This window comes from Actinoplanes sp. NPDC021490 (genome assembly GCF_055562135.1).
Genome location: NZ_JBVHFW010000004.1, coordinates 502,757 through 557,834 on the forward strand (window position 1 = coordinate 502,757; position 55,078 = coordinate 557,834).

At 70.7% G+C, this 55,078-nt stretch carries 58 protein-coding genes, 1 pseudogene and 1 riboswitch (2 of these 60 cut by a window edge); of the genes and pseudogenes, 40 read left to right on the top strand and 19 right to left on the bottom strand.

What is annotated here, in order from left to right:
* The 9 genes from carB to metK all read left to right on the top strand — a co-directional run.
* Positions 1-292: the 3' end of a carbamoyl-phosphate synthase large subunit gene (gene carB, locus ACZ3I4_RS14100; RefSeq protein WP_465382294.1), read on the top strand. Its footprint begins 3,023 nt before the window's first position; only the last 292 of its 3,315 coding nucleotides appear in the window; its start codon lies off the left edge, out of view; the stop codon is at positions 290-292.
* On the top strand, positions 289-1,296 hold the full coding sequence (locus ACZ3I4_RS14105; RefSeq protein WP_465382295.1) for a quinone-dependent dihydroorotate dehydrogenase: 1,008 nt from the start codon (positions 289-291) through the stop codon (positions 1,294-1,296). Before carB ends, ACZ3I4_RS14105 begins: the two co-directional genes overlap by 4 nt.
* A complete protein-coding gene (locus tag ACZ3I4_RS14110) occupies positions 1,293-2,558 on the top strand; it encodes an adenosylmethionine--8-amino-7-oxononanoate transaminase (protein ID WP_465382296.1) in 1,266 nt (421 codons plus the stop codon). Before ACZ3I4_RS14105 ends, ACZ3I4_RS14110 begins: the two co-directional genes overlap by 4 nt.
* 37 nt (positions 2,559-2,595) lie before the next feature.
* Positions 2,596-3,426, top strand: coding sequence for an orotidine-5'-phosphate decarboxylase (gene pyrF, locus ACZ3I4_RS14115; protein ID WP_465382297.1), 831 nt, complete (start codon positions 2,596-2,598; stop codon positions 3,424-3,426).
* A gap of 184 nt (positions 3,427-3,610) precedes the next feature.
* Positions 3,611-3,928: an integration host factor, actinobacterial type gene (gene mihF / locus ACZ3I4_RS14120; RefSeq protein WP_020517554.1), complete on the top strand. Its 318-nt coding sequence runs from the start codon at positions 3,611-3,613 to the stop codon at positions 3,926-3,928.
* Positions 3,929-3,960: 32 nt separating this feature from the next.
* Complete coding sequence (gmk, locus tag ACZ3I4_RS14125; RefSeq protein WP_465382298.1) at positions 3,961-4,560, top strand: guanylate kinase; 600 nt, start codon at positions 3,961-3,963, stop codon at positions 4,558-4,560.
* Between the two features lie 13 nt (positions 4,561-4,573).
* The gene (rpoZ, locus tag ACZ3I4_RS14130) at positions 4,574-4,837 is read left to right on the top strand and encodes a DNA-directed RNA polymerase subunit omega (protein ID WP_015623990.1); all 264 of its coding nucleotides are present in this window, start codon (positions 4,574-4,576) and stop codon (positions 4,835-4,837) included.
* Between the two features lie 252 nt (positions 4,838-5,089).
* Positions 5,090-6,304, top strand: a complete 1,215-nt coding sequence (gene coaBC / locus ACZ3I4_RS14135) for a bifunctional phosphopantothenoylcysteine decarboxylase/phosphopantothenate--cysteine ligase CoaBC (protein WP_465382299.1) — start codon at positions 5,090-5,092, stop codon at positions 6,302-6,304.
* Between the two features lie 75 nt (positions 6,305-6,379).
* Entirely contained in the window at positions 6,380-7,570 is a 1,191-nt protein-coding gene (gene metK / locus ACZ3I4_RS14140; RefSeq protein WP_465382300.1) for a methionine adenosyltransferase, read from the top strand.
* Between the two features lie 224 nt (positions 7,571-7,794).
* Here the strand turns inward: metK and ACZ3I4_RS14145 are convergent, their stop codons facing one another.
* Both ACZ3I4_RS14145 and ACZ3I4_RS14150 read right to left on the bottom strand, forming a co-directional pair.
* Complete coding sequence (locus ACZ3I4_RS14145; protein WP_465382436.1) at positions 7,795-9,663, bottom strand: primosome assembly protein PriA; 1,869 nt, start codon at positions 9,661-9,663, stop codon at positions 7,795-7,797.
* 333 nt (positions 9,664-9,996) lie between these two features.
* Positions 9,997-10,293, bottom strand: a pseudogene (locus ACZ3I4_RS14150) (primosomal protein N' family DNA-binding protein); the annotation flags it as partial.
* 244 nt (positions 10,294-10,537) lie between these two features.
* Here ACZ3I4_RS14150 and ACZ3I4_RS14155 point away from each other — a divergent pair.
* From ACZ3I4_RS14155 to ACZ3I4_RS14170, 4 genes are read left to right on the top strand one after another with little or no spacing between them, the layout of a single operon-like run.
* Entirely contained in the window at positions 10,538-11,806 is a 1,269-nt protein-coding gene (locus ACZ3I4_RS14155; protein WP_465382437.1) for a cytochrome P450, read from the top strand.
* Between the two features lie 36 nt (positions 11,807-11,842).
* Positions 11,843-12,400 (top strand): peptide deformylase, encoded by a 558-nt coding sequence (gene def / locus ACZ3I4_RS14160; protein WP_465382301.1) that lies wholly within the window; start codon positions 11,843-11,845, stop codon positions 12,398-12,400.
* A gap of 4 nt (positions 12,401-12,404) precedes the next feature.
* Positions 12,405-13,331, top strand: a complete 927-nt coding sequence (gene fmt, locus ACZ3I4_RS14165; protein ID WP_465382438.1) for a methionyl-tRNA formyltransferase — start codon at positions 12,405-12,407, stop codon at positions 13,329-13,331.
* Positions 13,286-14,800, top strand: coding sequence for an RsmB/NOP family class I SAM-dependent RNA methyltransferase (locus ACZ3I4_RS14170; protein ID WP_465382439.1), 1,515 nt, complete (start codon positions 13,286-13,288; stop codon positions 14,798-14,800). The genes fmt and ACZ3I4_RS14170 overlap by 46 nt, the downstream gene beginning before the upstream one ends.
* Before the next feature lie 49 nt (positions 14,801-14,849).
* On the opposite strand, the gene ACZ3I4_RS14175 is transcribed toward ACZ3I4_RS14170, so the two are convergent.
* Positions 14,850-15,716 (bottom strand): septum formation family protein, encoded by an 867-nt coding sequence (locus ACZ3I4_RS14175; RefSeq protein WP_465382302.1) that lies wholly within the window; start codon positions 15,714-15,716, stop codon positions 14,850-14,852.
* Between the two features lie 145 nt (positions 15,717-15,861).
* Between ACZ3I4_RS14175 and rpe the strand changes: the two genes are divergently transcribed.
* The 6 genes from rpe to ribH all read left to right on the top strand — a co-directional run bounded on the left by rpe (position 15,862) and on the right by ribH (position 21,622).
* Entirely contained in the window at positions 15,862-16,530 is a 669-nt protein-coding gene (gene rpe, locus ACZ3I4_RS14180; RefSeq protein ID WP_465382303.1) for a ribulose-phosphate 3-epimerase, read from the top strand.
* A complete protein-coding gene (locus ACZ3I4_RS14185; RefSeq protein ID WP_465382304.1) occupies positions 16,527-17,534 on the top strand; it encodes a GGDEF domain-containing response regulator in 1,008 nt (335 codons plus the stop codon). Before rpe ends, ACZ3I4_RS14185 begins: the two co-directional genes overlap by 4 nt.
* Positions 17,535-17,903: 369 nt before the next feature.
* Positions 17,904-18,080, top strand: a riboswitch (FMN riboswitch).
* Between the two features lie 128 nt (positions 18,081-18,208).
* Positions 18,209-19,264 (top strand): bifunctional diaminohydroxyphosphoribosylaminopyrimidine deaminase/5-amino-6-(5-phosphoribosylamino)uracil reductase RibD, encoded by a 1,056-nt coding sequence (gene ribD / locus ACZ3I4_RS14190; protein ID WP_465382305.1) that lies wholly within the window; start codon positions 18,209-18,211, stop codon positions 19,262-19,264.
* A 37-nt stretch (positions 19,265-19,301) separates the two neighbouring features.
* Positions 19,302-19,901 carry a riboflavin synthase gene (locus ACZ3I4_RS14195; protein WP_465382306.1) on the top strand — a complete coding sequence of 200 codons (600 nt, stop codon included), beginning with the start codon at positions 19,302-19,304 and terminating at the stop codon, positions 19,899-19,901.
* Entirely contained in the window at positions 19,894-21,099 is a 1,206-nt protein-coding gene (locus ACZ3I4_RS14200; protein WP_465382307.1) for a bifunctional 3,4-dihydroxy-2-butanone-4-phosphate synthase/GTP cyclohydrolase II, read from the top strand. Before ACZ3I4_RS14195 ends, ACZ3I4_RS14200 begins: the two co-directional genes overlap by 8 nt.
* 46 nt (positions 21,100-21,145) lie before the next feature.
* Positions 21,146-21,622: a 6,7-dimethyl-8-ribityllumazine synthase gene (gene ribH / locus ACZ3I4_RS14205; protein WP_465382308.1), complete on the top strand. Its 477-nt coding sequence runs from the start codon at positions 21,146-21,148 to the stop codon at positions 21,620-21,622.
* A gap of 1 nt (position 21,623) precedes the next feature.
* Here ribH and ACZ3I4_RS14210 read toward each other — a convergent pair whose 3' ends face one another.
* The 5 genes from ACZ3I4_RS14210 to ACZ3I4_RS14230 form a co-directional block, all read right to left on the bottom strand.
* Entirely contained in the window at positions 21,624-22,043 is a 420-nt protein-coding gene (locus ACZ3I4_RS14210; protein ID WP_465382309.1) for a hypothetical protein, read from the bottom strand.
* Positions 22,044-22,056: 13 nt separating this feature from the next.
* The gene (locus ACZ3I4_RS14215; RefSeq protein ID WP_465382310.1) at positions 22,057-22,443 is read right to left on the bottom strand and encodes a hypothetical protein; all 387 of its coding nucleotides are present in this window, start codon (positions 22,441-22,443) and stop codon (positions 22,057-22,059) included.
* Between the two features lie 140 nt (positions 22,444-22,583).
* Positions 22,584-23,324: an amino acid ABC transporter ATP-binding protein gene (locus ACZ3I4_RS14220; protein WP_465382311.1), complete on the bottom strand. Its 741-nt coding sequence runs from the start codon at positions 23,322-23,324 to the stop codon at positions 22,584-22,586.
* A complete protein-coding gene (locus ACZ3I4_RS14225; protein ID WP_465382312.1) occupies positions 23,324-24,190 on the bottom strand; it encodes an amino acid ABC transporter permease in 867 nt (288 codons plus the stop codon). Before ACZ3I4_RS14225 ends, ACZ3I4_RS14220 begins: the two co-directional genes overlap by 1 nt.
* Positions 24,187-25,059, bottom strand: coding sequence for an ABC transporter substrate-binding protein (locus ACZ3I4_RS14230; RefSeq protein WP_465382313.1), 873 nt, complete (start codon positions 25,057-25,059; stop codon positions 24,187-24,189). Before ACZ3I4_RS14230 ends, ACZ3I4_RS14225 begins: the two co-directional genes overlap by 4 nt.
* Positions 25,060-25,136: 77 nt before the next feature.
* On the opposite strand from ACZ3I4_RS14230, the gene ACZ3I4_RS14235 reads away from it, so the two are divergent.
* From ACZ3I4_RS14235 to pheT, 10 genes are all read left to right on the top strand, one after another.
* On the top strand, positions 25,137-25,400 hold the full coding sequence (locus ACZ3I4_RS14235) for a phosphoribosyl-ATP diphosphatase (RefSeq protein ID WP_465382314.1): 264 nt from the start codon (positions 25,137-25,139) through the stop codon (positions 25,398-25,400).
* Between the two features lie 47 nt (positions 25,401-25,447).
* Positions 25,448-26,290, top strand: a complete 843-nt coding sequence (hisG, locus tag ACZ3I4_RS14240) for an ATP phosphoribosyltransferase (RefSeq protein WP_465382315.1) — start codon at positions 25,448-25,450, stop codon at positions 26,288-26,290.
* A gap of 25 nt (positions 26,291-26,315) precedes the next feature.
* Positions 26,316-26,756: a PH domain-containing protein gene (locus tag ACZ3I4_RS14245; protein ID WP_465382316.1), complete on the top strand. Its 441-nt coding sequence runs from the start codon at positions 26,316-26,318 to the stop codon at positions 26,754-26,756.
* 302 nt (positions 26,757-27,058) lie between these two features.
* On the top strand, positions 27,059-27,679 hold the full coding sequence (gene infC / locus ACZ3I4_RS14250; RefSeq protein WP_465382440.1) for a translation initiation factor IF-3: 621 nt from the start codon (positions 27,059-27,061) through the stop codon (positions 27,677-27,679).
* Between the two features lie 70 nt (positions 27,680-27,749).
* Positions 27,750-27,944, top strand: a complete 195-nt coding sequence (gene rpmI / locus ACZ3I4_RS14255) for a 50S ribosomal protein L35 (RefSeq protein ID WP_465382317.1) — start codon at positions 27,750-27,752, stop codon at positions 27,942-27,944.
* Positions 27,945-27,983: 39 nt separating this feature from the next.
* Positions 27,984-28,376: a 50S ribosomal protein L20 gene (gene rplT / locus ACZ3I4_RS14260; protein WP_465382318.1), complete on the top strand. Its 393-nt coding sequence runs from the start codon at positions 27,984-27,986 to the stop codon at positions 28,374-28,376.
* 260 nt (positions 28,377-28,636) lie between these two features.
* Positions 28,637-29,413: a TrmH family RNA methyltransferase gene (locus ACZ3I4_RS14265; RefSeq protein WP_465382319.1), complete on the top strand. Its 777-nt coding sequence runs from the start codon at positions 28,637-28,639 to the stop codon at positions 29,411-29,413.
* Complete coding sequence (locus ACZ3I4_RS14270) at positions 29,413-30,417, top strand: alcohol dehydrogenase catalytic domain-containing protein (protein WP_465382320.1); 1,005 nt, start codon at positions 29,413-29,415, stop codon at positions 30,415-30,417. Before ACZ3I4_RS14265 ends, ACZ3I4_RS14270 begins: the two co-directional genes overlap by 1 nt.
* Before the next feature lie 206 nt (positions 30,418-30,623).
* Positions 30,624-31,685, top strand: a complete 1,062-nt coding sequence (gene pheS, locus ACZ3I4_RS14275; RefSeq protein WP_465382321.1) for a phenylalanine--tRNA ligase subunit alpha — start codon at positions 30,624-30,626, stop codon at positions 31,683-31,685.
* A gap of 4 nt (positions 31,686-31,689) precedes the next feature.
* Positions 31,690-34,170 (top strand): phenylalanine--tRNA ligase subunit beta, encoded by a 2,481-nt coding sequence (pheT, locus tag ACZ3I4_RS14280; protein ID WP_465382322.1) that lies wholly within the window; start codon positions 31,690-31,692, stop codon positions 34,168-34,170.
* An 8-nt stretch (positions 34,171-34,178) separates the two neighbouring features.
* Here pheT and ACZ3I4_RS14285 read toward each other — a convergent pair whose 3' ends face one another.
* Entirely contained in the window at positions 34,179-34,934 is a 756-nt protein-coding gene (locus tag ACZ3I4_RS14285) for a hypothetical protein (RefSeq protein WP_465382323.1), read from the bottom strand.
* A 95-nt stretch (positions 34,935-35,029) separates the two neighbouring features.
* On the opposite strand from ACZ3I4_RS14285, the gene ACZ3I4_RS14290 reads away from it, so the two are divergent.
* Complete coding sequence (locus tag ACZ3I4_RS14290; RefSeq protein ID WP_465382324.1) at positions 35,030-35,500, top strand: DUF6082 family protein; 471 nt, start codon at positions 35,030-35,032, stop codon at positions 35,498-35,500.
* A gap of 25 nt (positions 35,501-35,525) precedes the next feature.
* Here ACZ3I4_RS14290 and ACZ3I4_RS14295 read toward each other — a convergent pair whose 3' ends face one another.
* The 4 genes from ACZ3I4_RS14295 to ACZ3I4_RS14310 form a co-directional block, all read right to left on the bottom strand.
* Positions 35,526-35,717, bottom strand: a complete 192-nt coding sequence (locus ACZ3I4_RS14295; protein ID WP_465382325.1) for a DUF397 domain-containing protein — start codon at positions 35,715-35,717, stop codon at positions 35,526-35,528.
* A gap of 23 nt (positions 35,718-35,740) precedes the next feature.
* Entirely contained in the window at positions 35,741-35,902 is a 162-nt protein-coding gene (locus ACZ3I4_RS14300) for a hypothetical protein (protein WP_465382326.1), read from the bottom strand.
* Between the two features lie 61 nt (positions 35,903-35,963).
* Positions 35,964-36,617: a hypothetical protein gene (locus ACZ3I4_RS14305; protein ID WP_465382327.1), complete on the bottom strand. Its 654-nt coding sequence runs from the start codon at positions 36,615-36,617 to the stop codon at positions 35,964-35,966.
* Between the two features lie 287 nt (positions 36,618-36,904).
* A complete protein-coding gene (locus tag ACZ3I4_RS14310; protein WP_465382328.1) occupies positions 36,905-37,651 on the bottom strand; it encodes an SDR family oxidoreductase in 747 nt (248 codons plus the stop codon).
* A 75-nt stretch (positions 37,652-37,726) separates the two neighbouring features.
* Between ACZ3I4_RS14310 and ACZ3I4_RS14315 the strand changes: the two genes are divergently transcribed.
* From ACZ3I4_RS14315 to ACZ3I4_RS14325, 3 genes are all read left to right on the top strand, one after another.
* On the top strand, positions 37,727-39,088 hold the full coding sequence (locus ACZ3I4_RS14315; RefSeq protein ID WP_465382329.1) for a M28 family metallopeptidase: 1,362 nt from the start codon (positions 37,727-37,729) through the stop codon (positions 39,086-39,088).
* 58 nt (positions 39,089-39,146) lie between these two features.
* Positions 39,147-40,208, top strand: coding sequence for a DUF3616 domain-containing protein (locus ACZ3I4_RS14320; RefSeq protein ID WP_465382330.1), 1,062 nt, complete (start codon positions 39,147-39,149; stop codon positions 40,206-40,208).
* Positions 40,209-40,298: 90 nt separating this feature from the next.
* A complete protein-coding gene (locus ACZ3I4_RS14325) occupies positions 40,299-40,913 on the top strand; it encodes a hypothetical protein (RefSeq protein WP_465382331.1) in 615 nt (204 codons plus the stop codon).
* A 6-nt stretch (positions 40,914-40,919) separates the two neighbouring features.
* Here the strand turns inward: ACZ3I4_RS14325 and ACZ3I4_RS14330 are convergent, their stop codons facing one another.
* Positions 40,920-42,800, bottom strand: coding sequence for an ABC transporter permease (locus ACZ3I4_RS14330; protein WP_465382332.1), 1,881 nt, complete (start codon positions 42,798-42,800; stop codon positions 40,920-40,922).
* A 1-nt stretch (position 42,801) separates the two neighbouring features.
* On the bottom strand, positions 42,802-43,545 hold the full coding sequence (locus ACZ3I4_RS14335) for an ABC transporter ATP-binding protein (protein WP_465382333.1): 744 nt from the start codon (positions 43,543-43,545) through the stop codon (positions 42,802-42,804).
* A gap of 140 nt (positions 43,546-43,685) precedes the next feature.
* Here ACZ3I4_RS14335 and ACZ3I4_RS14340 point away from each other — a divergent pair, with 140 nt between their 5' ends.
* Positions 43,686-44,132 carry a hypothetical protein gene (locus tag ACZ3I4_RS14340; protein ID WP_465382334.1) on the top strand — a complete coding sequence of 149 codons (447 nt, stop codon included), beginning with the start codon at positions 43,686-43,688 and terminating at the stop codon, positions 44,130-44,132.
* On the opposite strand, the gene ACZ3I4_RS14345 is transcribed toward ACZ3I4_RS14340, so the two are convergent.
* Positions 44,125-45,141: an LLM class flavin-dependent oxidoreductase gene (locus tag ACZ3I4_RS14345; RefSeq protein ID WP_465382335.1), complete on the bottom strand. Its 1,017-nt coding sequence runs from the start codon at positions 45,139-45,141 to the stop codon at positions 44,125-44,127. The genes ACZ3I4_RS14340 and ACZ3I4_RS14345 overlap by 8 nt on opposite strands.
* A gap of 537 nt (positions 45,142-45,678) precedes the next feature.
* Positions 45,679-46,344 carry a SanA/YdcF family protein gene (locus ACZ3I4_RS14350; protein ID WP_465382441.1) on the bottom strand — a complete coding sequence of 222 codons (666 nt, stop codon included), beginning with the start codon at positions 46,342-46,344 and terminating at the stop codon, positions 45,679-45,681.
* A 224-nt stretch (positions 46,345-46,568) separates the two neighbouring features.
* On the opposite strand from ACZ3I4_RS14350, the gene ACZ3I4_RS14355 reads away from it, so the two are divergent.
* Positions 46,569-47,576, top strand: coding sequence for a GNAT family N-acetyltransferase (locus tag ACZ3I4_RS14355; protein WP_465382336.1), 1,008 nt, complete (start codon positions 46,569-46,571; stop codon positions 47,574-47,576).
* On the opposite strand, the gene ACZ3I4_RS14360 is transcribed toward ACZ3I4_RS14355, so the two are convergent.
* Positions 47,563-49,806 carry an exo-beta-d-1,3/1,6-glucosidase gene (locus tag ACZ3I4_RS14360; RefSeq protein WP_465382337.1) on the bottom strand — a complete coding sequence of 748 codons (2,244 nt, stop codon included), beginning with the start codon at positions 49,804-49,806 and terminating at the stop codon, positions 47,563-47,565. The two genes, ACZ3I4_RS14355 and ACZ3I4_RS14360, sit on opposite strands and share 14 nt — an antisense overlap.
* Positions 49,807-49,920: 114 nt before the next feature.
* Positions 49,921-50,154, bottom strand: a complete 234-nt coding sequence (locus ACZ3I4_RS14365) for a hypothetical protein (protein ID WP_465382338.1) — start codon at positions 50,152-50,154, stop codon at positions 49,921-49,923.
* A 142-nt stretch (positions 50,155-50,296) separates the two neighbouring features.
* Between ACZ3I4_RS14365 and argC the strand changes: the two genes are divergently transcribed.
* The 5 genes in view from argC to argF are tightly spaced (each overlapping or abutting the next) and all read left to right on the top strand, a layout consistent with a single transcriptional unit that may run on beyond the window.
* Positions 50,297-51,298 carry an N-acetyl-gamma-glutamyl-phosphate reductase gene (gene argC, locus ACZ3I4_RS14370; protein ID WP_465382339.1) on the top strand — a complete coding sequence of 334 codons (1,002 nt, stop codon included), beginning with the start codon at positions 50,297-50,299 and terminating at the stop codon, positions 51,296-51,298.
* Entirely contained in the window at positions 51,295-52,467 is a 1,173-nt protein-coding gene (gene argJ, locus ACZ3I4_RS14375) for a bifunctional glutamate N-acetyltransferase/amino-acid acetyltransferase ArgJ (RefSeq protein WP_465382340.1), read from the top strand. Before argC ends, argJ begins: the two co-directional genes overlap by 4 nt.
* Positions 52,464-53,333: an acetylglutamate kinase gene (argB, locus tag ACZ3I4_RS14380; protein WP_465382341.1), complete on the top strand. Its 870-nt coding sequence runs from the start codon at positions 52,464-52,466 to the stop codon at positions 53,331-53,333. The genes argJ and argB overlap by 4 nt, the downstream gene beginning before the upstream one ends.
* The gene (locus ACZ3I4_RS14385; protein ID WP_465382342.1) at positions 53,330-54,481 is read left to right on the top strand and encodes an acetylornithine transaminase; all 1,152 of its coding nucleotides are present in this window, start codon (positions 53,330-53,332) and stop codon (positions 54,479-54,481) included. Before argB ends, ACZ3I4_RS14385 begins: the two co-directional genes overlap by 4 nt.
* A protein-coding gene (argF, locus tag ACZ3I4_RS14390; protein WP_465382343.1) for an ornithine carbamoyltransferase crosses the window boundary here: on the top strand, positions 54,478-55,078 show its 5' portion. The gene runs 329 nt beyond the window's last position; 601 of the gene's 930 nt are visible here — the first part of the coding sequence; it begins with the start codon at positions 54,478-54,480; its stop codon lies beyond the right edge, outside the window. The genes ACZ3I4_RS14385 and argF overlap by 4 nt, the downstream gene beginning before the upstream one ends.

Below are 55,078 nucleotides of genomic sequence, written 5' to 3' on the forward strand. Positions count from 1 at the left end.
CGTGGTCTGCGAGATCGTCCCCAAGCACTTCGAGAGCCCGGGCAAGAACGCGGTCGAGCTCATCCTGGCCGGCGAGATCGCGATGATCATCAACACGCCGCAGGGTTCGGGGGCCCGGGCCCGTTCGGACGGCTACGAGATCCGCAGCGCTGCGGTCACCGCCGACATCCCGAGCATCACCACGGTGCCGGGCGCGGCCGCCGCGGTCATGGGCATCGAGGCGCTGATGCGCGGCGACATGACCGTGCGCCCGCTGCAGGAGCTGCACGCCGCCCTGCGGGGCAAGAAGTGACCTTGTTCGAGTCCGCCGTTCGCCCGGTCCTGTTCCGGGTGGGCGGCGGCGACGCCGAGAAGGCGCACGAGTTCACCCTCAAGCGCCTGGCCGCGTTGCCCGCTCCGGTCCGGGCGGCCATGCGGTCCCGATACGCCACGGCCAGGCCGGTCGAGGCGTTCGGCGTGAAGTTCCCCAACCCGGTCGGGCTGGCCGCCGGCATGGACAAGAACGGCGTCGCGCTGCCGGCCTGGCCCGCCCTCGGGTTCGGCTTCGTCGAGGTCGGCACGGTCACCGCGCACGCGCAGCCGGGCAACGACAAGCCGCGCCTGTTCCGGCTGCGCGACAGCCAGGCGATCATCAACCGGATGGGCTTCAACAACGCCGGGGCGGCCGCGCTGGCCGCACGCCTGCGAGCCCTGGGCCCGATCGGGGTGCCGCTGGGCGTCTCGCTCGGCAAGTCCAAGGTCACCCCGCTCGACGCGGCGGTCGAGGACTACCTGACCTCGTATCGGTTGCTGCACCCGTACGCGGACTACATCGCGGTCAATGTCTCCTCGCCCAACACGCCGGGGCTGCGAACGCTGCAGGACAAGAACGCCATCGCCGATCTTCTCGGGGCGTTGCGCGGCGAGACCCCCGTCCTGGTGAAAATCGCCCCCGATCTCACCGAGCCGGCCATCGCCGAACTGCTCGAGGTGTGCCTCAGCCACGGCGCGGCCGGGGTCATCGCGACCAACACGACCCTGGCCCGCGAGGGTCTGGCCGCCGCCGACCAGCCGCGGGCCACCGAGGCGGGCGGGCTCTCCGGGGCGCCGCTGACCGAGAAGGCCCGCAAGGTCGTCCACTTCGTCCACACCGAGACCGACGGGCGGCTGCCGATCATCGGGGTCGGCGGGGTGATGAGCGCCGACGACGCGTCACGCCTGTTCGACGCCGGGGCCACGCTGGTCCAGCTCTACAGCGGGTTCATCTATCGCGGGCCGGCGCTGGTGCGGGCGGTGGCACGGGCCGCCTCGATATGACGGACGACCTGCTCGCTCTCGATCGGGCGCACGTCTGGCACCCGTACGGGCCGATGCCGGGACGCAGCGAGCCGTACCTGGTCGAGAGCGCGCAGGGCGTACGGCTGCGGCTGTCCGGCGGCCGTGAGGTGGTCGACGGGATGTCGTCGTGGTGGGCGGCCATCCACGGCTATCGCCACCCGGTGCTCGACGCCGCGCTGGTCGAGCAGTCGCAGCGGATGAGCCACGTGATGTTCGGCGGGCTCACCCACGAGCCCGCCATCCGGCTCGCCACCACGCTCGTCGACCTCGCGCCGGACGGGCTCGAGCACGTCTTCCTGTGCGACTCGGGCTCGGTCGGGGTCGAGGTGGCGATCAAGATGGCATTGCAGGCGCAGCTCGCTCTCGGGCGGCCCGGCCGGCGCAAGCTCGCGACCTGGCGCGGCGGTTACCACGGTGACACGTTCCATCCGATGAGCGTCTGCGACCCGGTCGGCGGCATGCATTCGCTGTGGACCGGGGTGCTGCCACCACAGATTTTCGCGCCACCGCCGCCGGCTCTCTATGACTCCGGTTACGCGGCGGCCCTGATCGACATGGTCGAGCGGCACGCCGGCGAGATCGCCGCTGTGATCGTCGAGCCGGTCGTGCAGGGCGCCGGGGGCATGCGGTTCCACGACCCGGCATATCTGCGCGTCCTGCGCGACGTGACGGCCGCGCACGGCATCTTCCTGATCTTCGATGAGATCGCGACCGGCTTCGGGCGTACGGGCCGGATGTTCGCGGCTTCCTGGGCGGACGTGTCGCCCGACATCATGTGCGTCGGCAAGGCGCTCACGGGTGGCTATCTGACGCTGGCCGCGACGCTGTGCACGCCCGAGGTGGCGGCGGCGATCTCGGCCGGGGAGGCCGGCGGGCTCGCGCACGGGCCGACCTTCATGGGCAACCCGCTGGCCTGCGCGGTGGCCAACGCCTCGCTGAACCTCCTGCGGTCCGGTGACACGGCCTCCCGCGTACGGGTGATCGAAAGCGGTCTTCGCGCGGGGCTGGAGCCGCTGCGCGAGGCGCCCGGGGTCGCCGACGTGCGGGTCCTGGGCGCGATCGGGGTCGTCCAGCTGGACCATCCGGTCGACATGGCCCGGGCGACCGCCGCGGCCGTCGGGGCGGGTGTGTGGCTGCGCCCGTTCCGCGACCTGATCTACACGATGCCGCCGTACGTGACGGCTCCGGAGGACGTCGCCCTGATCGCCTCCGGGATCGCCGCCGCGGTGGCGGCAACCTGACTGACCACTTGACTGCGACACGAAAGAGGGAGCCGCTATGGAGACCTTCGGCAAGCGCCTCACGGAGGCCACGGAAAAGCGGGGCCGGCTCTGTGTCGGCATCGATCCGCACGCCGCCCTGCTGACCAGGTGGGGGCTCTCGGACGACATCGCCGGCCTGGAACGTTTCGCCCGTACGGTGGTCGAGGCCCTGGCCGATCGGGTGGCCGTGCTCAAGCCGCAGTCCGCGTTTTTCGAGAGATTTGGGTCACGTGGCATCGGAATTCTTGAGTCAACTATCCGACAGTGCCGCGAGGCCGGTGCGCTGGTTCTTCTCGACGTGAAGCGGGGTGACATCGGCTCGACGATGGCCGCGTACGCGAACGCCTACCTGGATCCAGCGAGTTCGCTGTGTGCCGACGCGATTACTGTGAGTCCCTACCTCGGAGTGGGCTCGTTGCAGCCGGCGTTCGACGTCGCGGCGGCCAACGGCGGCGGAGTGTTTGTCCTGGCCCTGACGTCCAATCCGGAGGGACCGACCGTCCAGCATGCTGTCGCTGCCGGCCAGAAGACCGTGGCGCAGACCGTGATTGACGAGATTTCCCAGCTCAACGCGGGTGCGGAGCCTCTCGGAAGCCACGGGCTGGTAATCGGAGCGACGATCGGCGATACCGGCCACGATCTGTCCCGAGTGAACGGTCCGCTGCTCGCTCCGGGGCTCGGCGCGCAGGGCGCGACCCCTTCCGACCTGCGATCCGTCTTCGGCGAAAGCCTGCGCAACGTGCTGCCGTCGTACTCACGGGAAGTCCTCGCGGCGGGACCCGGCGTGGTCGAACTGCGGGCCGCCGCGGAGCGCGCCGTGGCGGAGTGTGAGACCGCTCTCGGGTGAAACGCGCCTGCTTATCAGGCCGCCGGACAGCCGGGTCAGGGGTACCCCCACGTTGCCGAAAGCGCCGTTGACCGCTAGTTTTCCCGGCGCCAGGAACCACATGCCCCTTTGGTTCCCTGGCACACCACGTTTCACAGAAGCGCCGGTATTTGATTACGGCGCGATAGGGACCTGAGGAGAACTGGTGCCGCTCCCGTCACTGAGCCCCGAACAGCGCGCTGCCGCGCTGGAGAAGGCCGCGGAAGTTCGCAAGGCTCGGGCTGAGCTGAAGGAACAGCTCAAGTCCGGCAAGACCACCCTCGCCGCTGTGCTTGACCGCGCGGAGGAGGACGAGGTCGTCGGCAAGCTGAAGGTCTCGGCCGTGCTTCAGGCGCTGCCGGGCATCGGCAAGATCCGCGCAACCCAGATCATGGAGAAGCTCAAGATCGCTGACAGCCGCCGGCTGCGCGGTCTCGGCGATCAGCAGCGCAAGGCCCTCCTGGGGGAGTTCGCTGCGAACTGACTCATGGGCTCGTGTTGAATGAGCCTGTGAGCATGGATGACGACGCGCGCCCGGCAGCCCGCCTCACCGTCCTGTCCGGCCCCTCCGGGGTCGGCAAGGACAGCGTGATCGAGCTGATCCGGGCGCGCTCGCCTTGGATCAAGCTCTCCGTGTCGGTGACGACGCGGAAGATGCGCGACTACGAGACCGACGGCGAGCACTACCACTTCGTGACTCGCCCGGAGTTCCAGCGGCTGATCGACGGCGGTCAGCTTCTCGAGTGGGCCGAGTTCGCCGGCAATCTTTACGGCACACCCCGGGCCCAGGTCGAGGGGTGGATCTCGCAGGGCCGGCCGGTGCTGCTGAAGATCGACCTGCAGGGCGCGCGGCAGGTGCGGGCCACGATGCCCGACGCCCAGCTCGTGTTCCTGGCCCCGCCCAGCGTCGAAGAACTCAAGCGCCGCTTGATCGGGCGGGGCACCGACGACGAGGAAACCATCCGGCGCCGGCTGGCTCACGCGGACGAGGAACTGGCGGCCGAGAAGGAGTTCGACCGTACGGTCGTCAACGACTTCGTCGAGCGGGCCGCCGATGAGCTGGTAGGATTGCTCGGTTCATCGTTTCTGACGCCGGCGCAAGCCCCAGAACACTAAGGATTTTTGAACAGTGGGAACCATCGCGAACCCCGAAGGCATCACCAACCCGCCCATCGACGAGCTGCTCGACAAGACCTCGTCGAAGTACTCGCTGGTGATCTTCGCGGCTAAGCGCGCCCGCCAGGTCAACGCCTACTACAGCCAGCTCGGTGAGGGCCTCCTCGAGTACGTCGGCCCGCTGGTCGAGACCACGCCGCAGGAGAAGCCGCTTTCGATCGCCATGCGCGAGATCAACGCCGGCCTTCTGACCGCCGAGGCGACCGACAACCCGTGACCCGGGCTGCCTGACCGGCGTTCGCCCGCCGGTCCAACGCCGCGCCCGCGCGGTCCCATCGATCCCGTGCCCCGCAATCGGGCGCGGGATCTTTGCTGTCCGCCTCCGGCCTGTGGACAGCCTGGTCCGCCGTTGTTCACCTCCGGCCTGTGGACAACCCGGCCGCCGTTGTCCACAGCTCCCGGGTCCGGTCCGCGTGGATCTCCCCGGCGGGCTAGCGTTGGTCCCGACAGCGCTCGGAAGGGGTCCGCGGTGACAGAAGTGGTGCTCGGGGTGGGCGGGGGCATTGCCGCCTACAAGGCCTGTGAATTGCTTCGGTTGTTCACCGAGTCGGGTGACCGGGTGCGTGTCGTGCCGACCGCCTCGGCGCTCAAGTTCGTGGGCGCTCCGACCTGGGCCGCGCTGTCGGGGCAGCCGGTGGCGACCGACGTGTGGGACGACGCGCACGAGGTGCCGCACGTGCGCATCGGGCGGGCGGCCGAGCTGGTCGTGGTGGCCCCGGCGACCGCCGATCTGCTGGCCAAGGCCGCGCACGGCATCGCCGACGATCTGCTGACCAACACGCTGCTGACGGCGACCTGCCCGATCGTCTACGCGCCGGCCATGCACACGGAGATGTGGGACAACCCGGCCACCCAGGCCAACGTCGCCACCCTGCGGGCCCGCGGCGCGGTGGTGATCGAGCCGGCCGTGGGCCGGCTGACCGGGAAGGACACCGGCAAGGGGCGTCTGCCCGACCCCTCGGAGATTTGGGAGCTGGCACGACGCGTACGGAAGCGTGGTCTTGATCTTGATCTGGCCGGGCGTCATGTCGTGGTCACGGCGGGCGGGACGCGGGAGCCGCTGGATCCGGTGCGTTTTCTCGGCAACCGGTCGTCCGGCAAGCAGGGCTATGCGCTGGCCAAGATCGCTGCGGCTCGGGGCGCGCGGACGACTCTGATCGCGGCCAACGTGACTTTGCCCGAGCCGGCAGGTGTGGATCTCGTGCGGGTGGGAACCACCGAGGAGTTACGCGTGGCGGTGATCAAGGCGGCGGCGGACGCGGATGTGGTCGTGATGGCGGCCGCTCCCGCCGACTTCCGCCCGGCCACCGTGGCCGAAGAAAAGATCAAGAAAACCGATGACGGCCCGGCGCCGATCGCGCTGGTCACCAACCCGGACATCGCCGCCGAACTGGGCGCGAGCAAACGACCCGGGCAGGTCCTGGTGGCCTTCGCGGCCGAGACGCACGACGCGATCGAGCACGCCCGGGCGAAATTGATCAAGAAACGCGCCGACCTGATCGTCGTTAACGAGGTGGGAGTGGACCGTGTGTTCGGTGCCGATCACAACGAGGTCACTCTGCTCGGGGCCGACGGAAGCACGGCCGGTTACGCCGAACTCCCTAAAGACGATGTGGCCGATATGATTTACGACCATGTCGTCACGCTCCTGGAACGCCAGGTCGCGGACGATGGGACGGCGTAGCACCCAGACGACTCCGGTCAGGCGCGGTGACTACACTTCCGCGTTACGTTGTATTCGACAAATCTGAGGAGCACCGTGGCACGCCGCCTGTTCACCTCCGAGTCGGTCACGGAAGGCCACCCGGACAAGATCGCTGACCAGATCAGCGACGGCATTCTCGACGCCCTGCTGGCGCAGGACCCTCGCAGCCGGGTCGCGGTGGAAACCCTGATCACGACCGGCCAGGTGCACGTGGCGGGCGAGGTCACCACCCAGGCCTACGCCGACATTCCGAGCATCGTGCGCGACACGATTCTGAAGATCGGATACGACTCGTCGAAGAAGGGGTTCGACGGCGCGTCCTGCGGCGTCAGCGTCTCGATCGGCTCGCAGTCGCCCGACATCGCGCAGGGTGTCGACAGCGCGCTCGAGCTGCGTGAGGGTGACAGCGAGCACGTGCTCGACGCCCAGGGCGCCGGCGACCAGGGCATGATGTTCGGCTTCGCCTGCTCGGAGACGCCCGAGCTGATGCCGCTGCCGATCGCTCTCGCCCACCGCCTGGCCCGCCGGCTGTCGTCCGCCCGCAAGGACGGCACGATTCCCTACCTGCGGCCCGACGGCAAGACCCAGGTCACGATCGAGTACGACGGTCTCAAGCCGGTACGCCTCGACACGGTCGTCGTCTCGTCGCAGCACGCGGCCGACATCTCGCTCGAGTCGCTGCTCACGCCCGACATCCGCGAGCACGTGATCGCGCCCGAGATCGAGGGCCTGGGCATCGACACCGAGGGTTACCGCCTGCTGGTCAACCCGACCGGCCGCTTCGAGATCGGCGGCCCGATGGGCGACGCCGGCCTCACCGGCCGCAAGATCATCGTCGACACCTACGGCGGTTACGCGCGGCACGGCGGCGGCGCGTTCTCCGGCAAGGACCCGTCCAAGGTGGACCGGTCGGCGGCGTACGCGATGCGCTGGGTGGCCAAGAACGTCGTGGCGGCCGGCCTGGCCGAGCGCTGCGAGACCCAGGTGGCCTACGCCATCGGCAAGGCCCACCCGGTGTCGCTGTTCGTCGAGACGTTCGGCACCGAGAACGTGCCGGTCGAGCGGATCGAAAAGGCCATCAACGAGGTCTTCGACCTGCGCCCGGCCGCGATCATCCGCGACCTCGACCTGATGCGCCCGATCTACCAGCAGACGGCGGCCTACGGCCACTTCGGCCGCGAGATCCCCGAGCTCCTGTGGGAAAGCACGGAGCGCGCCCAGGACCTGAAGAACGCCGCCGCCTGACAGCCGCAGCCGTTCGGCGCCCCCGCGGATATCTCGCGGGGGCGCCGCTTGCTTTGCAGCGGTCGCGCGCCCCACGTACGCGCGGTTTCGCGTTTGCGCGTTCTGGCGTTCCCGCGGTGTTGCGTGCCCGTAGTGTCTCGGTCTCCGCGTTCCCGTGCCCGCGTGGTCTCTCGTGTCTGCGCGGGTTTTTTGCCCTGCGCTTCGCGCAGCTTGGTCCGGGAGCCTCAGAAGAGGGCGGACGGGTCGATCTCGATCCGGACGGTGAGCGGGGCCTTCTTGGCGCTCCGGACCGCGGCCGCCTCATGCAGCGCCCGGGACAGCGGAGCCAGCTGCGAGCGGGGAACCCGCAGCAGCATGCGTTCCTGATCGTCGTCGGCCGGGACCGGACCCAGCTCTTCCGTGTCGGGCGGAAGCCGGGCGATGGACAGGAACTCGGCGACCGCCTCGGCCTTGCCGGTGAGGCTGGCCATGCGCGAGGCGGGCGGGAACGAGAGCTCGCGGCGTTCGGTCAGCTCACGCAGGGCGAACCACGCCGGGTCCCACCGGATCAGCGCCTGCACCGGGGCCAGCGAACCGTCGGCCACCACGACCACCCGGCCGCCGGCTGGGGCGGGCTTGGCCAGGGCGGCGGCGTTCAGCCAGCGCCGCATGGTCTCCTCGGCCGCGCGCAGGTCGGAGCGGGTCAGCAGAGCCCAGGCGTCCAGCAGCAGGACGGCGCCGTATCCGCCTTTGGCGACCGGCTCGGCGCCGGGGGTGGCGACCACGACGGCCGGTTCGTCGGGCACTGTGTCGAGGATCTCGTCGCGGCCCGAGGTGCGCACGGGGGAGCCCGGGAAGGCGCGGCCCAGCTCCTCGGCCGTACGGCGGGCGCCGGTGATCGAGGCCCGCAGCCGACGACTGCCGCACGTCGGACACGCATAAGCGGCGGCCGCCCGGCCACACCAGTGACAGGTGGGAACCTCGCGAGCACCCTGCAGACCCAACGGTCCCGCGCATTGTGGACAGCGAGCCGGCGTCCGGCAGTCATTGCAGGCGATCGCCGGCAGATAGCCGCGCCGGGGCACCTGAACCAGCACGGGCGCGCCCGCCTTCAGCGCCTGCCGAGCGGTCTCCCACACCAGGCTGGGCAGCCGGGCAGTGGCGGCGGCCGGGTCGCGGGCCATCTGCGGGTCGTCCCCGGTGGGAGCGATCGCCGGCGCGTGAGCGCGGAGCACGTCCCGGGAGGCGCTGATCTCGCGTGCCCAGCCGGTCTCGAGAAGCAGTTGCCCCTCGCCCGTACGAGCGAACCCGGCCACCAGCGCCGCGCTGTCAGCCAACTGGGCCCGGGTCAGCAGCACCTCACGGGCGTGCGGATAGGGCGACCGCGGCTCGGCGTGCAGATCGTCGCCGTCGTCCCAGATCACGACCAGCCCCAGCTTCGCCACCGGAGCCCACATGGCCGCCCGGGTGCCGGCCACCACCGGAACCTGGTGACGGCTGGCGGCCAGGAAACGCCGATAACGCTCGGCGGGCCCTAACGCCGCGTTGAGAGCCACATGACGCCCCGGCCCGAGAGCCTGCCCAAGCGCCCGATCCACCCGATCGAGGTCCCGCGCATCGGCGACCACGATGACCACACCACGTCCACTGCGCACGGTCGCCTCAGCGGCCTCGGCGATGCGAGCGGCCCAGTCCTCCCCGGGCAGCGCCCCCCACACCGCGCGAGCGTTACGCCCCTCGGTCAGCGCCCGCAGAAATGCCGGCCCCGCGACGTACTTCCCCCACCCCCCGGCCTCGTCACCGGCCGCCGACCCGGCACCGCCTCCGGCGCCCGTGGTGGTCTGGGGTGGTTCGGTTGGCTGTGCGGCAGTCGGGTGGGCCGCCGCGCTCGGCGTGGCGGCCGCCGTGGCGTCGCCGGAGGCAGCCGCGTCGACCGCCGTGGCGTCGCTGGAGGGAGCCGCGTCGACCGCCGTGGCGTCGCCGGAGGCAGCCGCGCCGACCGCCGTGGCGTCGCCGGAGGGAGCCGCGTCAACCGCTGTAACGTCGCCGGAGGGAGCCGCGTCGAGCGCCGTGTCGGAACCGGGACCCGGCGTCGAGTCACTGAGCGCGGCCACCTCGGCCCTCGAGACCGGTCGCGCGGCCGACGGTGCGGTGTGACCCTTCTCGGTGCCTAGCGCGTCGACGCCGGCGCCCGGCCCGAAGGCAGTGTTCGCGGCGGGGCCGGTGCCCGGCGCTGCTTCGGTCGGCGGCGGCTGTCCGTCGGCGCCCTCACCCACGCGCTCATCCGGATCGCCGTCGGGTGGCGGGCTGGTGTCGTCTCTCTCACCCGGTGACTTGCCGGACTCGGCGGACTTCGCGGCCTGGGCCTCGACGCGGGCGTGGCGAGGCGGGACGGCCAGGCGCAGGATGTCGCACATGTTTCCCGCGTAGCGGTCGGCCACGGCCCGGGCCACCTGGGCGACCTCGGGGTCGAGGACCTGCTCGGGCGAGACCACCTTGTCGAGATAGGCCAGCTTGCCGCCGTGGGGCGAGGTCTCCGCCCGCTCCAGCAGGAACCCGCTGATCAGCTGGCCGGCGAAGCGGATCCGCACCCGCACGCCGGGCTGGGCCGCCTCGTCGTCGGCCGCGGCCACCAGATAGTCGAAGGGGCGGTCGAGGTGGGCCAGAGGCACGTCGACACACACGCGGGCCACCGGAAGCCGCTCCGCCGGCACCCGTTCGCTGCGTCCACCCTTTGTCGCCATCGCCCAACATTCTGCCCGCCCCCTCCGACATTCCTGGTCGCTCCCAGATCCTGGCCGAATCGCGTCGCTGTGGCGTCAACCCACGGGTCGATTCCGAATTCGAACCCTGGGTTGACGCCGGCCTGCGCCCCAGCCCCTACCGTGGGCGCATCGAACGAGCAGATCCACGATGGAACCGGGGAGGCGGAACGTAGTGGTGACGATCACCAACGAGGGCCCGGCGGATGCCGCCAAGGCGGTCGCGATGCTGCTTGACCCGCGCGCCAATCACGATCCCGTCCCGGCTTACGAGGCGTTGCACCGCCACGGTCCGGTGGTGCGGGCGGGCAAGGGTTACTACTTCGTCTCCGGCTATGCCGCGGTCGACGCCGTGCTGCGGGATCCGGGCATGGAGGCCTACGACGCGGGGCGCCTCGACAGCCAGTGGTCCGACTGGCGTGACAACCGGGCCGTGGCGCTGTTCGCCGATTCGATGCTGCGCACGAACCCGCCGCAACACACCCGGATGCGCCGCCTCGCCGCCGGTGTGTTCACGGCCCGCCGGGTGAGCGCGCTGCGCGAGGTGATCGCGGCCCAGGTCGACGAGGCGATCGAGGCGCTGCCCGGGCAGTCCGAGGGCGGGGTCGTCGACCTGGTCACCCACCTGACCTATCCGTTGCCGATCGCGGTGATCACGGCCCTGCTCGGGGTGCCGGCGGCCGATCGGGGGCAGTTCCGGCGGCTGGCCGAGGCGCTTACCGCTGTGCTCGAGGTGCGCTGGACGGAGGAGGACAGGCGACTCGCGCACGAGGCCGCGCTCGAGCTCGAGGACTACTTCGACGACCTCGTAGGGCTGCGCCGCCGGGAGCCGCGGGACGACCTGGTGACCGCCCTCGCCGCGGCGCACGACGCCGGTGGTGAGCAGCTGACCGGCGCGGAGCTGATGGGCAACCTGACGTTGCTGCTGGTGGCCGGGTTCGAGACGACGACCAACCTGCTGGGCAACGGCATCGTGCTCCTGCTCGACCACCCGGCGTACGGGGAAAGGCTGCGCGCCGACCCGGGGTTCGCGGCGGCTTGTGTGGAGGAGGTGCTGCGGATCGATTCGCCGGTGCAGCTGACCGAGCGTTACACGACACGGCCCGTGGTGATCGGCGGGGCCGAGCTGCCGGCGGACGCGGAGCTCGTGCTGCTGCTCGGTGCGGCCAACCGTGATCCGGAGCGCTTCGACAACCCCGGCGTTTTCGATCCGGATCGGCCGGGCAACGCGCCGCTGTCGTTCGGCGCTGGCGCCCACTATTGCCTCGGCGCGCCGCTGGCTCGGTTGGAGGCGCAGATCGCGCTGCCCGCGTTGCTGCGGCGCTTCCCGGAGCTGGCATCGGCCGGGCCGCCCGCACGGCGGCCGAGGATGAATCTGCGGGGGTGGTCCTCGCTGCCGGTGACGCTGGGCACGCCGGCGAACGTGACGGTGAGCACGCCGGGGACGGGTGGCGTGACGCAAACCGTGCCTGCTCCGAGGCACTCCGTAGACTAGTCAGGTGCCGAGCCGAGATGTCAGGAGTCTGACCGCGTGACCGTCCAGTCCATCCGTCTGTTCGGCGATCCGGTGCTCCGGACGCCGGCCGATCCCGTCGTCGACTTCGACAAGGAATTGCGCACCCTGGTCAAGGATCTGACCGACAGCATGCTCGAGGAGGGCGGCGCCGGCCTGGCCGCTCCCCAGATCGGGGTCGGCCTGAGGGTCTTCGCGTTCGACGTGGACGACGTCGTGGGGCACATCATCAACCCGGTGCTGTCGTTCCCCGACGACGAGGAGCAGGACGGGCCGGAGGGCTGTCTCTCGATCCCGGGGATCTACATCGACACCAAGCGCCGGCAGAACGTCGTGGCCGCCGGATTCAGCGAGCACGGCGACCCGATCCAGATCGTCGGCACCGGGCTGATGGCGCGCTGTGTGCAGCACGAGACCGATCATCTCGACGGCGTGCTGTTCCTCGACCGGCTCGACACCGCCTCCCGGAAGGACGCGATGAAGCAGATCCGGGCCGCGGAGTGGTACGACGCGGGCAAGCCGCCGACGATCAAGGAGAGCCCGCACGGTCGTGGCCTCTTCGGTCTGGGGCGGTGACGGGATGCGCCTGATCTTCGCCGGCACCCCGGCCGTCGCCGTACCGAGCCTCGACGCGATCGCGGCCTCGGGTCACGAACTGCTCGCCGTCGTCACCCGTCCCGACGCTCCCGCCGGTCGGGGCCGTCGCCTGGTGCGCTCGCCCGCCGCCGCGTGGGCCGATGAGCGCGGCATCGAGGTGCTCACGCCCCAGAAGCCGCGCGAGCCCGAGTTCCAGGAGCGCCTGCGGTCGCTGGCGCCCGACTGCGTGCCCGTGGTGGCCTATGGCGCGCTGGTGCCGCCGAGCGCACTCGAGATCCCGAAGCACGGCTGGGTCAACCTGCACTTCTCGCTGCTGCCCGCGTGGCGTGGCGCGGCCCCCGTGCAGCACGCCGTCCTGCACGGCGACGAGGTCACCGGCGCGAGCGTCTTCGAGCTCGAGGCCGGCCTCGACACCGGTCCGGTCTACGGCACGCTGACCGAGGACATCCGGCCCACCGACACCTCCGGTGACCTGCTCGGGCGACTCGCCACCGAGGGAGCGGGCCTGCTCGTCGCGGTGCTCGACGCGATCGAGGCGGGCACGGCCCGGGCGCACCCGCAGCCGGCCGACGGCATCAGCCTGGCGCCGAAGCTGACGGTGGAAGACGCGCACATTCGCTGGGGCGATCCGGCGTTCGCGGTCGACCGGCGCATCCGGGCCTGCACGCCCGCGCCGGGCGCGTGGACGACTCTGCGTGACGACCGGCTCAAGCTCGGTCCGGTCAAGCCGGTGGCCAACGGGCCGGAACTCGAGCCGGGTAGCCTGCTCGTCGAGCGGTCGCAGGTGCTCGTCGGCACGGCGACCACGCCGGTTGCGCTGGGCGAGGTCCGGGCCGCGGGCAAGAAGCCGATGGCTGCGACCGACTGGGCTCGCGGCCTGCGGATCCAGCCGGGGGAGAAGCTCCAGTGACCGACCACAAGGCAGGACGGCCGCACGGTTCGGGGCGGCCGAGGCGGCCCGGAGGACCGGGGTTCGACCGGGACGCACGCTCGGGGCGGGCGCCGCGGGGTGGACGTCCACCGTCGGATCCGGCGCGTCAGGCGGCGTACGAGGCCATTGCCGCTGTGCACCGCGACGATGCGTACGCCAACCTGGTGTTGCCCGAGATCTTACGTGGCATGGCGCTCGCCGGGCGGGATGCCGCGTTCGCGACCGAGCTGACGTACGGGACGCTGCGCATGCTGGGCACGCTCGACCTGATCGTCGCCGACGCGGCCGGGCGCGAGGTGTCCCGGATCGATCCGCCGGCCCGTGACGCGCTGCGGCTGGGCGCCTATCAGCTGCTGCACACCCGCGTGCCCGCGCACGCCGCCGTCAACCAGACCGTCGACCTGGTGCGCTCGGTCGCGCCGGGGGCGGCCGGGTTCGCGAACGCGGTAATGCGCACGATCGCCGAGACGCCGCTGGAAAAGTGGCTCGAGCGGCTCGCGCCCGACTACGAGACCAACCCGGTCGGCAATCTCGCGGTGCATTACAACCACCCTGAGTGGATCATCCGGGCGTTCTCCGAGGCGCTCGGTAACGACCTTGCCGACACCACTCGGCTGCTGATCGAGGACAACCAGCCGCCCGTCGTGCACTTGTGCGCTCGTCCGGGCCGGGTTGACGCGGTCGACCTGGCCGACGAGGTGGGCGGCGTGCCGGGGGCGTTCTCGCCGTACGCGGTCTATCTGAACGGCGGGTCCCCGCGTGAGCTCGCCGCGATCCGGGACGGCCGCGCGCACGTGCAGGACGAGGGCTCCCAGCTGGTGGCGGCGGCGCTGCTGGCCGCGCCGATCGAGGGACAGGACACCCGCTGGCTCGACCTGTGCGCCGGGCCGGGTGGCAAGACGGGCCTCATGGGCTCGATCGCCGCGAGCCGCGGGGCCGAGGTGACCGCCGTCGAGGTGGCCGAGCATCGTGCCCGCCTGGTCGAGCAGGCCACCGAGGGCATGCCGGTGACCGTGCTGCCGATGGACGGGCGGTCCGTGGGCCGCGATCCCGACCTGCCGGAGGAGTCGTTCGACCGGGTGCTGGTCGACGCGCCGTGCACCGGGCTCGGCTCGCTGCGGCGGCGGCCCGAATCGCGCTGGCGCCGTCAGCCGGCCGACCTGCCACCGCTGACCAAGCTGCAGCGGGAACTGCTGGTCGCGGCTCTGCGGGCGGTGCGGCCGGGCGGCGTGGTGGCTTATGTGACGTGTTCACCGCACATGGTGGAGACGCAGGTGACGGTGACCGAGGGGTCGCGCCGCAGCGGGGTCGAGGTCGACTTCGTGGACGCGCGGCCGCTGCTGCCGCCGGGCATGCCGGGTCTCGGCTCCGGTCCGACGGTGCAACTCTGGCCACACCGCCACGGCACCGACGCCATGTTCCTGGCCGTCCTGCGCAGAACGAGCTGATGCGGGGAGCGGCGAGCCGGCGCGGCGAGACACGGGCCCACGCGGCGGGCTAGCGGTAGATGTAGTGGATTTTCAGCTTGCGGGTGCCGGCATTTCGGTAGGTGCCGGTCATCTGCTCGCCGTTGAGCCACAGGAAGCAGCGGACCGCGCGGTCGCCCAGCTTCCAGGACGTCTCGTCCGGCGGGAAACCGAGCCAGCCGACCCGATTGCGCACGGTCCCGTCGTCCGGGATGCCGGCGAACTTGGCGATCGCCGTGTGGCAGCCCTTCTCCATCTCGTCCGAGGTCACCTCGGCCACGGCCGGGCGCTTGCTCTCGAACAGGCCGGCGAACTCCGAGGTGTGCCGGGCCGAACAAGCCACCGGGTGCATCTCGGAGACGCGCTCGCCCGCGACCTTGGGGTTTGCGCAGGTCATCCGCATCTTGCCGGCCCCGTCCAGGGCACCCTGGAGGCTGCCCGACCGGCGCACCAGGTCGCCGGCCACGGGTGACGTCTCGACCAGGTCGCAGCGATACCACCGGGCGCCGCCCTGCCACGCCGGCCGGCTCGGCAGCACGGGCTGCAGCACCAGCCAGCCGGTGCGCCAGTCGCCGCCGAGGAACCTGGTGACCCTCTTGGAGCACTCGCGGAACGCCCGGCCCCGATAGGCCGAGCCGCTGCTGCCCGGCGAGGCATCCGCCAGCTCGGCGATCGCCGCCGTCTCGGTCAGGTGCGGCCCGCCGCAGGCGACCGGCGACCAGTTCTCGAGCGTGCCTTCCTCGACGACGTCGGGATGGCAGCCGACGACCGGCTTGAACTGCCGGGCCGCGGGCATCGCCGGCCAGCCGCTGGTGAGGTCGCCGTCGACGCCCTCGGGCAGGTCGGCACACCCGGCCAGGACAAAAACCAGCAGGAGGGCCCCGGCCCACCGTCGCATGCTGTTCTCCCACCCGAGCGGTCAAGGGTCGTCACTCTATCGGTTATCGAGACTCCGGCCGGGGTTGTCCACAGCCGGGACGAGGCCCGCCCGGTTATCCACAGGCGGGAAGAACGAGGCTCGCGAAGGCCATAGACTTCGTCCCGTGGAGCCATCACTGATCATCGCCCCCAGCATCCTGGCCGCCGATTTCGCCCGTCTCGCCGACGAGGTGCGCGCCATCGAGGGCGCGGCCGATTGGGTGCATGTCGATGTCATGGACAACCACTTCGTGCCCAATCTGACAATCGGGCTCCCGGTTGTGCAGAGTCTGCGCAAGGCGACGAGCATCCCGTTCGACGTGCACCTGATGATCACCGATCCCGAGCGGTGGGCGCCGGGTTACGCCGAGGCCGGGGCCTACAACGTCACCTTCCACGCCGAGGCCACCGACGACCCGATCGCGCTGGCGAAAACCCTGCGTGCGGCGGGCGCCAAGGCCGGGCTGGCGATCGACCGTGACACCCCGGTCGAGCCCTATCTCGACCTGCTGCCCCATGTGGACACCGTGCTGATCATGACGATTAAGGCGGGTTTCGGCGGGCAGAAATTCCTGCCCGAGACGCTGGGCAAGGTGCGCGACGTGCGCCGCCGCATCAGTGCCGGCGATCTCGAGGTGCGGCTCGAGGTGGACGGCGGCATCGCAGCGGACACAATTGAGCAGGCGGCCGAGGCGGGCGCCGACGCCTTCGTGGCCGGCACGGCGGTTTACGGGGCGCAGGATCCGGCCGAGGCCATTCGCAAGCTACGCGCCCTCGCGGGAGGAGTCGGATGAGCACAGGGGTCGCTGATCCCAAGCCGGAGGAGCTCGGTCCCGAGCCCGAGGACCGCCCCGATCTGATCCTGGTGGTCGACGACGATCAGGACATCGCCAGCTTCGTCGAGTTCAACCTCAAGGTCCACGGGTATGAGGTCATTCGCGCTCGCGACGGGCAGGACGCGCTCGATCTCATGCAGAACAACCGGCCCGACCTGGCCGTGGTCGACTGGATGATGCCGCGCATGGACGGCGTCGAGCTGACCCGCCGGCTGCGCGCCGAGCCGCTGACCTCGGCCCTTCCCGTGATCATGCTGACGGCCAAGAGCATGACGGTCGACAAGGTGGTCGGGCTGACCGCCGGCGTCGACGACTATCTGGTCAAGCCGTTCGACACGGCGGAACTGATCGCGCGGGTGGCCTCGACGCTGCGGCGCAACAAGGAGTTCCGCGAGGTGTCGCCGCTGACCGGGCTGCCCGGCAACGCGCGGGTGCGCCGCGAGATCGCCGACCGGATGAAGATCGGCGGCGAATACTCGGTGGGCTACATCGACGTCGACCGGTTCAAGAGCGTCAACGACGTGTACGGGTTCGACCGGGGCGACGAGTTCATCACGGCTCTCGCCCGCAGCCTGCATCGCGCGGTCACCACCGTCGGCCCGCCCTCGATCTTCCTGGGGCACATCGGCGGCGACGACTTCGTGTTCATCTGCACGCCGGATCAGGTGCTGCCGCTGACCAAGCTGACCGTCACCGACTTCGAGCAGGCGGCCGACCAGCTGTATGACGCCCGTGATGCCGAGCGGGGCTACATCGAGGTGCCCGACCGCCGGGGCAACAAGAACCGCGCCGCCCTCGTGACGCTGTCGATCGGCGTGGCCCAGGCGACGGTGGACGGGCGCCGCTTCACCGACCCGCGGGTGGTGATCGCGGTGGCCTCCGAGATGAAGAAGGTCGCCAAGTCGCAGCCCGGTTCCTACGTGGCGATCGACCGCCGCCGCGCCGAGGGCGAAGAGGCCTGACGACCCGCGAGCGCAAGGAGGGGACGCCGGGCCCAGGCCATCCGCGCATCGGCCGTGACTCAGGCGCCCGCGGATCGGCGCGGCCCGAGCGCCATCCGCAGATCGGCGACGCCCACGCCCCCGCGGATCGGCCCGGCCCAGCTCCGTCCGCGGATCGGTGTCACCCAGCTCCGTCCGCGGATCGGTGTCACCCAGCTCCGTCCGCGGATCGGAGCCGCCCAGCTCCGTCCGCGGATCGGCGTGGCCGCAGCCGGTCGGCCCGGGCGCGGTTTGTGCTGGTCAGTGTCGTGGGATCCGATGTTGTGTGAGATGCCTCGCCAGTGGGGTGGCAAAAACTGGTTGTCGTGTCAAACTCGGGGGTGACCCACCACGCGCTGGCGGGACTCGGTGAAATTCCGAACCGGCGGTGATCCGATCTGACGATCGGTAAGCCCGCGACCCGGACGTCGTCAACCAACGACGGACGGTGGACCTGGTGAAAATCCAGGGCCGACGGTTGATCAGACAGGCAGTCTGGTCAGACAGTCCGGATGGGAGACAGCGCGCGGAATCGGACCATGGGCTGACCAGCTCGTGACCGGGGTGCGCGAAGCGTACCCTTGTGCCCGATTCCCGGCGTTTTCTCCCCATGCACAGCGCGTGATTCGACCGCGTTGTGTGAGAGGGAGACGGCGATGGTGACCGAGGACGAGGCGATGCGCCGCGCGATCGCGCTGGCCGCCCGGGGCCTCGGCACGACCAGTCCCAATCCGGTGGTCGGCTGCATCCTGCTCGATCCCGATGGCGAGGTCGTCGGCGAGGGCTTCCACGCGTACGCGGGCGGGCCGCACGCCGAGATCGTCGCGCTGGCCCAGGCCGGGGACCGCGCTCAGGGCGGCACGGCGATCGTCACGCTGGAGCCTTGTAACCACACCGGTCGCACCGGCCCCTGCAGTGAGGCTCTGATCAACGCGGGCATCCGGCGGGTGGTGATCGCCGTCGACGATCCCACGCCGGTGGCCGCCGGGGGTTCCGTCACCCTGCGCGCCGCGGGGGTTCAGGTCGAGACCGGCGTGCGGCGCCTGGAGGCGTCCGAGGGCAACGTGGCCTGGCTGACCGCCGTTCGGCGCGGCCGCCCGTACGTGACCTGGAAGTTCGCCGCCACGCTGGACGGCCGCTCGGCCGCGCGGGACGGCAGCAGCCAGTGGATCACCTCGGCGCCGGCCCGGTCGGATGTGCACGTGCTGCGCAGCACGGTCGACGCGATCGTGGCCGGAGTCGGGACCGTGATCGCCGACGACCCACAGCTCACCGTGCGCGACCTCAAGGACGGCACCCTCGCCATCAAGCAGCCGCTGCGGGTGGTCGTCGACTCGGAGGGGCGTACGCCGGGGAAAGCGCGAGTGCGGGACGCCGCCGCACCCACCTGGATCGCCACCAAACGCGAACTCGGCTCCGGCCCGGACGGCCGGGTCGACCTGAACGCGCTGCTGGCCGCGTTGTTCGGCCGGGGCATCCGGTCGGTGCTGCTCGAGGGCGGCCCCACGCTGGCCGGCGCGTTCCTCGAAGGCGGCCTGGTCGACCAGGTCATCGGTTACGTGGCGCCGAAGCTGCTCGGCGCGGGCCGGGCGGCCCTGGTCGACGCGGGCGTCGCCACCATCGCCGACGCCATCGAGCTCGACCTCAAAGACATCGCGCAGATCGGTCCCGACCTGCGCTTCACCGCATCGCTCCGACAAAAGGAGAGCTGATGTTGATCGAGATCCGCCACGGGCAGAGGGAGATCTGATGTTCACGGGCATCGTCGAGGAACTGGGTGAGGTCGTACGGCTGACCGACACCACCAACGACTCCGCGGTCGTGCAGATCAAGGGCCCGCTGGTCACCTCGGACGCGCGGCACGGCGACTCGATCTCGGTCAACGGTGTCTGTCTCACCGTGATCGACAACGTCGAGGGTGTTTTCACCGCCGACGTCATGGGCGAGACGTTGCGCCGCTCGTCGCTGGGCGCGCTCGAGGTGGGCAGCCAGGTCAACCTGGAGCGGGCGGCCGCGCTGGGCAGCCGCCTCGGCGGTCACCTGGTGCAGGGCCACGTCGACGGGGTGGCGCGGATCGTCTCGCGTGAACCCGCCGCCGACTGGGAGGTCGTGCGGTTCTCGCTGCCCGCCGCCCTCGCGAAGTACGTGGTCGAGAAGGGCTCGATCACCGTCGACGGGGTGTCGCTGACCGTCATGGCCGTCGACGACGAGACGTTCAGCGTCGGGATGATCCCGACCACTTCCAAGCTGACCGTGCTCGGCAGCAAGCAGCCCGGCGACCCGGTGAACCTCGAGGTCGACGTGATCGCCAAGTACGTGGAGAAGATGCTGGGAGGCCGCAATGTTTGAGCAGGTCGAGCGGGCGATCGCGGACATCGCGGCCGGTCGCGCGGTGATCGTGGTCGACAACGAGGACCGCGAGAACGAGGGTGATCTGATCTTCGCGGCCGAGAAGGCCACCCCGGAGCTGGTCGCCTTCATGGTGCGCTACACCTCCGGTTACATCTGCGTGCCGATCACCGAGGAGGAGGCCGACCGGCTCGACCTCCCGCCGATGTTCCACACGAACCAGGACGCCCGGGGCACCGCGTACGCCGTGACCGTCGACGCCCGCGAGGGCGTGGCCACCGGCATCTCGGCCGCCGACCGGGCCCGCACCATCCGCCTGCTGGCCTCGGCCGAGACCAGGCCGTCGGATCTGTCCCGTCCCGGCCACGTCGTTCCGTTGCGCGCCAAGCCCGGCGGGGTGCTGCGCCGCCCCGGCCACACCGAGGCCGCGATCGACCTGTCCGTGATGGCCGGGCTGCGACCGGCCGGCGTGCTGTGCGAGATGGTCAACGACGACGGCACCATGCAGCGCCGCCCCGATCTCGAGAAGTTCGCGATCGAGCACGACCTCACGCTCATCAGCATCACCGAGCTGATCGCCTACCGGCGGCACTGCGAGACCCAGATCGAGCGGGTGGTCGAGACCCGGATGCCGACCGAGAAGGGCGTCTTCACCGCGGTCGGCTACCGGTCCCGGACCGACGACGGCGAGCACGTGGCGCTGGTCTACGGGGAGCTGGGCGACGGCGAGGACGTGCTCGTCCGGGTCCATTCCGAGTGCCTGACCGGCGACGTCTTCGGCTCCCAGCGCTGCGACTGCGGCCCGCAGCTCGACGCCGCCCTCGAGCGGGTGGCCGAGGCGGGCCGGGGCGTCGTGCTCTACATGCGCGGGCACGAGGGCCGGGGGATCGGCCTGCTTCACAAGCTGCAGGCCTACCAGCTGCAGGATCGCGGTTTCGACACCGTCGACGCCAACCTCGAGCTGGGGCTGCCGGCCGACGCGCGCGACTACGGCACGGGCGCGCAGATCCTGTACGACCTGGGCGTGCGCTCGATGCGGCTGCTCACCAACAACCCGGCCAAGCGGGCCGGGCTGGAGGGGTACGGGCTGACGATCACCGGACGCGAGGCGCTGCCCGTGCGGCTGCATCCCGAGAACGTGCGCTACCTGCGGACCAAGCGTGATCGTATGGGGCACCTGTTCGAAGCATTGGGCTGATTTTTCCCGCCACGGAGGGCGAGGATGAACCAAACGAGGGGGACACATGGCCGGCTTCGGTGATCCGCATTTGGAGACGGTCGACGCGGCCGGGCTTCGGCTCGGCATCGTCGGCTCGCGCTGGCATTCCGACCTGGTCGATCACATGATCGAGCGGGCGCGGTCGGCGGCGCAGGAGTGCGGTGTCGAGGACGTCGTGGTGGTGCGGGTGGCGGGTTCGGTCGAGCTGCCGGTCGTGGCCCAGGCGCTGGCCCGCAAGTGTGACGCGGTGGTCGCGCTGGGCGTGGTGATCAAGGGCGAGACCGACCATTTCAAGTACGTCTGCGACGCGGTGACCGCGGGCCTGACCCGGGTGGCGCTCGACGAGCAGACCCCGGTCGCGCACGGCGTGCTGACGGTGATGAGCCTGGGCCAGGCCCGGGACCGCGCCGGCCTGGAGGAATCGGTGGAGGACAAGGGCTGGCAGAGCACGGTCGCCGTGCTCGACGCAGCCCTTGCCCTCCGCGAGATCTCCAAGCCCTGACTCAGAAGTTCTGGACGTCGATCTCCTGGTTGACCGGCACGGCGAAGCAGTCCTGGTCGTTGCAGCCGGTCGCCAGGAGGACCAGCGTCGCCTTACCGACCTGGAACGGCGCGCCGGTGATGGACGCGGTGACCCGGCCCATCTCCAGAACGCCGGTGCCGGCGCAGGTCAGTTCCTCGGTGACGAGGCCGCTCGCCCGCAGCCCGTCCCGGCGGACCTGGTTGAGCGAGACGGTCACGGTCGCGTTGTAGCCGGCCGGGCAGGTGATCCCGTACGACACGTCGACCGCGGCGCCGCGGGCCACGCGGGCGGCCCACATGACGTCGATCGTGGCTTCGGCGGCGGCCTGGGCGGGCGCCGCGGTGAAAGTGGCGAAGGAGAGGGCGGACAGGGCGGAAGCGACGGCGAGGCGTCGGCGCATGGTCATCTCCTGCTCAGCTGATGCGGATCGACTCGTCGTACGGGATGGTCTCGCAGCTCGTGTCGTCGCAGACCGTGCGGACCGTACGCGCGGTGGCCTGGCCCCTGATGAAGATCGCACCGGCCAGGTCGCGGTCGACCCGCACCTCGGTGGCCGTCCACGCGCCCGCGCAGTCGACCCGCTTCTGCCGGGTGCCCTGCGCGATGCGGGTGCCGTTGGCCGCGGTGACCGTCACGACCAGCTGCACGGTCGCCCCGGCCGGGCAGTTGTAGCTGAGGTTGACCAGGACCCGCTCGCCCTGCTGGCGACGTTCGACGGAATCGATGCGGGTGGACGACGGGCCGGTGGCGGCGTTGGCGGCCGGCGCGATCAGCAGAGACCCGGTGACAAGGGCTGCCATGAGCCCAGAAAATGCCAGAATTCGGCGCATTGCGGTCCTCTCCAGGGCAGAGGGCCGCCTCCCCGTTATTCGGCGGTTCACCCCCGTGCCCGCGGTAGCACCATGTCATGCACCGGCTTCGATGCGCTAGACCTTTCCGGTCAGAGGCGGCCGGCTTCGATGATCCGGGCCAGGAACTGACGCGTACGGGCCTCGACCGGATCGCCGAGGACCTGCTCGGGCGGGCCCTGCTCGAGGACGCGTCCCTTGTCCAGGAAGGCGACCCGATCGGCGACCTGACGGGCGAACCCCATCTCGTGCGTGGCCAGCACCATCGTCATGCCCTCGCCCTTGAGGTCGCGGATCATCGTGAGCACCTCGCCCACCAGTTCCGGGTCGAGCGCCGACGTGACCTCGTCGAGCAGCAGCAGGCGGGGATTGTTGACCAGCGCCCGCACGATCGCGACGCGCTGCTGCTGCCCGCCGGACAGGCGATCGGGATAGCTGTCCGCCTTGTCGGCCAGACCGACCCGGGACAGCCACTCCATGGCCTGCTCGCGAGCCTCGGCGGAAGAGCGCTTGTGGACCCGTACGGGAGCAAGGGTGATGTTGTCGAGAACGGTCATGTGCGGGAACAGGTTGTAGCTCTGGAAGACCAGACCGATCTTCTGCCGTACGGCGTCCGGGTCGACCCGCGGATCGGTGATGTCCTCGCCGTCCAGCCGCACCACCCCGTCGTCGATCTCGGTGAGCAGGTTGACGCAGCGCAGCAGGGTCGACTTGCCCGAACCCGAGGCGCCGATCAGCGCGACCACCTCGTGCTCGTCCACGTCGAGCGTGAGGCCGTCGAGCACGACGTTGGAACCGAACGTCTTACGGACGTCCGTGCAGCTCAGCACCATCAGTTACCCGCGTTCTGGCGGCGTGCGGCACGCAGCGTCACCCAGTCGGTGATCCCGATCAGCGGCAGGGCCAGCAGCACGAAGAGCACACCGGCCACCACGTACGGGGTGAAGTTGGCCGTGCCGGCCTGGTTGATCTGCGCGGCCCGGATGGCGTCGATCGGCCCGGCCAGGGAGATCAGGCCGACGTCCTTCTGCAGGGCCACGGTGTCGTTGAGCAGCGGCGGCGTGACCCGCCGGATGGCCTGCGGCAGCACCACGTGGCGCATCGTGCGGCGGTAGCTCAGCCCGAGCGACCGGGCCGCCGCCACCTGGCTGGGGTGCACGGACTCGATGCCGGCCCGGAACACCTCGGCCAGGTACGCCCCGTAGGTGACCACGATGGCCGCCGCGCCCAGCACGGTGACGCTCGGCGTGCCCTGCAGCCGCAGACCGGGGATGCCGAACGCGAACAGGTAGATCACGATGATCAGCGGCAGGCCGCGGAACGAGTATGTGTACGTCGTCGCCAGCGCCCGCACCGGGAAGCTGACCGGTCCGCGCAGGGTGCGCAGGATCGCGATGAGCAGCCCGAGCGCGAGGGCGCAGGCGGTGCAGATCACCATCAGCCGGACGTTGAGCCACAGCCCGGAGAGGATGGACGGGTAGTTGTCCCGTCCGGTCAGCGCCTTCACGGCGATGTCCCAGTCGAGGAACGACGTCTTGACCCGATCCCAGCCCGGCGAGCCGGTGACACCGAGATAGAGCAGCACGCCGACGACGGCGGTGGAGAGAGCGGCCAGCAGCGTGGAACGGATCGCCCGCTTGCGGCGGTACGCGATCCGTCCCAGCTGGGTGTCGCTCGGCCGGTAGGGGTCGAGGCTCACTGGAGTTCGGGGGCCCCGCCCGAGCCGGCCAGCCAGGTCTTCTCGAGCACCGCCAGGGTGCCGTCCTGCCGCAGCTGGTCGACCGCGGTGCTGACGCAGCCGGTCAGCGCCGAGCCCTTGTCGAGCACCAGGCCGAACTGCTCGGGCACGCCCACCTGCGGCAGCTGGCCGACGATGATGCCGTCCTTGAGCTCGGCCGCGGTCATGTAGAACGCGGTCGGCAGGTCCACCACGATGCCGTCGACGGTGCCGTTGACCAGGGCGGCCTTGGCGTCGTCGTTGTTGTTGAACACCGACGGCTGGGTGCTCGGCTTGATCAGTTCGGTGACCGCCTGATAGCTCGTCGTGCCGACCTGGGCGCCGAGCTTGGCCGTCTTGAGATCGGCCAGCGTCTTGGCATTGGCGATCTTCGAGCCCTTGGTGGTGATGACCGTCTGCCGTACGAGGTAGTAGGGCGACGAGAAGTCGACCGCGTTACGCCGTTCGGGGGTGATCGAGAACTGGTTGATGTCGAAGTCGAACGCCTTCGGACCGGGGGCGATGGCGTTGTTGAACGTCACAGAGGTCCAGATCACGTTGTCCGGCGAATATCCCAGACGCTGGGCGACCTGATACGCGACGGCCGATTCGAACCCCTTGCCGTTCTTGGGGTCGTTGTCGGAGTACCACGGCTCGTAGGCCGGGTTGTCGGTGCCGATCGTCAACTTGCCGGCGGTCTTCGTCGTGAGGCTGCCAGCAGGGCAAACGTCCGCGGAGGCGCTGGCCGACGCGGTGGGGGCGGTGTTGTCCTCGACGGGCGAGCAGCCCACGAGGGCGGCGAGCGCGAGGACGGCGCCGCCGGTGGAGAGAAGGGTGAATCGGCTGACCATGTCCGGGAGCCTAGAACACGTCTCACCTGCTGGGGCCGTTCGTCGCCATCCCGTGACGAGTTGGCAAAATGGCCGCCGTGAAGACGTTCGAAGAGCTGTTCGCCGAGCTTCAGGCGAAAGCGGCGGAGGGAACCCCCGGTTCCGGCACCGTCGCCGCACTGGAGCGCGGAGTCCACTTCATCGGGAAGAAGGTCGTCGAAGAGGCGGCCGAATCCTGGATGGCCGCCGAGCACGAGGGCCCCGAGCGGGCCGCCGAGGAGATCTCCCAGCTGCTCTACCAGGCCCAGGTCCTGATGATCGCGACCGGGCTCGACCTCGAGGACGTGTATCGACATCTGTGACGTGCCACCCCGCTCTCACCGCTAGTAAGAGAAGGAGCACGTCCGACATGCTGCGCATCGCCATTCCCAACAAGGGGACCCTGTCCCAGCCCGCGTCGCAGATGCTGCGCGACGCCGGTTACCGCCAGCGCACCGATCCCAAGGATCTGATCTGCCGGGACGAGGCCAACAACGTCGAGTTCTTCTATCTGCGCCCGCGCGACATCGCCACGTACGTGGGCTCGGGCGACCTCGATCTCGGCATCACCGGCCGTGATCTGCTCGTCGACTCCGGCGTCCCGGCGAGCGAGATGCTCGACCTCAACTTCGGCGGCGCCACGTTCCGCTGGGCCGTCCCGTCCGGCTCGCTCACCTCGGCCGACGAGATCGGCGGCAAGCGCATCGCCACCGCCTATCCCGGGGTCGTCGAGCGCTACCTGGCCGAGCACGACCTCAAGGCCGACGTCGTGCGGCTCGACGGCGCGGTGGAAAACGCGGTCCGCCTCGGCGTGGCCGACCTGATCGCCGACGTGGTCGAGACCGGCGCCACCCTGCGTCAGGCCGGCCTGGTGACGATCGGCGAGCCGCTGCTGCGCTCGTCGGCCATCCTGATCGGGCGCACCGACCGCGAGCACGCGGGCGCTTCGCAGCTCCTCCGGCGCCTGCAGGGTGTGCTCGTGGCCCGGGGTTACGTCATGCTCGCCTACGACGTCCGCGCCGACCTGCTCGAACAGGCCACCGCGCTGACGCCGGGCATCGAGTCGCCCACCGTCTCGCCGCTGCACCGCGAGGGCTGGGTGGCTGTGCAGGCGATGGTGCCGCGGGCCGGCATGCACCGCACCATGGACGAGCTCTACGAGCTGGGCGCCCGGGCCATCCTGGTCACCGACATCTCGAACTGCAGGCTGTGACGTGAAGGTGAGTACTCTCGACGCCGTGAGCGTGACTTATCGGCCCAAGAAGATCCGCCTGGTGGCCATCCCCGTCGCTGTGGCCGTGGTCGTGCTGTTCACCGTCCTCAGCTTCGGGCTCAAGGGCTCGGCCGGCTTCGACAACTCGGGCTCGTTCCAGCGGGGCGACCAGACCGCGATGATCGGCCTGGGCATCCTGATCGGCCTGGGCGTCCTGGCCTTCCTGCGGCCGCGCGTGATCGCCGACGACGAGAAGATCCAGATCCGCAACGTCGTCGGCGGGTACGAGCTGCCGTGGTCGGTGGTGCGGGCGGTGCGCTTCGACCGGAACTCGCCGTGGGCCCAGCTCGAGCTGCACGACGAGGAACAGGTGTCGATCCACGCGTTGCAGGCGGCCGACAAGGACTACGCCGTCGAGGGTGTGCGCACCCTGCGAAAGCTGCACTCGGCCGCGGTTGAGGCGTGACAACAACTACCTGATAAGCTAGACGCCGTCGACCACGCGTGTTCTTCGGGACATGCGCGAAAGAGGAGCCCGCTGGTTCCCACCCGCCGCCTTTTCGTTGAGGGCCGGGTCCGGTCACCTGGGCGCTGGGGAATTTCCAGCGCTCGGGGAGCGTCCTCATGGGCGCCGATGACCGGTCGAGCGGGCCCTGGCATGCGCTGAGTTTTCTCAGAGCAGGCGGGGCCTTCTGCTTTCCCGACCCGCACCACAGGGGCGCCGGGGCCGACCGACATTGGCATATGTAACCGTTCTGAGGAGGCCCCATCAGCGTCGAACCACGCGTTAACGAACAGATCCGGGCACGTGAGGTCCGACTGGTCGGCCCCGAGGGTGAGCAGGTGGGCATCGTCCCGCTCGAGCGCGCTCTCCAGCTGGCCGCGGACGTCGATCTGGACCTGGTCGAGGTTGCTCCCATGGCGCGGCCGCCGGTGTGCAAGCTCATGGACTTCGGCAAGTTCAAGTACGAGAGCGCACTGAAGGCACGCGAAGCACGGCGCAACCAGCAGCAGACCGTCATCAAGGAAATGAAGCTCCGTCCGAAGATCGACCCGCACGACTACGAGACCAAGAAGGGTCACGTAGTGCGGTTCCTCAAGGCGGGCGACAAGGTCAAGGTGACGATCATGTTCCGCGGTCGCGAGCAGAGCCGCCCCGAGCTGGGTTTCCGGCTCCTGCGCCGGCTCAGCGAAGAGATCTCGGAGCTCGGTTTCGTCGAAGCCAGTCCGAAGCAGGACGGCCGAAACATGATCATGGTGCTCGCACCGCACCGGGCGACCAAGGCCGCGGCCGTGGCAGCCGTGGCGACCAAGCCGGGCCGGGAGCCCCGCGAGGGCGAAGCACCGGTCGATGCACCGCCTGCTGCCGCCGAAACCACTGCCGAGTAGACAGCTTTTCCGCACGTAGGGGGCCGCAACGGGCCCCCTGACGTGCGGAAAGATCAGAAAGAGGCTCCACGTGCCTAAGTTCAAGCCCCACACCGGCACCGGCAAGCGGGTGAAGGTCACCGGGAAGGGCAAGATCGTCCGCGAGAAGGCCGGCAAGCGCCACCTCCTCGAGGGCAAGTCCTCGCACGTCACCCGTCGCATGACCGGCACGGTCGTGGTCGACAAGGTTGACACCCCGCGAGTTAAGAAGCTGCTGGGCCGCTGACGCGCGCGCCACACACGTTCCCCTGTTAGGAGTACCGAAATGGCACGCGTCAAGCGGGCAGTAAACGCCCAGAAGAAGCGTCGCACGTTGCTGGAGACCGCCAGCGGATACCGCGGTCAGCGCTCCCGCCTGTACCGCAAGGCCAAGGAGCAGGTGCTGCACTCGATGCAGTACGCGTACCGCGACCGCCGTGACCGCAAGGGCGACTTCCGCCAGCTGTGGATCACGCGCATCAACGCGGGCGCCCGGGCCAACGGCCTGACCTACAACCGCCTGATCCAGGGGCTGCGGCTGGCCGAGATCGAGGTCGACCGCAAGATCCTGGCCGACCTCGCGGTGAACGACGCGGCTGCTTTCGCCGCGATCGTCGAGGTGGCCAAGGCCGCCGTGGCGGCCGAGGGCACGGGTGGCGCAGCCGCCCAGGCGGCGTAAGCACGTTCCCGTTCAGCAGGCGTCTCCCGGTCTCGGGGGGCGCTTGTTGGCTTTCCGAGACAGAATCAAGATCAAGGCAAGTTCAGAGTCAAGATCAAGGACATGTCGTAGCGGGGTGGTGGGTACGGACCGCCGCTCCCGCCGAGGGCCCGGCCGGGCCGAGCAGGGCGCTGCGCGCCCAGAACGCTCACCCCGTCCGGGCGACGTGCGTGAGTGGTACGCCCGAAACCCAAACCAAGACCAAGACACTGGATCGGTTGATGACGTTCACCTCTCGTACGCCCCGGGTCGTCGCCGCGCGGAAGTTGCAGCGACGCCGCGATCGCGATCAGAGCGGCCGGTTTCTCGCGGAAGGGCCCCAGGCCGTGCGTGAGGCGCTGGCGAGCGGGGTCGTGGCTGAGCTGTTCGCCACCGTCGAGGCGATCGAGCGGCACGCTGATTTGGCTGCTCATGCGCCCGTCGTGTCGCCGATTGATGACGAGGCTCTGGAGGCGCTGGCCGAGACCGTGCAGCCGCAGGGGCTGGTTGCGGTTTGTGAGCAGGTGGATGTCTCGCTGCAGGACGCGCTGGCCAAACATCCCCGGCTGGTGGCCGTCGTGGCGGAGATCCGCGACCCCGGCAACGCGGGGACCGTGCTGCGCACCGCGGACGCCGCCGGAGCGGGAGCGGTGATCTTTGCCGGCGAGGCTGTCGACCCCTACAACGGCAAATGCGTCCGCGCGTCGGCAGGCTCGTTGTTTCATGTAGATGTGGTGCGTACCCCTCTTGATGTTGTGACGCCTCTGCGTGAGGCCGGCCTGCAGGTGCTCGCCACCAGCGGCTACGGCGCGGACGACCTGGACACCCTGGCCGACGACGGCGTGCTCGGGAAACCGACCGCCTGGCTGTTCGGCTCCGAGGCCCACGGTCTGCCCGACGATCTGCTCGACGCGGCCGACCGGCAGGTCCGCGTGCCGATCTACGGCGGGGCCGAGAGCCTCAACCTGGCCGCGGCCGCCGCCGTCTGCCTCTACGCCTCCGCCCGGGCCCAGCGCTGATGCGGGCCATCGTCTACGACGCCGTCGGGGCGCCGCCGCGGGTGGCCGTCGTCCCCGAACCGACCTGCCCGCCGGACGGCGCCGTGATCGACGTGCGGGCCACCGGCATCTGCCGCTCCGACTGGCACGCCTGGCGCGGCCACGACCCGGTGCCGCTGCCGCACATCCCCGGACACGAGTTCGCCGGCGTCGTCGTGGCCGTCGGCCCGACCGTCAAGGGCTTCGACATCGGCGACCGGGTGACCGCGCCGTTCGTCAACGGCTGCGGCGTCTGCGGGTTCTGCGCCGAGGGCCGGGCCCAGATCTGCCCCGACCAGACCCAGCCCGGCTTCACCCACGCCGGCTCGTTCGCCGAGCGGGTCGTCGTGCGGGCGGCCGACACCAACCTGGTGCGCCTGCCCGACAGCGTGGGCTTCGTGCAGGCGGCCTCCCTGGGCTGCCGGTTCGCGACCGCCTTCCGGGCTCTGACCGGCCACGGCCCGGTCCGCGACGACGCCGTGATCGCCGTCTACGGCTGCGGCGGCGTGGGCCTGTCCGCCGTCCTCATCGCGACCGCGCTCAACCTGCGCGTGCTCGCCGTCGACCCGTCCCCGGCGGCCAACTCGCTGGCCGCCTCGCTCGGCGCCGTGATCGTCCACGAGATCACCGAGGAGGCCGACATCGCCATCGACGCGTACGGGTCGGCGGCCACCGCCGAGGCCTCGGTGCGCGCCCTGCGCCGCGGCGGCCGGCACGTGCAGGTCGGCCTGATGCTGGGCGACGACGCCCGCGCGCCGCTGCCCTGGGACCTGGTGGTGGCCCGCGAGTTGCAGGTGGTCGGCTCGCACGGCATGGCCGCGGCCGACTATCCGCCGATGCTCGACCTGGTCGCGCGGGGCCGGCTCGACCCGGGCCGTCTGGTCGGCTCGGAGATCCCGATGGAGGCGGCCGGCGTCGCGCTGACCGCCATGGACTCGCCGATCCCGGCGCACGCCGGAATGGTCGTCGCCGTACGCCCGGGCTGACACGACCGCAATGGTCCTCGCCGGGCGTCCGGCCCGACGCGATATGCTGAGCCTCGTGGGGACCCTGATGACGCTGTTTAGCCGGCCCGCTGGTCGCGGGCCGCGGGTCTGACACACCCACGACTCCCTGACCGGCGGGCTGCGGCCCAGCCGTGCCTCCGTACACTGCCCGATGGTTCATCCGGTGTTAGGGAGTCAGCCCGACCATGTCCTATCGCAACGATCCTTATGATCCGAAGCAGGCCGCCCTGCTCGATCCGGCCGCGCTCGAGGCCGCCGTGGACGACGCGCGCAAGGCGTTCGACGCCGCGTCCGACCTGGATGAGCTGGCCACGCTGAAGTCGGTCCACCTCGGTGACCGCGCCCCGGTGTCGCTGGCCCGCCGCGAGATCGGCTCGCTGCCGCCGGCCGCCAAGTCCGACGCCGGCAAGCGGGTCAACCTGGCCCGGCAGTCCGTCCAGGGCGCATACGACTCGCGCCTGGCCGAGCTCGAGATCGAGCGGGCCGCCCGGGTGCTGGTCGAGGAACGCGTCGACGTCACGCTGCCGTGGGACCGCCGTCCCCGCGGCGCGCGCCACCCGCTGACCACGCTCATGGAGCACATGGGCGACCTGTTCGCGGGCATGGGCTACGACATCGTCGAGGGGCCCGAGCTCGAACTGGAGTGGGCCAACTTCGACGCCCTCAACATCGGGCCCGACAACGCCGTACGCGGGTCGATGGACACGTTCTACGTCGACGTGCCCGGCCTGGTCATGCGCACGCACACCTCGCCCGGCCAGGTGCGCTCGATGCTCACCCGGCAGCCGCCGATCTATGTGGTCAGTCCCGGCCGGGCCTACCGCTCGGACGAGCTCGACGCCACCCACTCGCCGGTGTTCCACCAGATCGAGGGCCTGGTCGTCGACGAGGGCATCACGATGGCCCATCTGCGTGGCACGCTCGACCACTTCGCCAAGGCCATGTTCGGCCCCGGCGCGCGCACCCGCTGGCGTCCGCACTACTTCCCGTTCACCGAGCCCTCGGCCGAGTTCGACGTCTGGTTCGCCCAGCACCGCGACGGCCCGCGCTGGGTCGAGTGGGGCGGCTGCGGCATGGTCAACCCGCGGGTGCTGACCGCCTGCGGCATCGACCCCGAGCGCTACTCGGGTTTCGCGTTCGGCATGGGCGTCGAGCGCACCCTGATGTTCCGCAACGGTGTCAGCGACATGCGCGACATGGTCGAGGGCGACGTGCGGTTCACCGCGAACTTCGGAATGGAGGTCTGAGCACATGAGGACGTCACTGTCCTGGCTGCGTGAATTCGTCGAGCTGCCCGCCGGCCTCACCGCCGAACAGCTCGACGAGGCCCTGACGAACCTCGGCATGGAGGTCGAGTCGATCGTCGACCAGGCCGCCACCGTCCGGGGCGACCTCGTGGTGGGCCGCGTGCTCACGATCGAAGAGCTGACCGGATTCAAGAAGCCGATCCGGTTCACCACGGTCGACGTGGGCCGCGCGGAGCCGCAGGAGATCGTCTGCGGCGCCCGCAACTTCGCCGAGGGCGACCTGGTCGCGGTCATCCTGCCCGGCGGCGAGCTCCCCGGCGGATTCAAGATCGGGGCCCGGAAGACGTACGGGCGGAACTCGCACGGCATGATCTGCTCGGCCGCCGAGCTGGGCCTGAGCGGCGATCACGACGGCATCATCGTGCTTCCCGAAGAGGCCGCCCGGCCCGGTGACGACGCGCGTCCCGTGGTCGGCCTGGCCGATGTGCTGGTCGAGGTCGAGATCACGCCCGACCGCGGCTACGAGATGAGCCTGCGCGGCCTGGCCCGCGAGCTCTCCTACGTGTTCGACGCCGCCTTCACCGACCCGGCGACGGCGGTGGACCCGGCGCCGCCCACCCCCGAGCCGCCGTACCCGGTGACCGTGGACGACCCGGTCGGCTGTGACCGGTTCTCGGCCCGGGTGGTGCGGGGCATCGACCCCCACGCGCCCTCGCCCCTGTGGATGCAGCAGCGCCTGGTCGCCGCGGGCATCCGCACGATCTCGCTGCCGGTCGACATCACGAACTATCTGATGCTCGAACTCGGCCAGCCGATGCACGTCTTCGACCTCAACCGGCTCAACGGCGGCCTGCTCGTGCGCCGGGCCAAGCCGGGCGAAAAGCTGACCACGCTCGACGGCGTGGCCCGCGTGCTCGACGCCGAGGACATGGTGATCTGCGACGACACTGGCCCCATCTCGCTGGCCGCGGTGATGGGCGGCGAGACCAGCGAGTGGCAGCCCGACACGGTCGACGTGCTGCTCGAGGCGGCGCACTGGGACGCCGTGATGGTCGGTCGCACGGCCCGCCGCCACAAGCTGTTCAGCGAGGCCGCCAAGCGCTGGGAGCGCGGCGTCGACCCGCAGCTCACCCTGGTCGCTCTCGAACGCGCGGTGCGGATCCTGACCGAGCACGCCGGCGGCACGGCCGACGACAAGGTGCTCGACATCGACCACGTGGCCGCGCCCGCGACGATCACCCTCGACCCGGCGCTGCCCTCGCGGCGGATCGGCCTGGCCTACGACACCGAGCAGGTGACCGCGCTGCTGTCGCGGGTCGGCTGCCGGGTCACCGGGGCCGGCCCGCTCGAGGTCACCCCGCCGTCCTGGCGGCCCGACCTGCTGGCCCCGATCGACCTGGTCGAAGAGGTCGCGCGTCTCGGCGGCTACAACGACATCCCGAGCCTGCTTCCGCCCGCGCGCGGCGGCAGCGGCTTCACCCCGGCTCAGCACCGCCGGCGCACGGTCGGCCGGGCCATGGCCGAGAACGGCTACGTCGAGGTGCTGTCCTACCCGTTCGTGGCGCCCGCGACGGCCGACCAGCTCGGCTACCCGCCCGACGACCCGCGGCGCAGCGCCGTGCGGCTCACCAACCCGCTCTCCGAGCAGGAGCCGCTGCTGCGCACGTCGCTGCTGCCCACGCTGCTCGGCACGCTCCGGCGCAACCTGGGCCGGGGCAAGCGCGATCTGGCGCTGTACGAGATGGGCACGGTGTTCCGGCCGCGCCTGGCCGAGACCGCCCCGCCGGCGATGGGCGTCGACCGCCGGCCGACCGACGACGAGTGGGCGGCGGCCAACACGATCGTTCCCGAGCAGCCGTGGCATCTCGCGGTCGCGCTGACCGGCGATTTCGAGCCCACCGGCTGGTGGGGCCCCGGTCGCGCGGCCTCCTGGGCCGACGCGGTCGAGGCGGCGCGGATCGCGCTGTCGGCCGCCGGGGTCGCCTCCTCCCGGGTGGCCGTCCGGGCCGCCGAGCTCGCGCCGTGGCACCCCGGCCGGTGCGCGGCCATCACGGTCGACGGCGAGGTCGTCGGTCACGCGGGCGAGCTGCACCCGGCCGTCGTGTCCGCGTTCGAGCTGCCCAAGCGCACCTGCGTGATGGAACTCGACCTGGACGCGCTGCCGCTGCCCCCGGTCACCCAGGCCCCGGCGATCTCGTCGTTCCCGCCGGCCCTGATCGACGTGGCCCTGGTGCTCGACGCCTCGGTGCCGGCCGCCGACGTGTCCACGGTGCTGGCCTCGGGCGCGGGCCCGCTGCTGGAGTCGGTGTCCCTGTTCGACCTGTACGAGTCGGAGCAGCTCGGCGAGAACAAGAAGTCGCTCGCCTACAAGCTGACGTTCCGCGCGCCCGACCGCACCCTCACCACCGAGGAGACGCTGGCCGCCCGGGACTCCGCCGTGTCCGCGGTGACGTCCCGCTTCGGGGCCGTGCTCCGCGGCGCCTGAAACACGCCTCAGGGGCGGGTTACCTCCACGGGGGTGCCCGCCCTGGGACGGCCCAGCGCGTCGGCCGCGTTGCCGCCGCGCAGCACCAGCTCGTAGAACGGCTCGCCCCAGCCGGAACTGCCCGGGGCGAACGACATGAGACCGGCCGGGACGGTGAAGATGCCGTCGCTCACGATCGCCTCGGCGGTGGCTTCACCGACCTTCACCCGTACGGGGGAACCGGTTTCGGCCGGAGGCTCGTGCCAGGACGTCTTGAGGTTGCCGTAGCCGTCGGTGTAGACCACCGCGTGGTGCGGCGGGCCCGGCAGGGTGACCCGCTCGCCGAGCATGTCGTCGCCGCGGGCCAGCGCGGCCACGGCGGCCGGGAAGACGTCCCGGGAGCGGAACTGCGATCCGGCGTCGGCCGCCTTCACGGCCCGCACGGGGATGCCCTCGGCGGCCAGGAACGACAGGCTCGCGCCGGACGCCACCCCGACCACCAGCACACCCGAGTCGAGCCGGGCCGCCGCCAGCGGTTCCCCGGCGTTGTCGGCGCGCGGACTGTCCTCGTCCTCGCGCGGCGCCACGTTGGCGAACACGATCCGGTCGGCCGGCCCGTCGGTGAGCGCCAGCTGGGCGACGCAGAACCCCGCGCTCACCGTGTCGAACGGCGGCACCGGCACGGTCTGCACTTCGGCCTGCGGCAGGAGCTCCGCGAACCGCTGGCGCACCTCGGCGAACGCGAGATCGCCCACGCCGTAGTCGGCCACGACAGTGAGAAGCATGCCCGCAGATTATCCCGCTGCGGGCGCTTTGCGAGTTTGATTCGGCGGCGCAAGGCACGATCCGTATCGGTAGTCACCGTGTCACCATCCGTGACATGGGGAGCGAAGTCATCTCGATAACGTTCTCGCTCGTGGCCCTCGTAGCCGCCGCGGCGTCCCTGGCCCTGCAGGCGCGCGACCTGTTCGCGAGCCGCCACCAGGCGATCCGCAGCGCGCAGCTCGAGCTGGTCCAGATGGCGATCGACAATCCGGCGCTCTATCTGGGCTACGAGCCGACCGAGGAGGAGCGGACGACCTTCCAGCATCGCGGGTACGTCAACCTGTTCCTCAAGCACTTCGAGCTGGGCTATCTGACCGGGGCGCTGGGCGAGGCCGAGGTGCGGACCCAGATGAGCGAGCTGTTCGCTAACCCCGGCCCGCGGGAGGCTTGGGCCGACATGCGCTCGGTGTGGCTGACCGAGGCGGCCGGCGGTCCGAGGCGAAGATTCGTGGAGATCGTGGAGCGGGAGTACCGGACGATCTCCAGTACGGCGTTCACGGATGGCGACGGGCCTCGTGATGGTTAGCCCGCCGCCCCGCCCTCACCCCTGCCTACAAGTCGAACTCGCCGTTCTTGGCTCCCTTCAGGAAGGCCGTCCATTCCTCGGTCGTGTACTTGAGCACCGGCCCGTCCGGATCTTTCGAGTCGCGCACCAGGATCGTGGTCTCGTGGGCGACTTCAACGCACCCCTTGATCCCGCTGGCGCTCGACTTCCGCCACTGCTGCAGCACCTGTGACTCCATCGCCTCTCCCGTTCCTCGCATCGTCAGGGCCAAAGAAATTCCAACTCTCTTCGGTTTTCGCCGTCCTCGATCACCAGCTTCGCGTCCTCCTTGGCCGACAATTTGACGAGTTTTGAATAAAGGACGAGTGCCTGATTGATGACATCGGTCTTGTTGCCGCGGGTCAGCGGCAGCAGGTCGGTCATGGCCTGCTCCGCCCGGGGGGTCAGATTGAAGGTTACTTTGGTGGTACCCGAGCTTTTTCCATCAGTCGCTTCTCCCTTGGTCTCCGACGCTTTCGGCAGGCGCATACTGCTGCTCGTTCCTCGTTTGTGAGATGGAATATGAGAACTGCTTGACGGTGCTTTCTTCTGGTCCAGTTCCAGGGTGCCGCCGTGGATGGGCGGCCCTGCTCTGGATTCTGACGACCGACAAGGCAGCGACGATCGTCGCCGGGATTGCCGTCGCCGGTAGGACGGTCTCGTGGACGTGCGCCACGAGTAAGTAGATCGTGACGCCATACACGGAGATCAGCAGAATCGTCCACAGGTCCCGCATGCGGCTCGGCCGGTTGGTCCGCGGAGGCACCGAGGCGAAGGTGCAGGATGGGACGATGTCGACGTAGGACTGAAGGGTCGGCATCTCGTCCGAGAGATCTAGATGCCTGGCCTCGCGCGGCCTACCGCCTCTTCGCGGCGTCACGACGGATGTGCCGCCGGCCGCGGTGTGCTGTTCCGGCGTTCGGAGCGTGCGGACCGCGAGCGGCAGTGCGGCGGCGGCGAAGAGGGCTACGCCGACCGGCCAGCTGCCGGGCCGGATGAACATCGCGGCTCCTCCGGCGGCGGCGATCACGCCGGTGAGGGAGATGATCAGAGTTGCTCGGCGGTCGAGATTACGACCGGCTGTCGATTCAGCCTTCATGGGTGCTCCATCCGAAGATCGATTCACGGTGGAAGTTTGGCACCGGATCAACGGCTTATCAACCGTTCCGATCGACGTCGGACAATGAGTTTCAATTTGCTGGTAAGGAATGCGTACGAGAATGCGGTGTATTACTGTAGAAAAGCTGGTCCGGGCGCGTTGACAGAGCCTTCTACCAGGGCTGTTTCACCCACATGGGGGACCTCGGCCGAGTTACTTGCAGGTGGTTGATAATTGGCGCTGTGGCAATGTCCGGATCGGCAGATGCAGAATGCAGAATCCAGCTGTCAGTCGATGGTGTGGCCGCCGTTGACCGTTATGCGTTCGCCGGTGATGAAGCGGGAAGCGTCGGAAGCCACGAAAGCCACCACGTCGGCGATGTCCTGCGGTGTGCCCATGCGGCCCAGCGGCATCTCGGCGACGTAGTCGCGGGTGTCGTCGTCGGTGACCACGCCGTGGCGTTCGACCGGGATCCAGCCCGGGGCGACCACGTTGACCGTCACGTTGTCGGCGCCCAACTCGCGCGCCCACGTGCGGGCCAGGATGAGCTGGGCGCCCTTGGCCGCGTTGTAGGCCGAGAAGCCGGGCAGCGCCCGCTCCACCATGTCCGAGCCGATGTGGATGAAGCGGCCGCCGCCCAGGCGCCGCATCTGGGGGAGGGTGGCCTGCAGCAGCAGGGTCGGGCTCTTGACAAAGAAGGTCAGCTGGTCGAGGTGCTGCTGCCAGGTCGTGTCCTCGGCTCGCGAGGCGGGCTGCGGGCCGGTGGCGTTCGCGACCACCACCCGTACGGGAGCAAGGGTCTTCTCGACCTCGGTGGCCAGGCGGGCGACGTCGTGCTCGTCGGTCACGTCGGCCTGGAAGGCGGCCGCCGTCCCGCCTGCGGCCTCGATGCCGGCCACGACCTTGGCTGCTCCCTCGGCGTCGGAGCGGTAGTTGACCGCGACCGGCCATCCGTCCGCGGCGAGCCGGCGGCAGAGGTGCGCGCCGAGGCCGCGCGAGGCCCCGCTGACCAGGACGCTTCCCGAGATCGTCACGGTTCGACCCTACGCGAACGCCCTAGGCATCGATGACTGTAGACATCTCCCACGTGGTGGGACACAGTGAGGGGCATGGCCAAGTCGACTCGGCGTGCGTTTCTGTCCGTGACCGCGGCTGCCGCGGCGGCACCGCTCGTGGCGGGGGAGGCCCGTGCCGGCGGCGCTCGTCCCGACCGGGAGCTGCGGGCGATCCTGCTCGAGATCGACCCCGGGCGGATCGAGGCGATCGTCCGCAAGCTCGTCTCGTTCGGCACCCGGCACACCCTCTCCAGCCAGACCGACCCCGTACGGGGAATCGGCGCCGCCCGTGACTGGATCTTCGCGGAGATGCAGCGCTACGCCGCGGCGTCGGGTGGGCGGATGACCGTGGAGTTGCAGTCGTTCGTGCAGCCGGTCTCGCCGCGCGTCCCCGCGCCGACCACGATCACCAACGTGATCGCCACGCTGACCGGCAGCGTCACCCCCGCCCGCACCTACGTGGTGACCGGGCACTACGACTCCCGGGTGACCGACGTGATGGACGCGGTCAAGGACGCCCCGGGCGCCGACGACGACGCGTCCGGCGTGGCCGTGGCGATGGAACTCGCGCGGGTGATGGCCACCCGGCGGCCCGAGGCCACGATCGTCTTCGCCGCCGTGGCCGCCGAGGAGCAGGGACTCTACGGCTCCGACCACATGGCGCAGGCCTACCGCGACCGGAACACCGACATCCAGGCCATGTTCAGCAACGACATCGTCGGCACGGGCGACGCCCACGACGGCACCCGGCCCGCCAACCGGACCGTGCGGCTGTTCGTCGAGGGGGTTCCGACCGCGGAGACGGCGGCCGAGGCGAACACTCGCAAGAGCGTGGGCGGCGAGAACGACGGGCCGTCACGGCAGCTGGGCCGGTTCGTCAAGGACGTCGAGCCCGACGGCACGGACGTGCGCGTCATCTGGCGGCGCGACCGCTACCTGCGCGGCAGCGACCACATCTCGTTCCTGCTGCGCGGCTATCCGGCGGCCCGCTTCACCGAGCCGCGCGAGAACTTCGCCCACGAGCACCAGGACGTACGGGTGGAGAACGGCGTCCAGTACGGCGATCTGATCGAGTTCTGCGACTTCGACTACATCGCCCGGGTGGCCCGGGTCAACGCGGCCACGCTGTGGTCGCTGTCGCAGGCGCCGGGCACGCCGCGGGGCGTGGTCATCGACACCACCCAGCTGACCAACGAGACGACCCTGCGCTGGGAGCTCGGCGCCGAACCCGATCTGGCCGGATACGAGGTCGTGTGGCGGGAGACGACCGCGCCGGACTGGGAGCATTCCCGGCCGGTCGGAAAGGTGACGACGGTGACGATCGACCTGTCCAAGGACAACGTGTTCTTCGGCGTACGGGCGGTGGACACCGACGGACATCGCAGCCCGGTCGCCGCTCCTCGCCCGTCCAGCTGATTTCGCTATCCCGACAGAGGAGACCCCGCGGTGGTTTCCCGGTGCAACGATGTGGACCATGACGCTCGATCACACAGTCCGGTTGCGCTTCGGGGACAAGTCGCGCGCCGCGGCGACGCACACCAACCTCTCCGCCGTACGCCTCGACGGGCCCGTGCTGTGGATCGCGGGTGACGAGACCGCGAGCGTGGAGCGCCTGGTGGCCGACGATCCCGCCGCGCCGACCGAGTTCGGGTCCGAGACGACGTACCGCCTCGGGGACTTCATCAGCCTGCCCGGCACCGACATCGAGGAGGAGGCCGACGTCGAGGGGCTGGCCCGGGCCGGCCACTTCCTGTGGGCGATCGGATCGCACAGCCTGCGGCGCAAGCAGATCAAGGAGAGGCACGAGGGCGAGAAGGCGCTGCGGCGGCTGGCCCGCATCGAGGGCCAGGAGAACCGCCAGATTCTCGTACGCCTCCCGATCGCCGAGGTCGACGGGCTGCCCACCCCCGTACGGGAAATCGAGGTCGACGGTGAGAGGCACCGCGCGGCGGCTCTGGGTGGTCACGACGACCTGCGTCGCCTGCTGCGCAAGGACGAACACCTGGCGCCGTTCCTGCCCATCCCCGGCAAGGACAACGGGCTCGACATCGAGGGCATCGCGGTCAGCGGCGACCGGGTCTATCTGGGTCTGCGCGGGCCGGTGCTGCGCGGCTGGGCGTTCGTGCTCGAGCTGCGCCCGTACATCGACCCGGACGAGCCCGACCGGCTGCGCCTGCACAAGTTCCCCGACGGCTTCACCTATCGCAAGCATGTGCTCCGGCTCGACGGCCTGGGCGTGCGCGACCTGTGCCCCGACGGCGACGACCTGCTGATCCTGGCCGGCCCGACGATGGACCTCGACGGCCCGGTCCGGGTCTACCGCTGGCACGGCGCCAGCCGCTCGGAACAGCCGACGATCGTCCGCGGCGACCTGATCTCGCGGGAGCTCGAGCTGACCTTCGGCGAGGGCGACGATCACGCCGAGGGCCTGAGCAACTACGGCGACGGCCGCCTCCTGGTCGTCTACGACAGCCCGGCCGCGGTCCGCCTGACCGAGGACGACGCCGTCGTCGCCGACGTCGTCCGACTGCCGTAATTCGCGGGCCGGCCTGCGTGTTCTCGGGCCGGCCGGTGCCGCTGATGACTACCGTGATCTCCGGCAGTTCCCGGGCGTGAGGGCGGAGTGGTGACCATGGAGCCGGCCGATCCCGTCTTCATCGAGGGCCGGCGCGTCGACGTCGTCGATCAGCCCGGCCGTCAGCTGGTCGGCATCTGCGACGAGGAGAACCGGCGCGGCGAGTACGAGACCGTCTTCGAACTGCGCTCCCGCCGGGTCGACCGGGCCGGCGTCGCCGATCGCGAGACGTTGACGGCTTTGACCCGCTGGCTGATGGCCCACGGCGCCGAGGATCTCGGGCCGTCGGACGACCACCTGCTCGGCCTCGCCCCGGTCACGCCGTTCCCGGACACTCCTCCACGAGTCAGCCGGCCCGGCGCCCGCCCTGAGGTGGCCGGGCCGCCGGCCGTTTCGCGCCCGCTCGTTTCGTCGCCGGCTGTTTCGTCGCCGCCCGCGGATTCTCTGCAGAGCGTCATCGAAGCCCTGTTTCTCCTCGACAAGCTGGAGAACGACATTCTCCGGCTCACGACCAGCATGCGGGAGATCCGCTCGGCCGCGCTGCAAACCCTCGTCCGGCTCAGCGCGACCGATGTCCCGGACCGCCCATGGCCCGGGATCCCGGAGGGACTGGGGTGCGTTCTCCCCGTTTTCGAGGAGAACGTCGAGGACAAGCCGGTGGCCTGACGAGCGTCATTCGCGGGCGGCCAGCAGGGTCACGGGCGGGCGGCGGGTGGCCGACCAGGAGGTGATCAGGCTGGTCAGGCCGGTGACGGTCAGGGCCACCACCGTGACGCCGGCGATCAGCGACCAGGACAGGTCCAGAGTCGCGGTGCCGGTGACGGCGGACGTGGTGGCCAGGACCGCGATGAAGGCCCCGCCCGCCGAGACCGCCCCCAGCACCAGGCCCGCGCCGGTGACGGCGTACGCCTCCAGCAGAGCGGCCCGGACGACCTGGCCGCGGGTCAGACCGGTGACCCGGGCCTCGGCGAACTCCCGGCGGCGGGTGGCCGCGCTGATCACCACCGAGTTGATGACGCCGATCAGCGCGTACAGGCTGCCCAGGCCCAGCACGATCAGCATGATCTTCTCGTTGGTCGAGTTGCGGGTCGCGGCGTCGGCGCGCAGCCAGTCGTCCAGGTCGGAGACCGGTCCGGTGCGGGCCAGCGCGGCCCGTACGGCGGCCCGGTCGGCCCCCGGCGCCAGCGACACGAACGACAGCGCGGTCGCCCCGGCCAGCTGAGCCTCGGAGAGCAGCCCGGACGGCAGCAGCAGGTTCGCCCCGCCGCTCATGGTGACCGGCACCGAACCCGCCATCGGCAGTTCGCCCAGGTCGCCGCCGGGCAGCCGCAGGCGTACGGTCCCGGTCTTCGGCACGTCACCGCCCGGCCCGGCCACCGCGGCCCGCCCGCTCAGCGTCACGGGTGTGCCGTGCACCGCCGCGTAGGCCGCCGGGTCGATCACCAGCACGGAGACGCCCTCGGTCTCCCGGTCCTCGCCGTGGCCGTAGGTCAGCTCGCCGGGCAGGGAAAGCTCGGCCGACGCCGTGGCCACCCCCGGCACCGCCCCGACCGGGCCGCGGCTCTCCACCACGAAGTCGGCGTGGGTCGAGCGGGCCAGTTCCCCGACGCCGCTGGCCGTGAACGACGCCCCGGCCGCGGTGTTGCCGACCACCAGGGCGACCAGCACGATCAGCGGGGCCGCGACCGAGGCCGAGCGGCGGCGCGCGTCCCGCACGTTGGCCCGGGCCAGCGAGCCCAGCACCCCGCCGCCGAATGGCATCAGCCGCGCGACCAGCGGCACCAGCAGCGGGGCGAACGCCACCACGGCCACGGCGGCCGGCATCGCCACGTTCATCGCCATCGCCGCGCCGCCCGCGGGGCCGCCGTGCGGGGCCACGATGATCAGCGCCAGCGCGCCGCCGAGGAACAGCAGGCCCGCGATCCAGCGCCCGGCGGTCATCACCCGGGCCGCCGCCCCGGTCTCGCGCAGCGCCTCCAGCGGCCGCACCTTCGCCGCCCGCCGTGCCGCCACGAGCACCCCGGCCGTCGCCAGCAGCAGACCGGTGCCGAACGAGACACCGAGGATCCACATGCGCCACTGCCCGGTGAAGCCCTCGGGCACGAACTCGAACCGGCGCATCAGCCACGCCTGCACCGCCATCACCCCGAGCCCGGCCGGGATGCCGAAGCCGGCGCCGGCCAGGCCGAGCAGCAGCGCCTCACCCAGCAGCAGCCGCCGGACCTGCCCGCGGCTCCCGCCGACCAGGCGCAGCAGGGCGAGGTCGCGGCGGCGCTGGTCGACGGTGAACGCGAACGTCGAGCTGATGATGAAGCCGGCCAGGAACACCGACCCGCCCAGCACCACGCCCAGCATCGCCACCGCGGCGGCCGTGCCGTCGGAGAACTGCATGCGCCCGGCCTCGCTCAGCCCCGGCGGCGGGTCGAGCGTGGCCGCGGTGATGAGCAGCAGCAACGAGGACTGCACGAGCGCCACCCCGAGGGCGACCGAGAGCAGCGCACCGACGAAAAGGGTCCAGCGGTCGGCCAGGCCGGCCCGGCTCATGCGCAGCATCTCAGTGCTCCCATTCCGCGAGCCGGTCGGCGACCTGGTGGGCGTCGGCCCCGGCGAGCATGTCGACCGCGCGTCCGTCGCGCAGGAAAACCACCGCGTCGGCGCGCGCGGCCGCCCCCGGGTCGTGCGTGACCATCACGATGCTCTGCCCGCTGTCGGCCATGGCCCGCATCAGGTCGAGCACCGTACGGGCGGAGGTGGAGTCGAGGGCGCCGGTCGGCTCGTCGGCGAACAACACCTCGGGCCGGGTCACCATGGCCCGCGCGATCGCCACCCGCTGCTGCTGGCCGCCGGAAAGCTCGCGCGGCCGGTGCCGGGCCCGGTCGGCCAGACCCACCGCGGCCAGCGTCGCCCGCACAGCCGAGCGGGACGGGCGCTGCCCGGCCAGCCGCAGGGGCAACGCGACGTTCTGCTCGGCGGTGAGCGAGCCGATCAGGTTGAAGCTCTGGAACACGAACCCTATGCGGGTTCGTCGCAGCGCGGTCAATTCGGCGTCGCCGGCCGCGGTCAGGTCGGTGCCGCCCAGCAGCACCCGCCCGCTGTCCACCCGTTCGAGCCCGGCCGCACAGTGCAGCAGGGTCGACTTGCCGGAGCCGGACGGACCCATCACCGCCGTCCAGCCGCCTCGGGGAAACTCGAGTGTCACGTTGTCGACCGCGTGGACGGCCGCGGGACCCCGGCCGAACACCCGGCTCACGCTGTGCAGAGCCACAGCTGCGTTTGTCGTCGTCAGCGTCGTCGTCATGCGGAAAACGCTATGGAGAACCGGGCTCGAAGTCGCTACGGCCAGCATCCCGGCCCGGGTAGTGCTAGGCCTACCACCCCGGTCGGTTTGAGCCCCGCTACTCAAGCCCGCGCGGGTCGCCGATCCATAGGTTCATACCCATGTCGAAGCGACGGAAGTGGGCCTGGACGGCCGGAATCCTGGCGGTAGCGGTGGCGGGCGTGGGGGTCAGCACGGCGGTGTGGGCCGACCCGCTCAAGCTGCCGGGCCGCCACACCCTCGAGGTGTACGCGCAGGACGATCAGCTCTCCGGGGAGACGCAGAAGGACCCGGGCTTCCTCGGGATGTGCGACGCCGACACCTACTACGCCGAAGAGGGCGACCGGAAGCTGTGCATCGTGCTCAGCGGCCCGCTCGGCGAGGTCGAGGCCGCGCGCAAGGACGGCCGGGTCACCGTGGCCGCCGACGACGTGGCCGCCCTCAAGCAGATCGCCGCCGGCAACCGGGACGCCACCACGCTGGTGCTGATGGGCAGCGGCCCGGCCGCGCTGATCCCGGTCGCGAGCCTGACCGACGGCCAGGAGGTGAGCGTGCCCGCCCTCACGTAGCGGGCCGCCACCCCAGCGCCGGGCCCAGGTGGCTGGCGATGTCGGTGAGGATCTGCACGTAGTCGGCGTGCTCCAGGCTGAACGGCAACGCGAACGCCACCTCGTCGATCTCGCGGTATGCCGCGTGCGCGTTCAGCCGGTCGGCGATCTCGGCCGAGGAGCCGAGAAAATCGGGGGAGAACAGCATCCGGGCCGGGCCCTGCGGTTCCTTCGTACGGGGGGTGCGCTTCTCGACGTACGCGGAATATCTGGCCTTCTGCTCCGAAGTCGCCGAGTCGGTGGGAATCACGACCAGCCCCTGGGACACCCGGGCCTGGTCGCCCGCCGGATGATGCTCGCGGAACGTCCGCACATGCGACAGCTGGATCTCGGCGAAGTCCTCCGACTCCTCGGCCTTGACCACGCTGCTGGTCAGGAAGTTCATGCCGTGCTCGCCGGCCCACTGCGCCGACCGCAGGCTGGCCCCGCCGTACCACATCCGGCCGCCCAGGCCCGGCGAGTGCGGCTCGACCCGGTTCGAGAACACCTCGACCACACCCTGGGCGCCGCTGAAGTCGGTGGCCTGCTCGCCGCGCACGAAACCGAGCAGCCGCTCGACCCGCCGATAGCTGAAGTCCTCGGCGTCGGCGGTGTCCGGATACAAGGCTTCCTTGACGGTCTCCCAGTTCATCGGCGGGCCGACGCTGATGCCCGGGTTGATCCGCCCGCCGGACAGCAGGTCGACGGTGGCCAGATCCTCGGCCAGGCGCAGCGGATTTTCCCACCCGAGCGGAATCACAGCCGTGCCCAGCTCGATCCGGGACGTCCGCTGCGAGGCCGCGGCCAGCATGGCGACCGGCGACGAGATGCCGTACTGCAGATGGCGGTGCCGCAGCCAGGCGCTGTCGAACCCCAGCTCCTCACCGAGCTTGATGATCTCGAGCGTGGACTCGTGCCCCGGCCGCGGGTCGTCCCCGTCGAACAGCCCGATGGTCAGAAATCCGAGTTTTCGCAAAGGTCGCGACGTCACGGTTCTCAGCATGCCACGGACCGGTGGAGCATGATCGTGGCCTGAAGTCGGTGCACCGCTTCGTCTTGATCTCTTAACCGCTTTCCCGTACGCGACGTGGCTGCTGATCAACCGCCGGTCCGGCCGTCCCCGACCTTCGGCGTCGCTGCCCACTCGCGCTGACAGATTTCGCCGCCGGCCACATCCCACCCGCCGCCGATCGTGCCGCGCCGTGGACTGAGTTTCGGGCCGCCGACGGTGTTGTGTTGCGCGGCGCCGACCGTGTCGCGCGACGTGGCCCGTCGTGTCGCGCGCGGCGTGATTGTGTCCGGCGGCGTAGCTGTGCCGTGCGGCATGGCCTGTGGTGTCGCCCGCCGGCGTGGTTGTGTCCCGCGGCGTGGTTGTGTCGCCCGTGTTGGCCTGTGCCGTGGGGCGTGGTTGTGCCGTGCGGCGTGGTCTATGTCGCCCGCGGCGGCGTTGTGTCGCGCGGCGTGCGCTGTCACGCGCGGCGCCGTCGGTTGTGTCGCGCGCCTTCGGTCGTGTTGCGCGCGGCGTTGGTCAGTTGGCCAGGGCCTCCTGCACCGTGGTCTCCTGGCGGCCCAGGAAGACCGGATCGCGCCCGGTGATGACGTCGGCCATGGCCTTGACCACCGCCCCGCGCTCGCGGATCACCGAGTTGCGCCACGGCTCCTTGTAGATGCGGACCGAGTCGTCGCCCACGCCGGTCGCCTCGATGCCCAGCGTGCGGCAGAGGGCCACGGCCCGTTCGAGGTGATAGGTCTGCGTGACAACGATGGCTTCGCCGACCCCGAAGATGCGCTTGGCCCGGGAGCACGAGTCGTACGTGTCGAAGCCCGCGTAATCCAGCGCGATCCGTGACGCCGGCACCCCGCGGGCCACCAGGTAGACCTCGGACGAGCCCGGTTCGTCGTACTCCCAGCGCGAGTGATCACCCGACACCAGGATGGCCCGCACCTTGCCCGCGTCGAGCAGTCGCTTGGCGATGTCGAGCCGCGCCGCGAGAAACGGCGAGGGCTGCCCGTCGTCGTAGACCTGCGCCCCCAGCACGATCGCCACCGGCGCCGCGGGAACGTCAGCCTCGCCGAACACATGCCCGTGAGCCGTGCCCCGGGTCCACAACTCGCCGCTCGCCGACGTCAGCACCCCGAGCGCCACAACGAGCGCCCCCGCGGCCAGCCCCCGCCGAACCCACCGCCGCCCCATGATCTTCACCCGCAGAACAATGCCAGCCCCTGTCAACGCTTTCCCCGCCCTCCCAAGATCGCCTTCCCAGTTCTTTCAAGATCGCTGTACGGCCACCGCCTCCCCCTCCCACCCGGGTGGTGGCACCGTACGCACATCGGCGGTGGGGGCCTGGAGTTATCCACAGTTCGGGGTTATCCACAGGGGTCGAGCGGACGAAGGCGGCCGGCGGGCAGGATGGGCCGGTGCCGAACCTTGCCGATCTTGCCGCCGCGACCGGGGCCGACCCGCTGATGATGTGGGCCGCGGACCGGCCGGGCGTGTGCATCTGGATCGCCCCGGGGGCTGCGGTGGTGGCCGCGGCCGAGTTGTCGCGCCGGGACCGGCTGGCGATCCACGGGGAGCCGGCTGCGGTGGCCGCTCTGCTCGGGCGCGTGCTGCCCGAGGTGGCGCCGTCGTTCCGGCCGCTCGGGCGGGAAGACCTGGTGGTGGCGGTGGCCGGCCTGGTGCCGGGGCTGTCGGTGGTGGGCCGTTTCGCCTGGATGGAAACGAATGCGTCGCCGGGCGGCCCAAGCAACACGGCCGGGGACAGCACGGCCGGGGACAGCACGGCCGGGGACAGCACGGCCGGGGACAGCACGGCCGGGGACAGCACGGCCGGGGACAGCACGGCCGGCGACAACACGGCCGGGGACAGCACGGGCGGTGACAACATGGCCGGGGACAGCACGGCCGGGGACAACACGACCGGAGAAAACACGGGCGGGGACAGCGCTGGAGCATCGAGTGACGCGGGCGGTGAGCACGGCGGGTGTGCGGACGGTCCAGGCGCAGACGTTGGCGGTCGGTCGGTGGCGGTGGGGGAGCCGCACTGGCTTGGGAATGACGAGCTGGCCGAGGTTGCGGGGCTGCTCGAGGTGGCGTTCCCGGCGTCCTACGCGCGGGTCGGCGATCCGGGCGTGACGCGGTGGGCCGGGATCCGGGACGCGGGTGGCGGGCTTGTGGCGGTGGCCGCTGATGCGTGGTCGAGCCGGGACACCGGGTTTCTGGCGGGCGTCACCACCCGGCCCGACCAGCGGGGGAAGGGCCGGGCGGCGACGCTCTGTTCCTTTGTCATTGGGGAACTGCTGCGGGGACGCGAGCGGGTTGCGTTGTTCGTCGACTACGACAATGTGGCGGCCCTGGCGGCGTACCGGAAGCTCGGTTTTGACCTTGCGCCTCTGGCCACCGCCAGGCAGGTCACTCGATCGTGAACGGGGCTCGCAGCAAGTCGCGTTCGCGGGAGTTCGGGCCGACCAGCAATTCGAAGTCGCCGGGCTCGACGATGCGGCGGCCGTCGGCGGTGACCAGGGAGCAGTCGGCTGCCGGCAGTTCCAGGTCGACCGTGACCTGGGCGCCGGCGGGCACTGTCACCTGGCGGTACGCCTTCAGTTCGCGGCCCGCCCAGGTGACCGACGTGACGAGGTCGCTGATGTAGACCTGCACTGTTTCCAGGGCCGGCCGGGTGCCGCTGTTGGTCAGCGTGACCGTCGCGCGCACGGTGTCCGACGGGGAGACCGACGGCGTGGTGACGGTCAGGTCCCCGTACGAGATGGTGGTGTAGGAAAGCCCCTCGCCGAACACGAACAGCGGGTCCTGGGTCAGGTCGGCGTAGCGGTTGCCGTGCTGGCCGCGGATCGTGTTGTAGTAGACCGGCTGCTGCCCGACGTGCCGGGCGACCGACAGCGGCAGGCGGCCGGTCGGCTCGATCAGGCCCAGCACCAGCTCGGCGATCGCCCGTCCGCCGCGCATGCCGGGGTTGAAGGCCTGGATGATCGCGGCCGCGCCCAGGGCCGAGGGCGGCAGGACCGTGGGCTTCGAGTTGACCAGCACGACGATCATCGGGGTCTTGGTTGCCGCGACCGCGTCGAGCAGGGCGATCTGGCCGCCCAGCAGCTCCAGCGTCGCGGTCGACTTGTGCTCGCCGGTCAGGTTGACCGTGTCGCCGACGACCACGACCGCGTAGTCGGCGCGGACCGCCTTGTCGCGGGCCACGTCGATCAGGTGGTGGTCGATCGGCGCGCTCTGCGAGATCGGCGGCCGCGGCTGGCCGTCCGGGTAGGTCGCGCCCTCGGGGTCGGGCACCAGGCGCTCGATCTCGGCGCCGCGCGCGTGCTCGATCACCCAGCCCTGCGGTGCGACCGCCTTGAAGCCGTCGAGCACGGTCTCGATCAGTTCGCGCGGGTGGCCGTCGGGCATCCAGTCGACCTGGCCCGAGTCGCCGGCCCAGTCGCCCAGCTGGGCGGACACGTTGTCGGCATTCGGCCCGACCACGGCGATCCGGCGGAACTTGTCGCGGGCGATCGGGAGCACGCCGTCGTTCTTGAGCAGCACCAGCGAGCGCCGGGCCACCTCGAGGTTGAGCTCGGCGTGTTCCGGGGCGCCGATCACCGTTTCGATGAGCGTCGGCGAGGGGCCGCGCGGGTTTTCGAACAGGCCCAGCTCGAACTTGAGGCGCAGGATCCGGCGTACGGCCTCGTCGATCTCCTCCTCGTTGAGCAGCCCGCGCTCGACCGCTTCCTGCGCGCCCTCGAAGAAGCCGGGCGTGACCATCACCAGGTCGTTTCCGGCCCGTACGGCCAGCGCGGCGGCCTCGGCGTAGTCGGCGCAGACCTTCTGTTCCCAGACCATGCGGCCGACGTTGTCCCAGTCGGTCACGAGCGTGCCGGTGAAGCCCCACTCGCCCCTGAGCACGTCGTTGAGCAGCCACCGGTTGGCCGTGATGGGCACGCCGTCCATCGACTGGTAGCCGAGCATGAAGACCCGGCAGCCTTCCTTGGCGACCCGCTCGAACGGCGGCAGGAACCACGACCGCAGCTTGCGCGGGCTGATGTCGGCCTCGCTGGCGTCGCGGCCGCCCTGGGTCTCGGAGTAGCCGGCGAAGTGCTTGGCCGTGGCCAGGATCGCCGTCGGGTCGTCGAGCCCGCCGCCCTGGTAGCCGCGGATCATCGCCGAGCCCAGCTCGCCGATCAGGAACGGGTCCTCGCCGAAGGTCTCGTCGACCCGGCCCCACCGCAGGTCGCGGGTAATGCAGAGCACGGGGGAGAAGGTCCAGTGGATGCCCGTGGCCGCCACCTCGACGGCGGTGACCCGGGCGACCCGCTCGATCAGTTCCGCGTCCCAGCTGGCGGCCATCCCGAGCTGGGTCGGGAAGATCGTCGCCCCCGGCCAGAACGAGTGGCCGTGAATGCAGTCCTCGGCCGTGAGCAGCGGGATCTGCAGGCGCGTCTTGGCGACCAGGTCGATCGCCTCGAGCATCTTGGCCGGGGAGGTGTGCAGGATCGAGCCCGCCAGCTTCTCGCTGACGATCTCCTTCACGTCGCCCCGGGCATCCAGCTGGAGCATCTGACCGACCTTCTCGGGCAAGGTCATCCGGCCCAGCAGGTCGTCGACGCGCTGGTCGACGGGCAAGGACGGATCCCGGTACGGGACGTCAGCAGGCACAAGCGCCTCCGGTCGTCATGACCGCGGTGGCACGGTCTGCGAAACACGAACAACCGGGAGTCTTCCAGTCCGGAACCGGTTACGGGAGACCGGTACGGTTCCGGAACTTTTCACTTAGTTATCAGAATCACTCTCATCGATGCTCGGCACTTCGATGCCGGCGGCCTCGAGGGCGTCCAGCCGGGCCCCGGCCGCCTCCTTCTCGCGCTCGACCAGCGTGGCGTATTCGACCAGCGCGGACGGGTCGCTGGTGTCTTCCAGCCGGTCGAAGAACCGCTGCGTGGTGCGGACCGCTTCGGCGTACGCGTCGGCGGCCTCGCGAAGGGCAATGATCGTCTTGTCAGCCATGGGTGAAGTCATATCACCGGGGGACGATGCCCGTCCGGCCGCGCGACGGTGGGCGCGGTCATAGCAACTCTCCGGGGGAATGGTGTTGCTGAGCGCGATCGTGAGTTGATACGGTCTTCTGCATAGTCATGCGGAGGTTGGTATGGGAATCCGGGTCGCGGTAGCGGGAGCCAGTGGGTATGCGGGCGGCGAATTGCTGCGCCTGCTCGCGGGGCATCCCGAGTTCGACCTCGTGGCCGCCACGGCCCACTCACAGGCCGGTGCGCACGTCACCGCCGTACATCCGCAACTGGCGGGCCTCGACCTCACGCTCGGCGCGACCGACGCGGCCGGCCTGAGCGACGCCGACCTGGTGTTTCTCGCCCTGCCGCACGGGCAGTCGGCGGCCGTCGCGGCGCAGCTTCCGGAGCACGTCAAGATCGTGGATCTGGGCGCCGACTTCCGGCTCAAGGACGCGACGCTGTGGGAGCGCTACTACGGGGGCGCGCACGCCGGCACGTGGACATACGGTCTGCCCGAGTTGCCCGGTCAGCGGGAGCTGATCGCGGCCTCCAACCGGGTGGCCAACACGGGCTGTTATGCGGCCACCATCACGCTCGCGCTGGCCCCGCTGATCTCGGCCGGCCTGGCCGACCCCGAGGACGTCGTCGTGGTGGCGAGCTCCGGCACGTCCGGCGCGGGCCGCAGCGCCAAGGTGAACCTGCTGGCCAGCGAGATCATGGGCGATCTCTCGCCGTACAAGGTGGGCGCGCACCAGCACGTGCCCGAGATCAAGCAGGCGACCGGGGCGGCGTCACTCTCGATGACCCCCGTGCTCGCGCCCATGCCCCGCGGCATTCTGGCCACCGTCACGGCCCGTCGCCGCAACGAGGGCGATCCGCGCGAGACGTTGAGGGCCGCGTACGGGAACGAGCCTTTTGTCCATGTCCTCCCGGAGGGCGCCTGGCCGCACACGGCCGCGACCGCCGGCTCCAACTCGTGCCACCTGCAGGCCACGGTCGACGTCGACTCGGGCCGTCTCGTGGTGGTGAGCGCGCTCGACAACCTCGGCAAGGGCGCGGCCGGCCAGGCCGTGCAGTGCGCCAACCTCATGTCCGGTCTGCCCGAGACGATGGGCCTGTCCGTGTTCGGAGTAGCACCGTGACCGTCACCTCCCCCAAGGGCTTCCGGGCGTCGGGCGTTGCCGCCGGCCTCAAGCCCACCGGCAACCTCGACGTGGCCCTCGTCGTCAACGACGGCCCCGACTTCACCGCGGCCGGGGTCTTCACCGGCAACCGGGTCAAGGCCGCGCCCGTGCTCTGGAGCCAGCAGGTGCTCAAGGGCGGCGTCGTGCGCGCGGTCGTGCTCAACTCGGGCGGCGCCAACGCGTGCACCGGCACCCAGGGTTTCCGCGACACGCACGCCACCGCCGAGCACACCGCGGCCGTCCTTCGCAGCGCCCCCAAGCCGCAGCTGATCGGCGCGGGCGACGTCGCCGTCTGCTCGACCGGGCTGATCGGCGAGCTGCTGCCGATGGACAAGCTGCTGCCCGGAGTCACCGCCGCGGCCAAGGAGCTCGCCGGCGACAAGGGCGGAAAGGCCGCCGAGGCGATCATGACGACCGACACCGTGGCCAAGAACGCGGTGGTCCGGCGCGACGGCTGGTCGGTCGGCGGCATCGCCAAGGGCGCCGGCATGCTCGCCCCGGCCCTGGCCACCATGCTCGTGGTGATCACCACCGACGCCAGCGCGGGCAACGAGGTGCTCGACGCGGCCCTGCGCGAGGCGACCCGGCTGACCTTCGACCGGATCGACGCCGACGGCTGCATGTCGACCAACGACACCGTGCTGCTGCTGGCCAGCGGCGCCTCCGACGTCCAGCCCTCGCCCGAGGAGCTGACCGCCGCGGTCCTCGAGGTCTGCCACGACCTCGCCCAGCAACTGATCGCCGACGCCGAGGGCGCCACCAAGCACGTCGCGATCGAGGTCAAGGGCGCGGCCAGCGAGGCCGACGCGGTCGAGGTGGGCCGGACGGTGGCCGGCAACAACCTGGTCAAGACCGCGCTGTTCGGCAACGACCCGAACTGGGGGCGCATCCTGGCCGCGGTCGGCACCACCCGGGCCCGCTTCGAGCCCGACCGGGTCGACGTGGCGATCAACGACGTGTGGATCTGCAAGGGCGGCGCGGCCGCGGAGGACCGGTCCAAGGTCGACCTGTCCGGCCGCGACGTGCGGATCACGATCAACCTGCGCGAGGGCGAGATGGACGCGACGATCTGGACCACCGACCTCTCGCACGCCTACGTGCACGAGAACTCGGCGTACTCCTCGTGAGCAGTCCGGTCGGCAAGGCCGAGGTCCTGATCGAGGCGCTGCCCTGGCTGGAGCGCTTCCACGGCTCGACCATCGTGGTCAAGTACGGCGGCAACGCCATGATCAACGCGGCTCTGCAGCAGGCGTTCGCGGCCGACATGGCGTTCTTGCGGTACGCCGGCATCCGCCCGGTCGTCGTGCACGGCGGCGGCCCGCAGATCAGCCGGATGCTCGACCGCTTCGGCATCCAGAGCGAGTTCCGCGGCGGCCTGCGGGTCACCACCCCCGAGGCGATGGACGTCGTCCGGATGGTGCTGACCGGGCAGGTCGGCCGCGAGCTGGTCGGGCTGATCAACCGGCACGGCCCGCTCGCCGTCGGGCTCTCCGGCGAGGACGCGCACCTGTTCACCGCCGTACGGCGTGGGGCTCTGATCGACGGTGAGATGGTCGACATCGGACTGGTCGGCGACGTGGACCGGGTCGACACCTCGGCCGTGAACGACCTCATCGAGGCCGGGCGCATCCCGGTGATCGCCAGTGTCGCCCCCGACGCCGACGGCGTGGTGCACAACGTGAACGCCGACACCGCCGCCGCCGCGCTGGCCGAGGCCCTGGGCGCGCACAAGCTGGTCGTGCTGACCGACGTGCCCGGTCTCTACACCGACTGGCCGGACACGTCGTCGCTGGTCACCGAGATCGACGCGGACGCCCTGGCCAAGCTGCTGCCCCGCCTCGAGTCGGGCATGGTCCCCAAGATGGAGGCCTGCCTGCGCGCCGTACGCGGTGGCGTGCCCGCGGCCCACGTCATCGACGGCCGGGTCGCCCATTCGACGCTGCTCGAAGTCTTCACCCCGGAAGGAATAGGAACAATGGTGGTCCCCTCATGAGCTCGTTGATCGAGCGGTGGCAACAGGCGGGCATGAACAACTACGGCACCCCGCAGGCCGCCTTCGTACGCGGTGAGGGCGCGGTGATCACCGATGAGAACGGCAAGCAGTACGTCGACTTCCTCGGCGGCATCGCGGTCAACGCGCTCGGCCACGCCCACCCGGCCGTGGTCGCCGCCGTCACCCAGCAGGTGCAGCAGCTCGGGCACGTCTCCAACTTCTACGTCGCCGAGCCGCCGGTCGCGCTGGCCGAACTACTGCTCGCGCTGGCGGGCCGCGCCGGCCGGGTCGTCTTCACCAACTCGGGCGCCGAGGCCAACGAGGCCGCCTTCAAGATCTCGCGGCTGACCGGCCGTACGCACGTGGTCGCCACCCACGGTGGGTTCCATGGCCGGACGATGGGGGCGCTCGCCCTTACCGGCCAGCCCGCCAAGGCTGATCCTTTCCGGCCGCTCCCGGGTGAGGTGACGCATGTGACCTTCGGCGACCTGTCCGAGATGGAAGCGGCCGTGTCGGGCGAGACGGCCATGGTCATTCTGGAGCCGATCCAGGGCGAGAACGGCGTAGTCGTGCCGCCCGCGGGCTATCTCGCCGGCGTTCGCGACATCTGCTCCCGGACGGGCGCGCTGCTCGTGCTGGACGAGGTGCAGACCGGCATCGGGCGGACCGGCCACTGGTTCCACCACCAGAGCGAAGGCGTCGAACCCGACATCATCACCCTGGCCAAGGGGCTCGGCGGCGGCCTCCCGATCGGCGCCTGCATCGCGTTCGGCCCGGCCGCGGAGCTGTTCACCCCCGGCTCGCACGGCACCACGTTCGGCGGCAACCCTATCTCGTGCGCGGCCGGCCTGGCCGTGATCCGCACGATCGCCGGCGAGGGCCTGCTCGACCACGTCAAGCGCGTCGGCGAGCAGCTGCGCCGCGGCATCGAAGGGCTCCACCCGCTGGTCAAGAACGTCCGCGGCGCCGGTCTGCTGCTCGGCATCGTGCTCACCGAGCCCGAGGCCGCCCGCGTCGCCGCCACCCTCAAGGAGGCCGGGTTTCTCGTGAACGCCCCCCAGCCCGACGTCATCCGGCTGGCCCCGCCGCTGATCGTCAGCTCCGAGCAGGCCGACGCGCTGATCGAGGCCCTGAGGAGCGCGCTGTGACCCGTCATTTCCTGCGCGACGACGACCTCACGCCCGACGAGCAGAGCACCGTGCTCGACCTGGCCGCCGCGATGAAGGCCGAACGGTTCGCGTACCGGCCGCTCGAGGGCCCCCGCTCGGTGGCCGTCTTCTTCGACAAGGTCAGCCTGCGGACCCGGCTCTCGTTCGAGGCCGGCATCGCCGAGCTGGGCGGTCAGCCGATGATCGTGGACACGCACGCGACCCACTTCGGCCGGGGTGAATCGCTCAGCGACGCCGGGCACGTCGTGTCCCGCTACGTCGCCGCGATGGTCTTCCGGACCACCGGGGACGAGCGGCTCGTCGAGCTGGCGTCCGACGTCAACGTGCCGGTGATCAACGCGCTGACCGACGGGTTCCACCCCTGTCAGCTGCTGGCCGACCTGCTCACCATCCGCGAGCGGCTCGGTTCTCCGCAGGGGCGCAAGCTCGCGTACGTGGGAGACGCGGCCAACAACATGGCGCACTCCTATCTGCTGGCCGGGGCGACCGCGGGCATGCACGTACGGGTGGCCGGTCCGTCCGGTTTCGACCCGGCGCCCGCCGTGGTGGGGCGGGCGGCCGAGATCGCGGCCTGGA

Coding starts and splice junctions, on each gene's coding strand:
- ACZ3I4_RS14110 (WP_465382296.1), top strand. CDS start 1,293: ATGACGGACGACCTGCTCGCTCTCGATCGGGCGCACGTCTGGCACCCG.
- pyrF (WP_465382297.1), top strand. CDS start 2,596: ATGGAGACCTTCGGCAAGCGCCTCACGGAGGCCACGGAAAAGCGGGGC.
- gmk (WP_465382298.1), top strand. CDS start 3,961: ATGGATGACGACGCGCGCCCGGCAGCCCGCCTCACCGTCCTGTCCGGC.
- ACZ3I4_RS14155 (WP_465382437.1), top strand. CDS start 10,538: ATGCTGCTTGACCCGCGCGCCAATCACGATCCCGTCCCGGCTTACGAG.
- fmt (WP_465382438.1), top strand. CDS start 12,405: ATGCGCCTGATCTTCGCCGGCACCCCGGCCGTCGCCGTACCGAGCCTC.
- ACZ3I4_RS14175 (WP_465382302.1), bottom strand. CDS start 15,716: ATGCGACGGTGGGCCGGGGCCCTCCTGCTGGTTTTTGTCCTGGCCGGG.
- ACZ3I4_RS14185 (WP_465382304.1), top strand. CDS start 16,527: ATGAGCACAGGGGTCGCTGATCCCAAGCCGGAGGAGCTCGGTCCCGAG.
- ribD (WP_465382305.1), top strand. CDS start 18,209: ATGGTGACCGAGGACGAGGCGATGCGCCGCGCGATCGCGCTGGCCGCC.
- ACZ3I4_RS14195 (WP_465382306.1), top strand. CDS start 19,302: ATGTTCACGGGCATCGTCGAGGAACTGGGTGAGGTCGTACGGCTGACC.
- ACZ3I4_RS14200 (WP_465382307.1), top strand. CDS start 19,894: ATGTTTGAGCAGGTCGAGCGGGCGATCGCGGACATCGCGGCCGGTCGC.
- ribH (WP_465382308.1), top strand. CDS start 21,146: ATGGCCGGCTTCGGTGATCCGCATTTGGAGACGGTCGACGCGGCCGGG.
- ACZ3I4_RS14210 (WP_465382309.1), bottom strand. CDS start 22,043: ATGCGCCGACGCCTCGCCGTCGCTTCCGCCCTGTCCGCCCTCTCCTTC.
- ACZ3I4_RS14215 (WP_465382310.1), bottom strand. CDS start 22,443: ATGGCAGCCCTTGTCACCGGGTCTCTGCTGATCGCGCCGGCCGCCAAC.
- ACZ3I4_RS14220 (WP_465382311.1), bottom strand. CDS start 23,324: ATGGTGCTGAGCTGCACGGACGTCCGTAAGACGTTCGGTTCCAACGTC.
- ACZ3I4_RS14230 (WP_465382313.1), bottom strand. CDS start 25,059: ATGGTCAGCCGATTCACCCTTCTCTCCACCGGCGGCGCCGTCCTCGCG.
- hisG (WP_465382315.1), top strand. CDS start 25,448: ATGCTGCGCATCGCCATTCCCAACAAGGGGACCCTGTCCCAGCCCGCG.
- rplT (WP_465382318.1), top strand. CDS start 27,984: ATGGCACGCGTCAAGCGGGCAGTAAACGCCCAGAAGAAGCGTCGCACG.
- ACZ3I4_RS14265 (WP_465382319.1), top strand. CDS start 28,637: ATGACGTTCACCTCTCGTACGCCCCGGGTCGTCGCCGCGCGGAAGTTG.
- ACZ3I4_RS14270 (WP_465382320.1), top strand. CDS start 29,413: ATGCGGGCCATCGTCTACGACGCCGTCGGGGCGCCGCCGCGGGTGGCC.
- pheS (WP_465382321.1), top strand. CDS start 30,624: ATGTCCTATCGCAACGATCCTTATGATCCGAAGCAGGCCGCCCTGCTC.
- pheT (WP_465382322.1), top strand. CDS start 31,690: ATGAGGACGTCACTGTCCTGGCTGCGTGAATTCGTCGAGCTGCCCGCC.
- ACZ3I4_RS14285 (WP_465382323.1), bottom strand. CDS start 34,934: ATGCTTCTCACTGTCGTGGCCGACTACGGCGTGGGCGATCTCGCGTTC.
- ACZ3I4_RS14290 (WP_465382324.1), top strand. CDS start 35,030: ATGGGGAGCGAAGTCATCTCGATAACGTTCTCGCTCGTGGCCCTCGTA.
- ACZ3I4_RS14295 (WP_465382325.1), bottom strand. CDS start 35,717: ATGGAGTCACAGGTGCTGCAGCAGTGGCGGAAGTCGAGCGCCAGCGGG.
- ACZ3I4_RS14300 (WP_465382326.1), bottom strand. CDS start 35,902: ATGACCGACCTGCTGCCGCTGACCCGCGGCAACAAGACCGATGTCATC.
- ACZ3I4_RS14305 (WP_465382327.1), bottom strand. CDS start 36,617: ATGAAGGCTGAATCGACAGCCGGTCGTAATCTCGACCGCCGAGCAACT.
- ACZ3I4_RS14315 (WP_465382329.1), top strand. CDS start 37,727: ATGGCCAAGTCGACTCGGCGTGCGTTTCTGTCCGTGACCGCGGCTGCC.
- ACZ3I4_RS14320 (WP_465382330.1), top strand. CDS start 39,147: ATGACGCTCGATCACACAGTCCGGTTGCGCTTCGGGGACAAGTCGCGC.
- ACZ3I4_RS14330 (WP_465382332.1), bottom strand. CDS start 42,800: ATGCTGCGCATGAGCCGGGCCGGCCTGGCCGACCGCTGGACCCTTTTC.
- ACZ3I4_RS14335 (WP_465382333.1), bottom strand. CDS start 43,545: ATGACGACGACGCTGACGACGACAAACGCAGCTGTGGCTCTGCACAGC.
- ACZ3I4_RS14340 (WP_465382334.1), top strand. CDS start 43,686: ATGTCGAAGCGACGGAAGTGGGCCTGGACGGCCGGAATCCTGGCGGTA.
- ACZ3I4_RS14350 (WP_465382441.1), bottom strand. CDS start 46,344: ATGGGGCGGCGGTGGGTTCGGCGGGGGCTGGCCGCGGGGGCGCTCGTT.
- ACZ3I4_RS14365 (WP_465382338.1), bottom strand. CDS start 50,154: ATGGCTGACAAGACGATCATTGCCCTTCGCGAGGCCGCCGACGCGTAC.
- argC (WP_465382339.1), top strand. CDS start 50,297: ATGGGAATCCGGGTCGCGGTAGCGGGAGCCAGTGGGTATGCGGGCGGC.
- ACZ3I4_RS14385 (WP_465382342.1), top strand. CDS start 53,330: ATGAGCTCGTTGATCGAGCGGTGGCAACAGGCGGGCATGAACAACTAC.